The 57,671-nt window shown below is 38.7% G+C and carries 54 protein-coding genes and 1 pseudogene (1 of these 55 running past the window's edge); 17 read left to right on the plus strand and 38 right to left on the minus strand.

The annotated features are described in order from the left end of the window. Nucleotides 1-53: 53 nt before the first annotated feature. The 5 genes from JIV24_RS11845 to JIV24_RS11865 form a co-directional block, all read right to left on the minus strand. Complete coding sequence (locus JIV24_RS11845) at nt 54-1,508, minus strand: hypothetical protein (protein ID WP_200465257.1); 1,455 nt, start codon at nt 1,506-1,508, stop codon at nt 54-56. A gap of 358 nt (nt 1,509-1,866) precedes the next feature. After that, nucleotides 1,867-2,598 carry a DUF2971 domain-containing protein gene (locus JIV24_RS11850; protein WP_200465258.1) on the minus strand — a complete coding sequence of 244 codons (732 nt, stop codon included), beginning with the start codon at nt 2,596-2,598 and terminating at the stop codon, nt 1,867-1,869. A 368-nt stretch (nt 2,599-2,966) separates the two neighbouring features. Continuing rightward, nucleotides 2,967-3,308: a hypothetical protein gene (locus JIV24_RS11855; RefSeq protein WP_200465259.1), complete on the minus strand. Its 342-nt coding sequence runs from the start codon at nt 3,306-3,308 to the stop codon at nt 2,967-2,969. A 74-nt stretch (nt 3,309-3,382) separates the two neighbouring features. Beyond that, nucleotides 3,383-3,868: a hypothetical protein gene (locus JIV24_RS11860; protein ID WP_200465260.1), complete on the minus strand. Its 486-nt coding sequence runs from the start codon at nt 3,866-3,868 to the stop codon at nt 3,383-3,385. A gap of 368 nt (nt 3,869-4,236) precedes the next feature. Beyond that, nucleotides 4,237-6,375 carry a S9 family peptidase gene (locus JIV24_RS11865; protein WP_200465261.1) on the minus strand — a complete coding sequence of 713 codons (2,139 nt, stop codon included), beginning with the start codon at nt 6,373-6,375 and terminating at the stop codon, nt 4,237-4,239. Nucleotides 6,376-6,656: 281 nt separating this feature from the next. On the opposite strand from JIV24_RS11865, the gene JIV24_RS11870 reads away from it, so the two are divergent. Together JIV24_RS11870 and JIV24_RS11875 are read left to right on the plus strand one after the other, a co-directional pair. Further along, nucleotides 6,657-7,091: a hypothetical protein gene (locus JIV24_RS11870; RefSeq protein WP_200465262.1), complete on the plus strand. Its 435-nt coding sequence runs from the start codon at nt 6,657-6,659 to the stop codon at nt 7,089-7,091. Between the two features lie 63 nt (nt 7,092-7,154). Continuing rightward, entirely contained in the window at nt 7,155-10,247 is a 3,093-nt protein-coding gene (locus JIV24_RS11875) for an ATP-binding cassette domain-containing protein (RefSeq protein WP_200465263.1), read from the plus strand. A 40-nt stretch (nt 10,248-10,287) separates the two neighbouring features. Here JIV24_RS11875 and JIV24_RS11880 read toward each other — a convergent pair whose 3' ends face one another. The 8 genes from JIV24_RS11880 to JIV24_RS11915 form a co-directional block, all read right to left on the minus strand. Then, complete coding sequence (locus tag JIV24_RS11880; protein WP_200465264.1) at nt 10,288-10,668, minus strand: DUF1987 domain-containing protein; 381 nt, start codon at nt 10,666-10,668, stop codon at nt 10,288-10,290. A 16-nt stretch (nt 10,669-10,684) separates the two neighbouring features. After that, nucleotides 10,685-11,233 carry a SiaB family protein kinase gene (locus JIV24_RS11885; RefSeq protein ID WP_234445809.1) on the minus strand — a complete coding sequence of 183 codons (549 nt, stop codon included), beginning with the start codon at nt 11,231-11,233 and terminating at the stop codon, nt 10,685-10,687. 155 nt (nt 11,234-11,388) lie between these two features. Further along, nucleotides 11,389-12,312, minus strand: a complete 924-nt coding sequence (locus tag JIV24_RS11890) for a serine O-acetyltransferase (protein WP_200465265.1) — start codon at nt 12,310-12,312, stop codon at nt 11,389-11,391. A gap of 5 nt (nt 12,313-12,317) precedes the next feature. Further along, on the minus strand, nt 12,318-12,845 hold the full coding sequence (locus JIV24_RS11895) for an AAA family ATPase (protein WP_200465266.1): 528 nt from the start codon (nt 12,843-12,845) through the stop codon (nt 12,318-12,320). Further along, nucleotides 12,835-13,440 carry a nicotinamide riboside transporter PnuC gene (gene pnuC, locus JIV24_RS11900; RefSeq protein ID WP_200465267.1) on the minus strand — a complete coding sequence of 202 codons (606 nt, stop codon included), beginning with the start codon at nt 13,438-13,440 and terminating at the stop codon, nt 12,835-12,837. Before pnuC ends, JIV24_RS11895 begins: the two co-directional genes overlap by 11 nt. Nucleotides 13,441-13,468: 28 nt before the next feature. Beyond that, nucleotides 13,469-15,058 (minus strand): S41 family peptidase, encoded by a 1,590-nt coding sequence (locus tag JIV24_RS11905; protein WP_200465268.1) that lies wholly within the window; start codon nt 15,056-15,058, stop codon nt 13,469-13,471. 112 nt (nt 15,059-15,170) lie between these two features. Continuing rightward, entirely contained in the window at nt 15,171-16,700 is a 1,530-nt protein-coding gene (gene guaA, locus JIV24_RS11910; RefSeq protein ID WP_200465269.1) for a glutamine-hydrolyzing GMP synthase, read from the minus strand. A gap of 119 nt (nt 16,701-16,819) precedes the next feature. Next, nucleotides 16,820-18,046: an aspartyl protease family protein gene (locus JIV24_RS11915; protein ID WP_200465270.1), complete on the minus strand. Its 1,227-nt coding sequence runs from the start codon at nt 18,044-18,046 to the stop codon at nt 16,820-16,822. A 107-nt stretch (nt 18,047-18,153) separates the two neighbouring features. Here JIV24_RS11915 and JIV24_RS11920 point away from each other — a divergent pair, with 107 nt between their 5' ends. Genes JIV24_RS11920 through JIV24_RS11930 form a run of 3 tightly spaced genes read left to right on the plus strand, consistent with a single transcriptional unit; the run spans nt 18,154 to nt 20,521 of the window. After that, complete coding sequence (locus tag JIV24_RS11920; protein ID WP_200465271.1) at nt 18,154-18,660, plus strand: UpxY family transcription antiterminator; 507 nt, start codon at nt 18,154-18,156, stop codon at nt 18,658-18,660. Nucleotides 18,661-18,712: 52 nt separating this feature from the next. Continuing rightward, nucleotides 18,713-19,717: an SDR family NAD(P)-dependent oxidoreductase gene (locus tag JIV24_RS11925; protein ID WP_200465272.1), complete on the plus strand. Its 1,005-nt coding sequence runs from the start codon at nt 18,713-18,715 to the stop codon at nt 19,715-19,717. 6 nt (nt 19,718-19,723) lie between these two features. Next, the gene (locus tag JIV24_RS11930; RefSeq protein WP_200465273.1) at nt 19,724-20,521 is read left to right on the plus strand and encodes a hypothetical protein; all 798 of its coding nucleotides are present in this window, start codon (nt 19,724-19,726) and stop codon (nt 20,519-20,521) included. A gap of 1 nt (nt 20,522) precedes the next feature. On the opposite strand, the gene JIV24_RS11935 is transcribed toward JIV24_RS11930, so the two are convergent. The 3 genes from JIV24_RS11935 to JIV24_RS11940 form a co-directional block, all read right to left on the minus strand. Then, a complete protein-coding gene (locus JIV24_RS11935; protein WP_200465274.1) occupies nt 20,523-21,041 on the minus strand; it encodes a hypothetical protein in 519 nt (172 codons plus the stop codon). 20 nt (nt 21,042-21,061) lie between these two features. Continuing rightward, nucleotides 21,062-21,193, minus strand: a complete 132-nt coding sequence (locus tag JIV24_RS22650) for a hypothetical protein (RefSeq protein ID WP_262896401.1) — start codon at nt 21,191-21,193, stop codon at nt 21,062-21,064. A gap of 62 nt (nt 21,194-21,255) precedes the next feature. Then, complete coding sequence (locus tag JIV24_RS11940) at nt 21,256-22,194, minus strand: polysaccharide deacetylase family protein (protein ID WP_200465275.1); 939 nt, start codon at nt 22,192-22,194, stop codon at nt 21,256-21,258. A gap of 268 nt (nt 22,195-22,462) precedes the next feature. Between JIV24_RS11940 and JIV24_RS11945 the strand changes: the two genes are divergently transcribed. From JIV24_RS11945 to glgP, 4 genes are all read left to right on the plus strand, one after another. Further along, entirely contained in the window at nt 22,463-24,397 is a 1,935-nt protein-coding gene (locus JIV24_RS11945; RefSeq protein ID WP_200465276.1) for a glycogen debranching enzyme N-terminal domain-containing protein, read from the plus strand. Between the two features lie 6 nt (nt 24,398-24,403). Continuing rightward, complete coding sequence (locus JIV24_RS11950) at nt 24,404-25,699, plus strand: glycosyltransferase family 4 protein (protein WP_200465277.1); 1,296 nt, start codon at nt 24,404-24,406, stop codon at nt 25,697-25,699. Nucleotides 25,700-25,717: 18 nt separating this feature from the next. Further along, the gene (locus JIV24_RS11955) at nt 25,718-27,013 is read left to right on the plus strand and encodes a glycoside hydrolase family 57 protein (protein WP_200465278.1); all 1,296 of its coding nucleotides are present in this window, start codon (nt 25,718-25,720) and stop codon (nt 27,011-27,013) included. A 64-nt stretch (nt 27,014-27,077) separates the two neighbouring features. Next, nucleotides 27,078-31,301 carry an alpha-glucan family phosphorylase gene (glgP, locus tag JIV24_RS11960; protein WP_200465279.1) on the plus strand — a complete coding sequence of 1,408 codons (4,224 nt, stop codon included), beginning with the start codon at nt 27,078-27,080 and terminating at the stop codon, nt 31,299-31,301. A 376-nt stretch (nt 31,302-31,677) separates the two neighbouring features. Here glgP and JIV24_RS11965 read toward each other — a convergent pair whose 3' ends face one another. The 6 genes and pseudogenes from JIV24_RS11965 to JIV24_RS11990 all read right to left on the minus strand — a co-directional run bounded on the left by JIV24_RS11965 (nt 31,678) and on the right by JIV24_RS11990 (nt 36,655). Next, nucleotides 31,678-32,034, minus strand: a complete 357-nt coding sequence (locus tag JIV24_RS11965; protein WP_200465280.1) for a trypco2 family protein — start codon at nt 32,032-32,034, stop codon at nt 31,678-31,680. 38 nt (nt 32,035-32,072) lie between these two features. Then, nucleotides 32,073-32,915 (minus strand): annotated as a pseudogene (locus JIV24_RS11970) (N-acetylmuramoyl-L-alanine amidase). Then, nucleotides 32,912-33,421 (minus strand): holin family protein, encoded by a 510-nt coding sequence (locus JIV24_RS11975; RefSeq protein WP_200465281.1) that lies wholly within the window; start codon nt 33,419-33,421, stop codon nt 32,912-32,914. Before JIV24_RS11975 ends, JIV24_RS11970 begins: the two are co-directional and overlap by 4 nt. Before the next feature lie 140 nt (nt 33,422-33,561). Continuing rightward, complete coding sequence (locus JIV24_RS11980; protein ID WP_200465282.1) at nt 33,562-34,281, minus strand: DUF6261 family protein; 720 nt, start codon at nt 34,279-34,281, stop codon at nt 33,562-33,564. A gap of 940 nt (nt 34,282-35,221) precedes the next feature. After that, on the minus strand, nt 35,222-36,121 hold the full coding sequence (locus tag JIV24_RS11985) for a toxin-antitoxin system YwqK family antitoxin (protein WP_200465283.1): 900 nt from the start codon (nt 36,119-36,121) through the stop codon (nt 35,222-35,224). A 12-nt stretch (nt 36,122-36,133) separates the two neighbouring features. Continuing rightward, nucleotides 36,134-36,655 (minus strand): hypothetical protein, encoded by a 522-nt coding sequence (locus JIV24_RS11990; protein WP_200465284.1) that lies wholly within the window; start codon nt 36,653-36,655, stop codon nt 36,134-36,136. Between the two features lie 535 nt (nt 36,656-37,190). Here JIV24_RS11990 and JIV24_RS11995 point away from each other — a divergent pair. From JIV24_RS11995 to JIV24_RS12005, 3 genes are all read left to right on the plus strand, one after another. Continuing rightward, on the plus strand, nt 37,191-37,370 hold the full coding sequence (locus tag JIV24_RS11995) for a hypothetical protein (RefSeq protein WP_200465285.1): 180 nt from the start codon (nt 37,191-37,193) through the stop codon (nt 37,368-37,370). Nucleotides 37,371-37,468: 98 nt separating this feature from the next. Further along, complete coding sequence (locus JIV24_RS12000; protein WP_200465286.1) at nt 37,469-37,897, plus strand: hypothetical protein; 429 nt, start codon at nt 37,469-37,471, stop codon at nt 37,895-37,897. A 47-nt stretch (nt 37,898-37,944) separates the two neighbouring features. Then, nucleotides 37,945-38,424, plus strand: coding sequence for a hypothetical protein (locus JIV24_RS12005; RefSeq protein ID WP_234445810.1), 480 nt, complete (start codon nt 37,945-37,947; stop codon nt 38,422-38,424). An 8-nt stretch (nt 38,425-38,432) separates the two neighbouring features. Here the strand turns inward: JIV24_RS12005 and JIV24_RS12010 are convergent, their stop codons facing one another. Both JIV24_RS12010 and JIV24_RS12015 read right to left on the minus strand, forming a co-directional pair. Continuing rightward, entirely contained in the window at nt 38,433-38,834 is a 402-nt protein-coding gene (locus JIV24_RS12010) for a hypothetical protein (protein WP_200465288.1), read from the minus strand. Between the two features lie 106 nt (nt 38,835-38,940). Continuing rightward, nucleotides 38,941-39,429 (minus strand): hydrolase, encoded by a 489-nt coding sequence (locus JIV24_RS12015; protein ID WP_234445811.1) that lies wholly within the window; start codon nt 39,427-39,429, stop codon nt 38,941-38,943. 126 nt (nt 39,430-39,555) lie between these two features. Between JIV24_RS12015 and JIV24_RS12020 the strand changes: the two genes are divergently transcribed. Further along, nucleotides 39,556-40,215 carry a hypothetical protein gene (locus JIV24_RS12020; protein ID WP_200465289.1) on the plus strand — a complete coding sequence of 220 codons (660 nt, stop codon included), beginning with the start codon at nt 39,556-39,558 and terminating at the stop codon, nt 40,213-40,215. An 18-nt stretch (nt 40,216-40,233) separates the two neighbouring features. Here the strand turns inward: JIV24_RS12020 and JIV24_RS12025 are convergent, their stop codons facing one another. The 3 genes from JIV24_RS12025 to JIV24_RS12035 form a co-directional block, all read right to left on the minus strand. Beyond that, nucleotides 40,234-40,542, minus strand: a complete 309-nt coding sequence (locus JIV24_RS12025; RefSeq protein WP_200465290.1) for a hypothetical protein — start codon at nt 40,540-40,542, stop codon at nt 40,234-40,236. 168 nt (nt 40,543-40,710) lie between these two features. Next, nucleotides 40,711-43,164: a bifunctional UDP-N-acetylmuramoyl-tripeptide:D-alanyl-D-alanine ligase/alanine racemase gene (locus tag JIV24_RS12030; RefSeq protein ID WP_200465291.1), complete on the minus strand. Its 2,454-nt coding sequence runs from the start codon at nt 43,162-43,164 to the stop codon at nt 40,711-40,713. 3 nt (nt 43,165-43,167) lie between these two features. Next, on the minus strand, nt 43,168-43,743 hold the full coding sequence (locus JIV24_RS12035; protein ID WP_200465292.1) for a thymidine kinase: 576 nt from the start codon (nt 43,741-43,743) through the stop codon (nt 43,168-43,170). 69 nt (nt 43,744-43,812) lie between these two features. Between JIV24_RS12035 and JIV24_RS12040 the strand changes: the two genes are divergently transcribed. The 4 genes from JIV24_RS12040 to JIV24_RS12055 all read left to right on the plus strand — a co-directional run bounded on the left by JIV24_RS12040 (nt 43,813) and on the right by JIV24_RS12055 (nt 47,163). Continuing rightward, on the plus strand, nt 43,813-44,706 hold the full coding sequence (locus JIV24_RS12040; protein WP_200465293.1) for a prolipoprotein diacylglyceryl transferase: 894 nt from the start codon (nt 43,813-43,815) through the stop codon (nt 44,704-44,706). 110 nt (nt 44,707-44,816) lie between these two features. Beyond that, nucleotides 44,817-45,524: a 16S rRNA (cytidine(1402)-2'-O)-methyltransferase gene (gene rsmI, locus JIV24_RS12045; protein WP_200465294.1), complete on the plus strand. Its 708-nt coding sequence runs from the start codon at nt 44,817-44,819 to the stop codon at nt 45,522-45,524. Between the two features lie 52 nt (nt 45,525-45,576). Then, a complete protein-coding gene (locus JIV24_RS12050) occupies nt 45,577-46,461 on the plus strand; it encodes a Cbp1 family collagen-binding glycoprotein adhesin (RefSeq protein ID WP_200465295.1) in 885 nt (294 codons plus the stop codon). A gap of 9 nt (nt 46,462-46,470) precedes the next feature. Next, complete coding sequence (locus JIV24_RS12055) at nt 46,471-47,163, plus strand: YjjG family noncanonical pyrimidine nucleotidase (protein WP_200465296.1); 693 nt, start codon at nt 46,471-46,473, stop codon at nt 47,161-47,163. On the opposite strand, the gene JIV24_RS12060 is transcribed toward JIV24_RS12055, so the two are convergent. The 11 genes in view from JIV24_RS12060 to cobA are tightly spaced (at most 11 nt apart) and all read right to left on the minus strand, a layout consistent with a single transcriptional unit that may run on beyond the window. After that, on the minus strand, nt 47,129-47,893 hold the full coding sequence (locus tag JIV24_RS12060) for an energy-coupling factor ABC transporter ATP-binding protein (RefSeq protein ID WP_200465297.1): 765 nt from the start codon (nt 47,891-47,893) through the stop codon (nt 47,129-47,131). The genes JIV24_RS12055 and JIV24_RS12060 overlap by 35 nt on opposite strands. A gap of 1 nt (nt 47,894) precedes the next feature. Then, nucleotides 47,895-48,647 carry an energy-coupling factor transporter transmembrane component T family protein gene (locus tag JIV24_RS12065; protein ID WP_200465298.1) on the minus strand — a complete coding sequence of 251 codons (753 nt, stop codon included), beginning with the start codon at nt 48,645-48,647 and terminating at the stop codon, nt 47,895-47,897. Further along, nucleotides 48,637-48,939, minus strand: a complete 303-nt coding sequence (locus JIV24_RS12070; RefSeq protein WP_200465299.1) for an energy-coupling factor ABC transporter substrate-binding protein — start codon at nt 48,937-48,939, stop codon at nt 48,637-48,639. The genes JIV24_RS12065 and JIV24_RS12070 overlap by 11 nt, the downstream gene beginning before the upstream one ends. Next, nucleotides 48,926-49,690 (minus strand): energy-coupling factor ABC transporter permease, encoded by a 765-nt coding sequence (locus JIV24_RS12075; RefSeq protein ID WP_234445812.1) that lies wholly within the window; start codon nt 49,688-49,690, stop codon nt 48,926-48,928. The genes JIV24_RS12070 and JIV24_RS12075 overlap by 14 nt, the downstream gene beginning before the upstream one ends. Before the next feature lie 11 nt (nt 49,691-49,701). Next, nucleotides 49,702-51,537: a cobalt-precorrin-5B (C(1))-methyltransferase CbiD gene (gene cbiD, locus JIV24_RS12080; RefSeq protein ID WP_200465300.1), complete on the minus strand. Its 1,836-nt coding sequence runs from the start codon at nt 51,535-51,537 to the stop codon at nt 49,702-49,704. Then, nucleotides 51,530-53,356, minus strand: a complete 1,827-nt coding sequence (cobM, locus tag JIV24_RS12085) for a precorrin-4 C(11)-methyltransferase (RefSeq protein WP_200465301.1) — start codon at nt 53,354-53,356, stop codon at nt 51,530-51,532. Before cobM ends, cbiD begins: the two co-directional genes overlap by 8 nt. 10 nt (nt 53,357-53,366) lie before the next feature. Continuing rightward, nucleotides 53,367-54,590, minus strand: coding sequence for a precorrin-6y C5,15-methyltransferase (decarboxylating) subunit CbiE (gene cbiE / locus JIV24_RS12090; RefSeq protein ID WP_200465302.1), 1,224 nt, complete (start codon nt 54,588-54,590; stop codon nt 53,367-53,369). Beyond that, entirely contained in the window at nt 54,583-55,986 is a 1,404-nt protein-coding gene (gene cobJ / locus JIV24_RS12095; protein WP_200465303.1) for a precorrin-3B C(17)-methyltransferase, read from the minus strand. Before cobJ ends, cbiE begins: the two co-directional genes overlap by 8 nt. A 2-nt stretch (nt 55,987-55,988) precedes the next feature. Further along, nucleotides 55,989-56,705, minus strand: a complete 717-nt coding sequence (gene cobI, locus JIV24_RS12100) for a precorrin-2 C(20)-methyltransferase (RefSeq protein ID WP_200465304.1) — start codon at nt 56,703-56,705, stop codon at nt 55,989-55,991. A 6-nt stretch (nt 56,706-56,711) separates the two neighbouring features. Then, nucleotides 56,712-57,578: a sirohydrochlorin chelatase gene (locus tag JIV24_RS12105; RefSeq protein ID WP_200465305.1), complete on the minus strand. Its 867-nt coding sequence runs from the start codon at nt 57,576-57,578 to the stop codon at nt 56,712-56,714. Continuing rightward, a protein-coding gene (cobA, locus tag JIV24_RS12110; RefSeq protein WP_200465306.1) for a uroporphyrinogen-III C-methyltransferase crosses the window boundary here: on the minus strand, nt 57,571-57,671 show its final stretch. 682 nt of this gene lie beyond the right edge of the window; 101 of the gene's 783 nt are visible here — the last part of the coding sequence; its start codon lies off the right edge, out of view — the gene reads right to left on this strand; it ends in the stop codon at nt 57,571-57,573. The genes JIV24_RS12105 and cobA overlap by 8 nt, the downstream gene beginning before the upstream one ends.

The following is a 57,671-nucleotide window of genomic DNA, read 5'->3' on the forward strand; positions in this document are numbered from 1 at the left end:
TGAAAATTTCGTTAAAGGGTTCTGCGATTTTATCAAGTCAAAAATTGAAAAAACTAATTTTTAGAACCCACCTTAAGAGAGTTTATCTCTTTTTTAAATTCGGCCGGTTCAATAGCTTGTTCACCCAGAACCCAAATCTTAAATTTTAAAGCAGCAATATTGTATTTTATATGACCATCTTTTGGTAATAAATCGGCAAGTTTATTTAATTCCAATAATGCATCATACACGCCTACATTGTTTATCATGTACTTGAATACCGTGTTTTTATTCAATAAAGAACCATATTCAGATTTTCTAGGAATTTCAAGCTTATCGATATAAGTTGCTGGTAATTGTTGATTTATAACACGGTCAAACAATGAGTTTTGAATCTCGATGGCTTGTTCTAAGTTTTGTTCCGATAACGATTTCTGAAATATTCCTACTAAGCCTTCCGCCGAGATATCATTGTATTTATTCTTTTTTTGAAGCTCCAATACGACAACAGCTTTACGATGACTCGCAAGGTATGGCTCCAAAGCATTTAAGATACTTTTATCATTTAACTTCTCTTTGATTTCTTTTTTTGAGAGCTCTGATAAATATGAATAGCTAGAGTATGTAATGTCATTCAAGAACTCGACCCAATTTTCTGATACATTAACCTCATTAATTATTTCTGGTTCTTGAAATTTCTGAAGCGCAGTGACGATACTTTCAGCCCTTTGTTTTTGAAGCTCATTGTTTCTATCTGTTTTCCCTTCAATGGAAGAATAGGCTCTAATCGTTATTTTTTTCACATTATAGTTTGTCAAACTTAGGGAGTCATAAAGAGGCTTTATATCCTCTTGTGAATAGCTTGATTTATTTTTTGCAAACGGAATTTCAAAGCGAAGGCTTTTGTGACTTAAAATATACTGTTCTTGTTTTGAAATAGTTTGATTAAATCGACTCTTATATGTTAAGGTATCAAGGAACATTCCCATTTCCAACAAGTCCCACCTGTATGTCTGCAAATCGACAAAACTGTTATAATAACATAAATATTTCTTTTTTAGAATAAGCAGGTTAAATTCAATGTCTTCTGAAAGAAATTTGTCTGGCACTTTACCAACCTTGATAATAACACGATTATCTTGTGTTGGAATCATATTTGATGTGAGTTCTTTTAAATATATAGGCCTTTGTAAATCCCCCCTGATTATCGTCCTTTCCTCAAGAATTTCGACGCTACAGTCATACCTATTCTTATTTACAATATCAATTGCAATTCCATCAGTAGCTTTCTTAAACATCTGCTCAAACCACTCGCGATTCGTTACAAAAAAGTATAATTCATTACTTTCATAATCACGTCGAATACCAAACTGAATCTCATCTGGCATATTTCTAAAAATCTCAATGCAGTCCTTACATTTAGTATTGTATTTTGAACCAGGGGTTTTAATATCAAAATATTCTTGGCTTATGAGAGGAGAAAGAATAAATAAACCTATTATGAAAATGAAACATCTTAATTTTACCATAGATTTTTAATCATTTTAAGTGACTTGCAGCTTTCAAAACCACTATAATTACCGCGCTGTTGCGCAATTTGGCTAAGGATTTTAAGCAAATTCTTCCTAAGTAATATTGAGCCCAAGATTGATGTATGTTTAAACAAATTTTGTTCTGCAATTTGTATTAGTCTTAACGGTGGCTGCATGGCGTCGTGAGGGTTTTTATCCTTACAATCTTTCCAAATTGAGCTGAGCCAAAGCGTTGTATTTGTTTTAACTTTTCTTTTATAAGCCAAATCAGCGATTTGGCGCTGGTAGCTGGAGCTACGGACTTTCCAAAACACTACGAATCCCGAAATGCGCTATAGCAGCGTGTTGTACCCAGTTATTTTATGTCTCCAAGTGATATTCTTCTTGACCAATAAGATGCTTTTTTTATTTCAATATTAGGTATTAAGCTTCTAATTGATGGATTATATAACTCATTAAAGTCAACTCCAAGAATTACTCTTCTTAAACTTTTTCTAATTGAACAGTAAACATTGTCAGTTGTATAGCAGTAATGTAATAGCCGTTTTTCATTTTCTGAATGCCACTCATCGTTCTTTCTGAAATAAAAATAGTCCATATATTCTTCCCTCAAATGTTCACGAACATACCTACCAATTCCCAGTGTTTTAATTAGATTATAATCAACATTTGGGAGACGATTAGTCTTAGAGGCATTCTCATATTCAATAGCCTTAAATTTATTCTCATCAATTTTATCCTGATTCTCTAGAAGAAAGTCGTCACCATTTATTTCTAGGCAGACTCCTTTATGATTTTGACCATAAAGAGCCCAAAGTCTTGAATATTCATACCCTTTTAATCCATTATAATCCTGGGCAAAACATAGAATTTTACATCCTCTTCTTATTTCATCGCTAATTTCACGATTTACTTTCCAAATATTCTCCTCACTACCTAATCCACTTATGGCAAATGAAAAACTTTTATTTTCTCTAGGGTCATTTGTATTACCCATTGGATTTAATAAAAGTCTTAATTCTGGCAAAATGTACTCAATTGCGGTTTGCATTGAGCAATAGTGATATAAAGTGTTATTCTCTGCCATTCTCATTTAATTGGGTACAACTTAAATACATACAGCACGATGTTTTATATATGTCTAATAGTCACCACATTTTCCATATGCTGTTTTTAGATATTCTAGCTATTCAATCAGCACTTTTATAAAACTAATTAAAATACCATCATCTTGGCGTGAGTAAAGTTGTGCCCTTCGAAAATAACGCTTCTCTCCTGTTCTTTTATACTCTCTCTTTTAAATAATCCGAGTGCATGGCGTATGCTCAAATGAGATTGAAACATCCATTCATTCGCCATATTTGATTGAAGAAAGCGGATAATCCATGCAAGCATGCACTCAAAAGATGCAAGTATCAAACAATGTGATGCAATCATTGAGAATGACGACGAATATCAGCGATGTTTTAATTGATCGCTGAGCATGCAAACAACATCAATGAACCAATCTGATTGACAACTGCGCCGTTTTCCATCAACGATGAATCGTTTCGGTTCATTCATGTGCAAGTTTGGCTCAGGTATGCGCTTCTTTATTCGAAACATCCGATAATTCTGGTCGTTTATTATATCTGGCGATCTAGGTTTTCGCCACATAAGTACCCACATCATATAAAATGGTTCGTGAATCCATGTAAATGACGCATTATTCATTAAAAACAGCTGGCTAATGATACCTTTCGCCGCATCTATGGATGTAGCAAGTAAGCCAATGCTATTTACATGGCCTCCATTCATTTATTAAAATAAAAAAGGGGTACTTCCGAAGTACCCCTCTGACATAAGAATGCCCGTGCTATGACCAAAAAATATTAATTATTACTTACTTCGTCAGTGGCAGTTGTATTGCTTCTGTCGAACCGACCTTTTAATTGATTATAAAGGCTGTTGGCACCCGGTAATCCGGCTTTGTTTGCCGCCTTAATCATATTATACACCATCAGGGCATTGGAATAGGCCTCTGATCCGGCCAGCATTTGGGTGTCGCGCACATGATCATACAAATATGCCAGTGGTGCTAATAATTCTTCCAGCTGCTCGTATAACTTCAGGTCCTTACTCATTTCTTCTGGACTTACATAGGATGGCAGTATACTGGCATCGTTCTTAATGGCAGTCTCCACATCCTGCACAAAGGAATAATTTCGCTTATCCATCTTGGGCAGACGCTTTCGCTGCTCGGGTGTTACCCCTGTTAAAAAGGGCATCTTTTCCTTGATTTGCCTTAACAAATCAATCACTTCCACCACATCCTCCTGGGGCATGGTTACTGAAATTTGATTACTTGAATAACTCATCGTTAACTATTTTAAGTTAGATTTGGCTATAGTACCGGGCTTTCTTTCTGATACACGCCTGGTGTACAATAGTTAATAGCAGAGAGGGCAAAACGTAACACCTTTTTTCGTACAAATTTAATTTTCGTTGATAAACAGACCACTACTAACGATAAACGTCTGATTTTCTTCCATTAAATAAAATATTCTATTTATCATATCTTTATTTCTAATTCGAATTAGTCGTTTTTTTCACCTTTAAATCCTTATATATCATTTAAGATTTAGCAAAAGCGAACGCTAGTATCAGAAGACTCATTCAATAAGACATAAAAAAACCTGGTAAGCATCCACTCACCAGGCTTTTCGAATTCATTCTATACTTGTCGCTACAAGAAGTCATCAAAATAGCGGGTCACTTTTTCCATTAGATGTATGCGATCTTTTCCTCGTACATTGTGTTCATGCCGTGGATAAGGAAAATAATCTATTTGAACGCCATTTTTAACACACTCGTGAATAAACGAAAGACTGTGCTGCCAAACAACAACCGGATCAATGGCTCCATGAATAACCATTAATCGACCTTCCAAATCATTAACTCGTAGGTTTAGGTTCGCATTCTTATAACCTTCTGGATTTTCCTGTGGCATATCCATATAGCGTTCGCCATACATGATTTCATAGTATTTCCAGTCGATCACCGGTCCGCCGGCAACCCCTACTTTAAACACATCCGGGTGCTGTGTCATCATTGAAATGGTCATAAAACCACCATAACTCCAGCCATGCACACCAATCTTATCTGCATCAACATAAGGAAGTGATTGCAGGTATTCGATACCCTGCATTTGATCTTCCACTTCCAATTGACCTAATTGACGGTGAATAGCCTGTGCAAATTCTTTTCCGCGATTGGCTGTACCCCTGTTATCAAGCGTAAAAGCAATGTAGCCTTTTTGGGCCATGTATAGCTGCCAACCACGAGCACCTCCCATCCATCGATTCTGTATCATCTGCGAATGCGGACCACCATAGACATATACAATCACCGGGTATTTCCTGGCAGCATCAAAATCAACTGGTAAAACCATACGTGCATTTAAATCAAATTGCCCATCTTTTGTTTTTAGTTTAAGCAATTCGACTTTCCCGGTTTCCATCCCTTTGTATGGGTTCTCCACCTCCTGTAGCGTTCGTATGCTTCTGCCTCGCGTGTCTACCAACTTGGTGATTGATGGAACATTCAACGAGGAGAAAGTCGTTAAAGCATAACGTCCATCTTTACTAATCTTCACCTTGTGAACACCTTCATCGGTGGTAACACGATTCATCTTTCCGGATGTCAGGCTAACTTTGTAAACATGACGCTCTAAGGCTTCTTCTTTCGTTGATTCGATAAACACGTATTTAGCTGCTTTGTCAAAACCCAGTACATTCGTCACTTCCCAGTCACCTTGCGTCAACTGCTTTTTTAACTGCCCATCTAAACCATATACATACAGATGATTATTTCCATCCTTTATACTTTGCCAGATGAAATCACCTTTCTTTCCCGGAACAAATAAGGCCGGATGCTGTGGCTCAGTCCAGCGTTCATCTTTTTCTTCAAACAAAGTTGATACGAGTTGACCATTGGAAGCATCGTATTTATTGAGATGCATGTGGTTTTGCTCACGATTAAGCTCAGCAACTAATAAATATTTGTTATCGGCCGTCCAACATACATTCGTAAAAAAGCGATCGTATGGCTCTCCTGTTTTCAGGAAGATCGTTTCCTTCGTATTCAAATTGTATACGCCAACGGTTACCTGATGACTACCCATTCCTGCCATTGGGTATTTAATATTCTCTAATTTGGCAACACGTTCATCCACATTAACTAAAGGATAATCGCTTACCATCGAGTTATCTTCCCTATAAAAAGCGAGCTGCTCACCATTGGGTGACCAGAATGTACCTTTGTTTATTCCAAATTCATTACGATGAACGGTATGACCAAATACAACATCATCACCCTCATTACCTGCAACCATCACAGGTTTGCTTTTTCCTTCTTTTAGATACAAATCATTGCCAAGGGTATAGGCCACGGTGCCTGCATTTTTATTTAAATCAAAATTAGAAGCACCTGCTTCACGCCCCACGCACATCATTACTTTTTCAGACGCCTGATCAACTGAATAATAAGCTTCTTTAGTTGTAAATGAGAATTGCATTTTTGTGTCCCAGCTGAGTTGAGGCAGGCGCTTTAGCGCGCTGTAGCCATCTTTTTCCAGAATGGTGTTTAACCAGTTCAAATCAAAGGCAAAAACCGCATTTGTGCTTTTTAGTTCTTGTACAAAAACAGAATCCTGACGCTGCAATACCAACTGATTGGCATCGCCTTTAAAATTTACATTAATGGCACGCGGGTAATAATTGTAAAAACTCTTCCCACCGCTAATGACATCATCTAAAGCAAGTTGTCCGTTTGCACAATTGATGCCCAGCACAATAAGCAACAACATGAATAAATTCTTCTTCATTATATAAAATTTACAATACACACTAGTAATCAACCATTTCAACTTAACGATTCAAAATCGCATTGAAAGTACATAGTTGGCAAATATAAATAAACAAAACAATGAGATTTGTAATTTATGCAATGATTACAGCACACAGCTATGACCTTCATTCGTATCAACAAGCTATGTCGAGAATATTATTTTCATTTTTTTGGTTCATTGACAGCTATAATTGACAACTTTTAGATATCTTTCAGAAAATTTTGAACCTGTTAAATCTCAATAAAAGCACATTAAAAATGAAGCGTTCGTTAATTTTATTTGTTTTATCTATTGTTGCCCTATTATCTCCATTAAAATTAAATTCACAAGAAGACGTTTTATTCAGTAACTGTATTAATCAGCTTAAGTCGCCCTATATTGCCAGCGGACAGCCATTCCGTGCATTTTTAACCGGCACTGAGGTAGCTGAGTTTCACACTACTTTTTTCTCTGGAAGCATGTATCGTGTTGTCGCATGTAGTCATCAGGAAAACAATATTTTATTCTCGATTTATGACAAAGAGCGCAACTTGCTTTTTTCAAACGAACACCATGAAGCTGCAGGAACATGGGATTTTAAAATTGAAGGTTCGGTTGAGTGCATCGTTGAAGCCAGATTGAATCCGGATAAATCTACATCGGGCATCGCGATGCTAATGATAGGCTTTAAAAGCCTTGAGGAAATGAACTAAGAGCTCCGTGTAAAACAATCAAGTATAAATACTAACCTCTCTGAGGTTATTTTATAACAGCATATGAGCGAGGAAATATTAAAGGCACTTATACAGTTGTTTGCGCTCATCGCATTTCCTCGCACCGAGATTAAATCTCGACGATTCATCGTAAAATCCTTTCTCAATCAACAATTAAACAACCGATTAGTCGAAGAGTATTTGCAGCTTTTCGATCGACTTCACGAGCAACACGAACAACGTCTATCTGACAAGGATAAATTCCGTAAACGTCATTCTGCCAGCTCGGTTAAGGTTCTGAAAATTGCGACTGAAATAAATGAAGCGCTAACATATTACCAAAAGCTCATTGTTTTAATCCAGCTTATAGAGTTCTTGAACATCGACATTGGCATGAGCGATTATGAGCGTGAATTTATTGAAACCGTCGCTCAAACATTTAATCTTCCTGAACAAGAGTATCAACTCATTATCAACTTTATTACAAGCTCTTTTTCTGATATTCCGGAATCAAATAGCGTATTAATAGTTGACAACAATCCTTACCATGAGCAGGCCAATTTCAGACATTTATATTGGGAAAACCTGAAAGGTGAATTGAGAGTTGTTCACTTAAAATCGGTCAATCTCTTTGCTTTTCGATTCAGAGGTCATATGGATATAAGCATGAATGGCCAGTTGATTAACGAAGGTCGCGTTCAGATTTTAAACCCAGGAAGTTCGCTTCGTAACAAACTTATCAATACAATTTTCTATAGCGATATCTTTGGTCAATTTACCAGCGACAATATTGATAATGCAATAGATTTCAGATGTGTCAATGTAGAATATCATTTTAGTAAAAAAGCCATAGGACTGCATAAAACATCGTTTGCTTCAAAATCTGGCAAATTGGTGGGTATCATGGGCTCAAGTGGTGCCGGTAAAAGCACCTTGGTTAATGTTTTAAGTGGCATTAACACACCAACTAAAGGACAGGTATTTTTAAATGACATTGATGTTCATAACAACCTCGACCAAGCCAAAGGACTGATCGGTTATGTAGCTCAGGACGATCTTCTGATGGAAGATTTGACCGTCTACCAAAACTTGTATTACAATGCCAAGCTTTGCTTTGACAACCTTCCGGAATATCAGATAAAACGTAAAGTTCTTCGCCTACTGAGTTCGCTAGGCTTATACGAAATTCGTTTTATGAAAGTAGGCAGTCCGTTAAATAAGAAAATTAGCGGAGGTCAAAGAAAAAGACTTAATATAGCTCTTGAACTTATTCGCGAACCATCTATACTATTTTTAGACGAGCCAACTTCTGGATTATCATCGCGTGATTCGGACAATATTATTGATTTACTTAAAGAGTTGTCGATTAGAGGTAAACTGGTCTTTGTGGTTATTCACCAGCCATCATCTGACATATTTAAGATGTTTAACCAACTGCTGGTGCTTGACACCGGAGGATATCTGATTTACAATGGCGACCCGGTTGAAAGCGTTAACTATTTTAAGGCCTGTATAAACCATGCCAATCGCGATGAAAGTGAATGCCCAACCTGCGGTAATGTTAACGTTGAGCAGATTTTGAACATTGTGAATTCACAGATTCTTGATGAATATGGCAATTTCACACAAACGCGTCGCGTTGACCCCAAAGAATGGTATGATCTTTTCCATGAGGGTTGGGAGTCGAACGAGCCGCCAGCTCCTGAAAAAAACTCACTACCAAGGATAAGTTTTCAGATTCCGAACAGACTGAAGCAATTATTCATTTTTATTAAAAGAGACATTGCATCAAAGTTGGCTAACCGTCAATATTTACTCATCAACCTATTTGAAACACCTGTTCTGGCACTGTTATTAGCATCCATCATTAGGTATTATGATGTTGACAACGCCACAGATTCGGCCTATAGCTTTGTTAAAAACCCGAATATTACTGTCTACATCATCATGTCAGTAATTATCGCTCTTTTTGTTGGTTTAACTGTAAGTGCTGAAGAGATAATTAATGATAGAAAGATTCAACGAAGAGAATCATTTCTCAACCTAAGCCGCTTAAGTTATTTATTTTCAAAGATCGCCATATTATCGGCTATCTCCGCCATTCAATCAGCTTTATTTGTATTAATTGGCAACTTTATAATTGAACTAAGCGGTATGTTTTGGCATTATTGGGTCATCTTATTTAGCAGCTCCGTTTTTGCTAACATCCTTGGATTAAACATCTCTGACACTTTTAAAAAAACTGTCAATATTTATATCATCGTTCCTTTTCTAATTATTCCACAGCTGATTTTAAGTGGCGTATTCATTAGCTTCGATCGCCTCAACCCATCCATTTCAACGCCTGACAAAATACCATTTTATGGTGAGATAATAACTGCACGTTGGGCATTTGAAGCATTGGCAGTTGCACAATATAAAGACAATGCATTTTATAGTGATTACTTCAGTTACGATAAACTTAAAAGCCAAGCTAAATACCGAAAAGAGTTCTGGATTCCGGCACTAAACAGTCATCTTAGTAAGCTTGAAGCCATTATTAACAAAAATACCCAAACGGACTCCTTTGAACAATTGAATTATTCAATTGACCTAATCAATCAAGAATTAACGAAGCATTACGAGTTATACCCAGAAAGAAGTGCAGAACTGAAACTACTTTCTTCGACAAATGAAATAACAGATATTGCAGGCGTTAGAGATTACATTACATTTTTAAAGGAATACTACAAAAACTTATACAATCAGGCAGATGCGAAGCTTGATAACAAAATAAAGGCAATAACGAAAACCGATGAAGGTCGACACAACTACATAGAAGGCAAAAAACAGTATTTTAACGAAGATTTAGAACGCTTTGTAACCAACTCTAATAATTTCTTCTCAAACAAAATAATAGAGTTCAATGGCGAATTATGGCAAAAGATTGATCCCATCTATCAAGATCCTGAAAATAAATTTTTAAAAGCTCATTTTTTGGCTCCCACTAAAAATATTGGCGAGCTAAATATGAATACGTTCTGTGCCAACACCATCGTTATCTGGCTAATTAACATCATTTTGTTTGTCATGCTTTATTTCAGAACTCTGCCAAAGTTAGCCAAACTAAAAACACTCGTTAGGTGGTATATTAAGGATACAAAAAAGGCCGATTGAAAAATTCCAATCAGCCTTTATATAATATTCTTGAGTATTACTACTCTTCCATTTCTATCATTTTAAAAGGAATATTAATTATCGATTGATAATCTTCTCCTGCCTCAAACATATCTTCATCATCCTCCTCATAGTACCAGTTTATTTCAACCGGATGACCCTTTTTATGAATCAACTCAAGGCGCTTAAATATGTCCAAGATACACTTTGAGGAACTTGTATTGAAATACTCTAACTGGATGTTTACGTTGGTTTCTTCAGAAGGTGTATCTCCAAACTTTTCAAGCCAATCAATAATCGGCTTGTAAAACTCAACAGAATTTTCTGGAATAGAGCGTCCTTTAATCTCAACCATTCCTTTTTCCCCATCTAGTCTTACAAATGGTGTTTTTGGACTTCCTTCACGAATAATTGTTTCCATACTGGTAGCTATACGGTTAACTAATGTATACATCTAGCGAGAAAAAGATGTATTCATCATCAAATTGATAAAAATAATATTCTAATTTATTGCCTGTTTTCCTAACGATATCGAGCATTCCAAGGCCTCCCCCTCCTTTATCCGAAAACTCATCGTTATTAAGTATATCCCTGTATAACATCCGAACTTCTTCGTCTGAAAGGGAATTTACCTGGTCAATTCGGTCTTTAATATAATTTAATTTTTCCTTTTTCACAAAATTGCCTGTAGAGATGCGATAAAAGGTACCATCCTTACTTAAAATAATGATACCGAAGTTACTGCTTTGCTCAACAGGAGCGGTAACTGGTGGTAAATCCACATGATGATAGAGGTTTTGCAAACTTTCTACAAACACATTATAAACTTTCTTTCGAACACGATTTTTTTCATTTTTCATGTTCAAACTGTTTTCAATGGAATGCAGTGCTTCTGAAATTAACTCTGGTGTAATACTTCCGTTATACTCCAGAATAACCTCTCCTTGTTTCTTTTCTAAATACCAGTTTTTTAATTCAAATGCCATTTCCAATGGTCTAATTGCCTACAAATATAGAAAAATTATGTTACCGTCTGTGCAAGCACAAGTTTACATTAATTACGGCAATTATCCCCTAATCGATACATATATTTGGTAAAAACCCTGTATTTACTGATAAAAGCCGATTTTTCACTGATAATCTATATCCCACCTCCTTCGGCATATAAAACATCGCGCGGCTTAAACTGTACAATTTTCGAACCCGAAGCAACCGAATTCGTCACCCAAACATTACCACCAATAATCGAATTTGCTCCAACCGTAATTCGTCCCAATATGGTTGCCTGAGCATAGATAACCACATTATCTTCAATAATCGGATGTCGCGGAATACCTTTTATGGGATTACCTTTTTCATCCAATGGAAAACTTTTGGCTCCTAGTGTTACTCCCTGAAATAACTTAACATTATTTCCTAAAATTGAGGTAGCACCAATTACTACACCCGTTCCATGGTCGATACTAAAATACTCACCAATGGTTGCACGTGGATGAATATCAATACCTGTTTCTGAATGCGCCATTTCACTTATCATACGAGGAATTAATGGAACACCTATTTTTAATAAAGCATGAGCCACGCGGTAATTGGTTATGGCCCTTATAGCTGGATAACAAAAAATCACTTCACCTTTGCTCTTTGCTGCCGGATCTCCAAGAAAAGCAGCCTCAACATCAGTTGTTAAAACACGTCTAACATCAGGTAACACACTTATAAACTGACTGGCATAATCATGCGCCTGACCTTTGCGCTCACTTAAATCAAAACCTTCCGGTTTATCACACATAAAGCATAAGCCAGCAAATATCTGCTCTACCATTAAGCTGTATAGCTTTTCAGTATTGACGCCAATATAATAGCGAACGCTATCGGGACGTATTGAACTATCGCCATAATAGCCCGGAAAAATTATTTCGCGTGACAGACTGACAATCTTTTCCAATGCCTGAAGAGATGGCATTTTATGATCTTTAAAGTGTGGGTGACAAACACTTTTATAACTCTGTTCTTGCGACAGCTCTTCTATCGCTGATTTGATTCGTTCAAAGTGGTTAGTGGTCATAGCAATTATTGTAGTTTTTGGTTAATCTTATTTATTGCAGCCTTTAAGCGCTCTTCACCCTGGCCTTTTACAATTTCATAATCGAAGTTATAATATTCTAATTCATTCTTGTACTGTTCAAAAAGATACATTCGTTTATGCTTGTTTTCACGAACACTATCTTCTATCCATTCAGTATCAGGATAACATAACAAATGTAAATCAACATCTGCTCTTACTATAGCATCATCAATCCATTCAGGTACAAAACCATACACTTCCCTATACCATATTTTCGTAATAATTAAGAAGGTATCAAACACAACCATTGGCTTTATTGACAACAGAGCTTTTTTATATCCATTCACTTGCTGTTTGGCAATGGCATTAACATCCTTCAGAAGGTATGGTCTATCTATACTCTCTATATACTCGCGTGCATATTCACTTACCAAATCAGCATTATAAAATATACTCAACTCTTTTGATAAAGTTGATTTGCCAGTCGACTCAGGACCTGTTAAAACAATAATTTTAGGTTGTTTATTGTGCATTCTGAGTCATTGTACGTTTCCACTCCGAATAACCAACAATGGCACCAGCTGTGTAGATCAAAAATAAGAAACTATAGAAATACAGCCCTTTATACATATACATGCCCATTGAAATGGTGTTAATTACAACCCAAAAAAGCCAATGATGAATGTACTTTCTGGCCAACATCCAAGTTGCTACTATTGATGCCGCTGTTGTAAAAGAATCCAGATACGGTAAATCCGAACTAGCTATATCAACCATGGCTGGTATATTAAGCAAAGCGCCCAATAAAACCAGATAAATAAGTCCTCCCACAATTAGCAATTTCAGAAGCAATCTGATATTTAGTTCTTTTATAGAAACAGCACTGTCTGACTGACTGTTTTGTCCACTCATCCAGTACCACCAACCATAAATACTTATGATCACATAATACATTTGCAAGCCCATATCGGCATACAAAGTAGCTTGATAAAATACAATTAATGACACTACTGAAGCCACAATGCCCCATGGCCACAACCAGGCTTTTTCGCGAATAGAATAAAACAGATATATCAATGAAGCAAGCGTTCCTGCCACTTCAAGACCATAGTTACGTATTAAATCCATTATTGAGTTAGGGCAAATTTTATTGTTATCATTTCAAGTACTGAGAGTAATCGCGCTTCGATTCAACAATTTCGATAGCTTTAATATAGGCCTCTGAAATAGGGTTAATCGACTGAAAATACTCAGATGAAGTAAATAAATCGCGAGCAATTAATGCTTTTAGCTGTGCCTCAACAAGCGGACGCGACACCTTTAATTCCTCTTCATTCAACTCCACATCTTCTTCCTCACCTTCTTTTATAAGTAGGTCAACAATCTTATTATCAATTGAAAAACCTTCATTAAAAGACTTGTAGCTTTTATACATAATTTCCAGATCAGAACGATTATTATCAACGTAATTTAGCACCATTCGACTAACCGAACCTGTGGCAACCAAATCTCTGTAATAATCTGAATACATACTTGTGTCAACAGCTATGAATACATCAGGCATAATACCACCTCCTCCATATACAGTACGACCTGATACTTTGGTCTTAAACTCTAAGGCTTCATCAAATTGGATGCTATCTGCATTTGACAACTCACCATGAAGGTAACGTTCACCCAACTCATTATGATAGGCATCTACACCATTTTCATATTCCTTTTGAATACAGCGACCAGCTGGTGTGTAATACTCCGCGATAGTTAAGCGAATCATAGAGCCATCAGGAAAGTCGAACGGACGCTGCACTAATCCTTTTCCAAAACTACGGCGCCCAACCACAAGACCTCTATCCCAATCCTGAACCGCTCCTGATACAATTTCACTGGCTGAAGCAGAACCCTCATCGATTAATACAACCAGGTTACCCTTCTCAAATTTCCCTTTTTTACTGGCATGATGATTTCGACGTTCACTATTTAATCCTTCGGTATAAACGAGTAATTTATTTTTATCAAGTAATTCATCTGTAATATCGATTGCTGCTTTTAGGTAACCACCGCCATTACCCCTTAAATCAAGTATGAGGTTTTCGTAATCATTTTCATCGAGTTTTTCCAATGCTTCAACAAACTCATCATGCGTATATAAAGCAAAACGTGATATTTTTACATATGCCGTTTTAGGTGTAGCCATGTAGGCGGCTTCAACACTATGCAATGGAATTTTATCACGAACCACCACAAATTTCAATTCTCCGTTTGTTCTTTTACGAAGAATATTCAGGTTCACTTTTGTACCTTTTTTCCCTCTGAGATATTTAAAAACATCACTATTTTTTATCCCAATTCCAGCTACATTTTCACCATCAATACCAACGATACGGTCACCAGCTCTGATACCTACTTTTTCAGACGGACCTCCTATAACAGGATTAACCACCATTAAAGTATCGTCCATAATATTAAACTGAATGCCAACACCCTCAAAACTTCCATCGAGTGGTTCGTTCATTGCAGCCACCTCATCGGCTGAGATATAAACCGAGTGTGGGTCCAGACTCTTGAGCATGCCCACAATCGCTTCCTCAACCAGTCCTTCGTTATCTACTGAGTCGACATATAAAGAATTGACCAACTGATAAGTTAATTGTAATTTCTGAATATTTTTATCGTAAACCTGCGCCTCAACAACACCGACACAAAGTAGTGCCACCAAGCCCAATACCAAACTCTTCCTTACTCCCATCTTATCAGTTTTTAGTTATGTTACTATCTTACAATCCTGAATTATTAATATAAACAAAGGCCGGAAAGAAAAAGTTCCTGCCGGCCATATATTTTACAGATAATTGTCAATACTATTCCCACTCAATAGTTGCCGGTGGTTTTGAACTAATGTCATAAACAACGCGATTGACTCCTTTTACTTTATTAATAATATCGTTCGATACACGCGCAAGAAAATCATATGGTAAATGTACCCAATCAGCGGTCATACCATCAGTTGATGTAACAGCACGCAGCGCTACTACTTTTTCGTAAGTACGCTCATCACCCATCACACCAACAGATTGAACAGGCAATAACATAACTCCCGCCTGCCATACTTGATCGTATAGGTTATTATCTTTCAGTCCCTGAATGAAGATGTGATCAACTTCTTGAAGTAACTGAACTTTTTCAGCAGTGATATCGCCTAATATACGAATCGCTAATCCTGGTCCCGGGAAAGGATGACGTCCTAATAAATTCTCATCAATACCCATTGCTCGCCCTACTCGACGCACTTCATCTTTAAACAGAAGATTTAATGGCTCTACAATTTTTAAATCCATCTCATCAGGCAATCCACCAACATTGTGGTGTGACTTAATTGTAGCTGATGGTCCGTTTACCGAAATAGATTCGATTACATCAGGATAAATCGTTCCTTGTGCTAACCACTTTACATCTTTTATTTTGTGCGATTCAGCATCAAATACCTCAATAAACACACGACCGATAATTTTACGTTTTGTTTCCGGGTCTGAAACACCTTCTAATTCGCTAAGAAACTCATGCTTGGCATCAACTCCGATAACATTTAAACCCATATGCTTATATGAGTCAAGCACAGCTTCAAACTCATTTTTACGTAACAGGCCGTTGTCAACAAAAATACAAGTAAGGTTTTTACCAATAGCTTTATGCAGCAATACACCTGCAACAGTACTATCAACACCTCCTGATAAACCAAGCACTACTTTATCGTTGCCCAACTTCGCTTTTAATCCAGCTACCGTTGTCTCAACAAATGAATCCGGCGTCCAGTTTTGTTGACATCCACAAACACCTACTACAAAATTCTTTAATATCTGAGTTCCTTCAGTACTGTGATATACTTCAGGGTGAAATTGCATTCCGAAAGTTTGCTCGCTTTCGATCTTATAGGCAGCGACCTTAACGTCTTTTGTACTGGCTACAATGTTATAACCTTCTGGAAGATTAACAATTGTATCGCCATGTGACATCCACACTTGTGAATGATGACTGACACCAGTTAACAACTCACTATTTTCATCAACGTACTCAAGGTTAGCTCGTCCGTATTCACGCGTTTTTGATGGCTGAACTTCACCACCATAAAACTGTGACAAATACTGAGCACCATAGCACACCCCTAGTAAAGGCATCTTTCCTTTTATCGCAGTTAAGTCGGGCTTTGGCGCCTCTTCATCGCGCACACTAAATGGACTACCACTTAAAATTACCCCTTTTACTGAATCGTCCATTTCAGGACAATTGTTAAAAGGATGAATTTCACAATACACATTAATCTCACGTACACGTCTAGCAATCAACTGTGTATATTGAGAACCAAAATCCAGAATAATGATTTTTTCCTGCATCAATCTTGCCTTTATTTCCAGTTATCCGAATACGATAACTACAGGTTATACTTGAAAAATTTTGCGCAAATATACGATTAAATATTTGATAATTGCTTGCTAATCATTTGTGAAAATCATCAAAATTTAATGCGGGATAATGTCACAATTTTACGCGATTGCGTTTTCTCATTAATGAAGTGAAAAGTTAATTCATCACGATTTTGTGTTAATTCTTTTAGTCCCAGAAAAACTTCACATGTCGATTTCTGTTTAAATCCTACACCTTCAATATCTTCAATAAGGTCACCTTTTACTACCCCAAAGGATTCTGCATCAGTTCCCTTCCAAACTCCGTTAACCACAAAACTATCGCCCTCCATAATAATATCAAGTCCAAAACTCTTAAATTCAATGGTTTCATTAACCTCCCCAACATCAAAGAAAAAGCGTTTATTGGGATAGTCTATAACAAAGTCTTTCTGATTCAATAATTTCATGCCAATTTTGGACTTACCCGAACTAGTTTCAACAATTGAATGCTTAAAAATGGTCGACTTTCCAAGCTCCAGTTTTAAATCATTGTAAATAGTCATCTGATAACTACCTGCTCCCCAGGCACCGTGTGAATTGGTTCCGCTTGATTCATACAATGGAGATGCTATGACTTCCTTCTGCCGTAACCAGGCCGCCGTTTCATTATACATCGCAAATGAATCTCCGCTACCAGTATCAACCAACACCCACTTTATATTTTTGCCATTCACCTTCATCTTTACAAAAGGTGAACTTTGTTGTTTATTAATAAACATTTTTGACGAATTGGATTTATCAGCACCAAATGCTTTGTAAGAATCTGCGATTATCAACTTCTGTGCTTCCCAATCAATTTTAAAAGCTCCAAAGCGTAGCAAATTACTCCCAATAATACCTTTATAGCCTAAACACTTAAAAGGACCGGTAAACATATCGACATAAAGCGTTGGGATATTCTCGTATTGCAACTGTCCTACCTTAATGCTAGGCATTTGAACCACTTGTGATTGTTGCTTTTTTCCAGAAGCATCGCCAACATTCATTTCATTCAAATTAATAAAATCATGTTTGACACTATCCTTGAATAAAATACACATGGCACCGGTATCGAGCAAATATCTCCCTTCTACTCCATTCATTGTGGCATTAATAACAATTTTATCATGCTCATACTCAAAAGGAATTTCAGCATAAAAATCATCGTTAAGTATACGTCCACTATTAAATTGTGCATGGGCTCCCAGCGAAAACATCAGGCACAGTAACAGGCTGCTTACTCTTAATTGCGGCAATATCATTCTTGTTGAAAAAATTCTTAAAAGGTGGTTCATGTTAATCTCTTTTTATCACAGTACTAAAAATGATAATTACTTCATCACCATCAAATATCATTATTTACTAGTACTTTTTTTATTAATTTCGCGTAAAAATTAAGGTTTTGAAGAAGAATCAGGAAAAATCCTGGTATGCACTATATACCAAATCCAGAGCTGAAAAGAAGGTACTGGAGCAACTAACTCAAAAAGGCATTGAAGCCTATTTGCCACTAAAACGTACGCTAAAACAGTGGAGCGATCGCAAAAAATGGGTTGAAACACCTATCATTAGTTCATATATTTTTGTGAAAATACCACAAGCAGATTACCAACGTGTTTTTGATATTAATGGCATTGTCGCTTATGTATCCTATAAAGGGAAAGCTTGCGTTATACCTGAAAGTGACATTCTCGCAATGAAACGAACCATTGAAAATCAAATGGAATTTAGCGTTGAAAGTGACCAAATTGAAAAAGGACAACAAATAACAGTCACATCCGGACCATTAGAAGGCATTTGTGGCCAGGTAATGGATGTACAAGGAACTAAAAAAATCATTCTAAGAATCAATCACATTGGCTATACTCTAGTCGTTAACCTCGATGGTGCTACCTTTAAAAAAGATTAAGTCACCTAATTAATATAAATCGATTAGTACCACACCTAACTCACACAAGCCAATGACACAATTACCAAATGACAGCATTTTAATAACAGGAGCTGCTGGCTTCATAGGTTTTCACCTGTCTAAAAGATTGTGCAAAAGTGGATATAGCGTCATTGGCATTGATTCTGTCAATGAGTACTATTCCACACAACTAAAAAACGACCGATTAAAACAACTGAAACAATACCCTAATTTTCATTTTCGGAAAATTGACATCTGCGACAAAGAAAGCCTTGACAAAGCGTTTAAAAAACACCGCTTTAAGATCGTCATCAATTTGGCTGCTCAGGCGGGCGTTCGATACAGTATTGAACAACCATACAAATACATCGACAGCAACTTAATTGGCTTCATAAATATACTAGAAGCCTGTCGTCATTACCCGGTCAAACACCTCATATACGCAAGTTCGAGTTCGGTTTATGGCAATTCTAACAGCATTCCTTTTTGCACCAATGAGGCTTGTAACGAACCTGTATCACTTTATGCTGCCACCAAAAAATCGAATGAGATGATGGCGCATAGTTATGCACATTTATATAAAATTCCGGTTACCGGCTTACGCTTTTTTACTGTTTACGGCCCCTATGGCAGACCCGACATGGCATATTATTCCTTTACTGATAAAATTGTGAATAACAAAAGCATTCAAGTTTATAACGAAGGAAAGCTTGAACGGGACTTCACCTATGTAGATGACATTGTAGAAGCCATTGAAAAACTAATTGACTTACCATTTAACAAAGGGGAAGAGAAAGAGAAACCTTATCGTTTGTTTAACATTGGGAACAATCAGCCAGTCAAACTAATGCACTTTATTAACACACTTGAAAAATACATTGGCAAAGAGGCGACCATAGACTTATTACCCATGCAGAAAGGTGATGTTTATCGTACATTTGCCGACATTAAGCCTTTAGAAGAGCGCATTGGATTTAAGCCAACAACGAGCATTAATGAAGGCTTAAGCAAATTTATTGACTGGTATAAATCATATTACAACATCTCATTAAAATAAAGCAGCATGTACGAAGAAGAATTACCAATTGAAGAGTACATATATAATGAAGCACTAAAAGAGCGACACGAAGATACCCAGCGCTTTAAAGAACTGATTGCCCTAAACGATGCTTCTAATGAAGATGCTGCGACAGAACTATTATACGTAAGTAAGCGCCTCTTTTATAATTTTTATGACCTGGATGTGATAATGGCAGCTCGCAATACAATGCTCCACTTCTTTGATGTTGATACAGATGACGATGTTATTTCATCAACGATGAATAGTGGTATTAGTGAGCACAATGATTTGATTGAGGATATACTTAATGCCCTGGACGACATTGATGATTTGAAAAAGCTAAATCTTAAGAAGCTAGCTAATCGTTATCCTGAACTCCCCTTTTTATCATTGATGAAAATTGTATTGATGGAAATTGAAGAGGCTCCAACAAAAAAAATCATCAATCAATTAGAAGACGCACTATCGATATACCCTGATGACTTATTACTGAAACTTGAGCAAGAATCCATTCTAAACCGAAATAGCAAAAAAGCAGGTTGGATTTCTGATGATTTTATCAAACACAAAACTGCCTCGCAAATATTTAAGAACAAAGTCATTCATTCGTTTGAGCTAATGACGCTCCATACAGCCATTTTTGAATATCTGGTTAGCAAGAATGACATATTAATGCTTGATGCGCTAATATTTGCCTCTCAAACATTATATCCTGAATGGGAAGATGCCTGGAGTGACAAAGAAGTATATAGTGAAATTTTAAAAGTAGAATTTTGCAAGTTAAATGACGCCGCTGTCTAGTTTAAACAGATAAGTAAGATTTTAACTTGCTAAGAAGTGGAGTAATATTTTCGGCGCCTCCTGTAAAATAGGCAGCTCCCAAATCCACAACTTTCTTGCCCGATTCTGCCGCTAAACCTTCCAGAAACTTTCGCAATATCAACTTAAAGGTAATGGGTGTATTTTTTTCATGGCTGATGGCAGACTTTCCTTCTTTTACAATACGCTCAATAGCCTTTTCGGGATAATAACATGCCAGCAAATCAATAAACGATTCGATGTGAATGCGGGTAATTTCAGAGTTGAACGAACTATCGGCATAATGCCCCATTTTCTTTAATTGTGCACCTATACTCGTTCTAATAAACTTGTTTTCAATAACAAATTCGACTTTATTTAAATCTCCCCGAAATTTTGATTTAGCAACTTTTTTAAAAAACGCAGTCTTAATATCAGCCTCTGTAATTTGACTATACTTAAGGTCGCTTTCATATGCCAATCGTCGTATTTTGGTTTCTGGAATTTGCAAATCCAAACTCATTTCAAAATTGGATTTACCACTTAAATCACCATACTTACGTAACAATTAAATACCAATACCTCAAAATCATTTTTGGTCATAGAACCGAAACCTCGTGTAGCATATTGCTCAATAAATTCAATAGCAAACTGTTCTTTATCTGTCACTTTCATAAAATAAGCTCTTTAGTTAGGTATAAGTTGTAAAAATAATACTTTATCAGTTATTCAAAAGGCTAGTATTTCTTTTGTGACGAGATACGGTCATACAACTTCATATAAGCCAATACATCAGGCTCCTGACGCATTAATGCGATTCTTTGCTTGCTATCTTCCATCCATCGGTATACCCAAGAGATACCCCACTTCTTATAAAAATAGCTCGTTTGCGTATATACTTTATCTTGCATAGCAGTATCAAGGCTCACAAACTTATAATCTTGCTCCCTTAACTTTTTAATAATCACTGGCAAATAATCCACATTAATAGAATTATCGTGGCAGAGATAAATGTGCTTAATAGCACGATCATATTGAGCAAACATCAGCGAATCCATCCAGTGAAAATTACGCATTGTTGCTTGTACATAAGCCTCTCCTATTTCGCTCGGTTTGTGGATGCTATCCGTATCTATATAATATTCATAGATAGTATTAAACATCCAATCAGAACTCTCGATTGTAAAGGGCGTGGATATTAGCTGAAGCGAATCTAACAGAAGTTGAGCTGCCAAGTGTTGAACTGAATCTTTCCCTAAATTATTGTATGGAAAGCGAAAATACTTTAGTGCTTTAGAATGTTGAGAACATAACGCTTTGCTTAAAGCCATTCCCTTGATAATATCATTTGCAAATGAATCAACACCAATCTCTGAGTATCGAGAATGGGCAAACGTGTGCATACCTACGGTTACTTTTTCATGACTTATCCATCTTTCCAGCACTCTTTCCCCAATTTTGCCAGACGGGTGATTAACAACTAAACCTTCATTTATAAATGCAGCGACAGGAACACCTAAAGATGAAATTGTATCCAATAGCTTTAAACATCCATCCTGCTGATATTTTCCAACCTTCGGTACGTCATCAACAGTGATAGCTACATATTTTTGAGCTTGCAACAAATTGCCGAAAAACAATAAAAACAATGCAAGAATAAAACTAAACCTTACCATTATATAATTATAAAACAATTATTAAATAATCGAAAGGATACTTTCTAATTAAAATATTAAACAACTATAATGTGTTATTTTAACACCTTTAACCATATTCTACCAACAAATAGTAGTTAATGTTATTAAATATTAAAAATATGATTTTTGTCACAAAAAAGGATAGTTGGCAAAAAAAATTACCTAAATTTGATACGGGAATACCTAGGGAGTAAGACAACGCAACAACAAAATATTTATTTTTTAATCAAGCTATTACCTTTTGCGTATGAGTTACTTAAAGTTCGACAAGGCTCAATTGGTAAACACCGAATACTCCTTAAACAAGGAGTTTATTCGTACCAATAGAGCAGGTTCATTTGCTAGTTCAACCATCATTAACTGCAACACCCGCAAGTATCATGGGTTGCTAATTTGTCCAATTGAGGAATTTGGTGGCGACATGCATGTGCTTCTTTCATCGCTCAATGAAACAGTTATTCAACGCGGTGCATTATTTAATCTGGGTATTCATAAATATCCGGGTACTTATAGTCCCAAAGGGCATAAGTATATAAGAGAATACGAAGTAGATCCCAACCCTGCCATTACCTATCGCATAGGAGGTGTACTACTAAAGAAGGAACTGTTACTTGTCGAAAAAGAACAACGCATATTAGTAAAATACACACTACTGGAAGCTAATTCGCCTACAACCATTCGTTTTCAACCCTTTGTGGCATTTCGTAATATTCATGCGCTTACCAAAGCCAATCTAGATGCTAATACACGCGCTACAGAAGCAAAAAATGGAATAGGCTTAAAGCTTTATGAAGGTTTCCCGCATTTGTACATGCAAACATCGAAAACCTCAGAGTTTGTGCATGCGCCCGACTGGTATTACGACATTGAATACAAAGAAGAGAAGAAACGCGGCTATGCGTGTCACGAAGATTTATTTGTGCCAGGCTATTTTGAAATGGAAATTAAAAAAGGAGCCCCTATCATCTTTTCAGCAGGAACTAAAGAACTTGTTCCTAACACATTGGCACGCCAGTTTAATAGCGAAATAAAAAAACGTATTCATCGCGATAGTTTTGATAGTTGCCTTAACAATTCAGCAGAACAATGCATCTCACGAAAAGGTAAATCGGTAAGTGTCATTAATGGCTTTCCCTTTTTAAGCCACAGCGAACGAAACACCTTTTTGTCAATCCCGGGCTTATGTCTTGCACGCAACGATGAAAAAACGTTTCAGGAAATTCTGAATACAACTGTTAAAACCATTACAAATCGCTTTTCACCAGAGTATGCCCTAAATAAAGACCGTACTTCGGTTGATGTGCCTTTATGGTTCTTTTGGACATTGCAAAAGTATATCCAAAGTGGAGCTGACAAAGCAACTATCTGGCTTAAGTACAAAAAAACTATCAAGGAAATACTGCGAACATATAAAGATGGTTCTCATCTGGCCATTGAATTACACGATAATGCCTTACTATGGACCAGCCAAAAGGGTGTCACCTGGATGAAGGTTCGAAACAATGGTACATTCCTACAGCAACGCATGGGCTATGTGGTAGAAATAAATGCTTTATGGTACAATGCCATTTCATTCGCACTGGAATTAGCTGAAACATCTAAGGATAAAGTATTTATAAAAGAATGGAGCAAATATCCTTCAACAATAAAGGACAGTTTCAATCAAATATTCTGGGATGAAAACACGGGTTATTTAGCTGATTATGTACTCGAAGATTATACAAGTTGGAGCATACGGCCCAACATGCTGTTTGCGGCTTCTCTTCCCCACTCCTGCCTAAATCTTGAGCAAAAGAAAGCCATATTAGACAAAATAGAAAGAGACCTGCTCACACCGAGAGGCCTTAGAACCTTATCGCCAAATAATCAGGACTACCTGGGTGTGATAAACGGTAATGAATATGATCGTAATCGCGCTTTTCATAATGGTTCCGTTTTCCCATGGTTATTTGGTCACTATGCCGAAGCCTACCTCGATTTGCACAAATTATCGGGTGTAGCGCATATCAAACGACTACTTGAAGGATTTGAAGATTGTGTAACCGAACATGGAATCGGATCAATCTCTCAAATTTACGATGGCAATCCGCCTCATAAGCCTAATGAAGCAACCTCTTATGCACTGAGTGTTGGCGAAATCATCAGGATTGGTAAAATGATTGAAAATCTATCTGTTAAGTAGCAATCTATGAAAGTATTAATGTTTGGGTGGGAATTTCCACCACATATATCAGGCGGTTTAGGAACAGCCTGCTACGGATTAACCAAAGGTTTATCTAAAATTGATGATTTGGACATTGTGTTTGTTGTGCCTAAAGCATATGGTGACGAAGACCAAAGTAAGATGCAGTTAGTTGGCGCTAATAGTACACACATTAAGCAGGTACAAGAGCACATCCGCCTCTTTAAGTCAAAGCACACTTACCTGGAAGTCGAGTCAGAATTAATACCGTATAACGATCCGGATGAGTATTACACCTTTCGCGACTCGGAGTTATATGACAACAAGAAACTCTTTAAAGTCAATAAAGAAGGAAAGCTGGAGTTTAGTGGTAAATATGGTGCTAATCTGATTGAAGAAATATACAAATATGCCTATGTGGCCTCCACAGTAAGCATGGACAATGAACACGATGTGATTCATGCACACGATTGGTTATGCTACCCGGCGGGTATTGCAGCCAAAGAAGTATCGGGTAAGCCACTGGTCGTTCATGTGCATGCCACCGACTTTGATCGTAGTGGTGGAAGTGTTAATCCCAAAGTTTTTGAAATTGAAAAGAAGGGAATGGATGCTGCCGATAAAATTATTGCTGTTAGTAACCTGACCAGAAATATTGTGATCGAAAAATACGGTCAGAACCCCGATAAGGTTGAAACTGTATATAACGCTGTTGAACCGGTGACTATTGAGCAAAAGAAGGCCATCAAAAAGGGTGTAACAGAAAAGGTGGTTACCTTTTTAGGACGTATCACCATGCAAAAAGGTCCTGAATATTTTGTTGAAGCTGCCAATGAAGTACTTAAGCGAACCGACAATGTTCGTTTTGTAATGGCAGGCAGTGGCGATATGCTTGAAAAAATGGTAGCACGCGCCGCTCAACTGGGCATTGCCGATCGCTTTCATTTTACGGGTTTCTTAAAAGGCGATGATGTATTTAAAATGTTTGAAATGAGTGATGTTTACGTCATGCCATCCGTTTCCGAACCTTTCGGCATCTCCCCATTGGAAGCCATGCAATCCAATGTACCGGTGATAATCTCCAAACAATCGGGCGTATCAGAGATACTCACCCACGCCGTAAAAGTTGATTACTGGGATATTGATGCCTTGGCAGATGCCATATATGGCATTATCAAATACGATTCTTTATCAGGTATATTCAAAGAAAAAGGTAAAGAAGAAGTAGATAACCTAAAGTGGACCAATGCCGCTATTCATGTACATCAGGTGTACAACAGTGCGATTAACACATTCCTTTAAACTCTAAAACTAAATAAAATGAAGTCAATTTGCTTATATTTTCAGGTACACCAACCTTTACGATTAAGACGCTATCGTTTTTTTGATATCGGTAACGACCATTATTACTACGATGATTTCACCAATGAATCCATCATGCAAAAGATTGTGAAGGAATGTTACCTGCCTGCCAATGAAATATTACTGAAACAGATAAAAGCCAATCATAACCAATTCAAAGTTACTTTCTCAATCACAGGTGTGGTGTTAGACCAGTTTGAACAATATGCACCAGAAGTTATCGATAGCTTTAAGCAACTGGCCGATACCGGTTGTGTTGAGTTTTTAGCCGAAACCTATTCTCATTCTTTGGCCGCCCTTAAAGATCAGGATGAATTTAAAGCACAGGTAAAAGCGCACAGCAAGCGTATTAAACAGCTCTTTGGTCAAAAACCAAAGGTATTTCGCAATACGGAACTGATTTATTCCGATGAGATTGGTAAGAATGTTGCCAGCATGGGTTACAAAGGTATGCTCACCGAAGGTGCCAAGCATATACTTGGCTGGAAAAGCACCAATTACCTTTACTGTAACGCCATCAACCCTAAACTGAAATTATTGATGCGTAACTATACCTTAAGCGACGATATTGCTTTCCGTTTTTCCGAACAAGGTTGGAATGAGTGGCCACTTACAACCGAAAAGTTTGTAAGTTGGATGAATAAGATGGATGAAAAAGAAGAGATCATCAACATCTTTATGGATTACGAAACCATTGGTGAACACCAGAAGAAGGAATCCGGCATCTTTGATTTCCTCGATAACCTACCTGCTGCAGTACTGAATACCAAAAACTATAAATTCACTACTCCATCAGAGGCCATTAAGGAATATCAACCCATTGCGGTAGCGCATGTACCCAATACCATTTCGTGGGCTGATGAAGAACGTGACTTATCTGCCTGGCTAGGTAATTCATTGCAAGATGAAGCATTTACCAAGCTAAATGCATTACGCGATGATGTACTCGCTATTAATGACAAACACATCAATAAAGACTGGAACTACCTGCAAAGTAGCGATCATTTTTACTATATGTGTACCAAGTTTTTTTCTGATGGTGATGTACACTCGTATTTTAATCCATACAATTCGCCCTATGATGCCTTTATAAACTTTATGAACGTATTAAGTGACTTTAAAATCAGGGTTGACAAACTAAAGGACGCAAAAGAAAGTCAGTCTGTTCAAGATGAATTGATAAAAAAAGATGACCTGATAGAACAGTATAAGAAAGAAATAAACAAGTTAAAAAAGCAAATCGTTCAGGAGTGAGTCATCGATTGCTAAATCAGCAACTAAGAGTAAAACGATTGGTAATTAACTAAAACATTGACGTATGAAAAAGATAAAACCAGGTCCGGATTTTATATTCGAAGTTAGCTGGGAAGTATGTAATAAAGTAGGAGGAATTCATACGGTAATTTCCACAAAAGCACTATCCTTAAAACAAACATTTAAGGATAACATTATATACATTGGTCCCGACTTTAATTACAAAGAGCATCGCGACAAAGAGTTTAAAGAAGACACCTCATTATATCCCGAATGGCAACAAAAGGCCATCGATATGGGCATTCCTATTCGCATTGGACGCTGGAAAATACCTGGCGAACCACAGGTGATTCTCATTGATTTTAAGCCCTTATTAAAAAACAAAGATGCCTTTTATTCAAAAATGTGGGAGGTGTATAAACTGGAGTCGCTATATGGTGCTGATGACTACCATGAACCAGCTATTTTTGGATATGCGGCAGGGCTGATTATCGAAAGCTTTGTAAAAGAACACATTTCGGTACGCGAAAAAGTGGTGGCCCAATTTCATGAATGGATGACGGGTGCTGGCTGTCTGCATATTGAACATTATATGCCTGAGATTGCGACCATATTTACCACACATGCCACCATGCTGGGACGTGTATTGGCCAGCAATGGCGAACCATTATACGATAACCTTTATCAGTTCGATACCAAGAAAAAAACCAATCAGTACAACGTATCGGCTAAGTGCTCATTGGAAAAGAAAGCAGCCTTGGCTGCCGACTGCCTAAGTACAGTGAGTGAGATAACCGCCAGAGAGTGCAAACAATTTTACGGACGTGCGGTGGATGTGGTAATGCCTAATGGCTTTGAGGATGATTTTGTTCCGGAACCTGAAGCATTAAATAAAACTAAAAAATCATCGCGCCAGCTGCTTAAAAAGGTAGCCGAATCGATGCTCGGACACCACTTACCCGATAACACATTATTTGTAGGAACCGGCGGTCGTTACGAATACAAAAACAAAGGTATTGATATACTGTTGGATGCCCTAGGGCAAATCAACCATGATCGGGGGCAGGAACGTGAGATTGTGGCCTTCTTTTTTATACCGGGTGACCAGCGCGGTCCAAGAAAAGACCTACTGGAAGCACTGGAAGCCAATAAGACTGATGAAGCACTCGTAACGCCTTTTATCACGCATTACCTGGGTAATGTTGATCACGATCCTATTCTTAACAAAGTGAAGGAAATAGGGTTTACCAATGGGCATAATGAAAAAGTAAAGATCATATTCGCTCCAACTTATTTAACAGGGCATGATGGCATATTTAATAAATCGTACTACGATTTACTAATGGGACTCGACCTTTCACTGTTTCCATCCTATTACGAACCATGGGGCTATACACCTATGGAAAGTGTGGCCTTTGGCGTACCTACCATTACTACTAGTCTGGCTGGATTTGGTAAGTGGGTAATGCAAATTGATGAAGCAGGAAAAGGCGGCGTGGAAGTTATCGAGCGTAGCGACTCGAATACTGATGAGCTCGTTCACAACATTGCTCATTTCATTCAACGGTTTGCTGCTCTCAACGATGCAAGTATTGAGTCGTATCGCGATAATGCTCGCAAAATTGCCCAAAAGGCGCTCTGGAAAAACTTTATCGGCTATTACAACAAAGCCTATGAACTAGCAATTACAAACAATATGAATAAAGGAAAAGATACCCACGAGACCAAACAATTTCATGTTGCCAAAACAAATGAATTACAATGGCGTAAGTTAGTTGTTGAATCGAATTTACCTACTGACTTATCTGGCCTTGAAGAGCTTTCACGCAACCTTTGGTGGTGTTGGAATTACCAGGCCATTGACCTGTTTAAATACATCGACCCCGAATTATGGATAAAAGTTAAAAAGAACCCGATTGTATTGCTCAAATCCATTAGTACAACACGCTTAAACGAGTTGGAGAAAGATCAGGAATTCTTAAGGCAATACCAATCCGTTTATAAGGATTTTAAAGATTACATGGCTGTTAAACCAGCAGCTAACGCTCCACAAATAGCCTATTTTAGTATGGAATATGGCTTGAGCGATAATCTGAAGATTTACTCAGGTGGCTTGGGCATATTGGCAGGCGATTACCTCAAAGAGGCCAGTGACTCCAATGTTAATATGGTGGCTGTTGGCTTTATGTATAAATTTGGCTATTTCACCCAGCGCCTGTCGCTCAATGGCGAGCAATTGGTTGAACTCAATGCACAGAAATTCTCATTCTTACCAATAAACTTGTTACGTGACGAAGCCGGCGTACCACGAAGCATCAACTTCCATCTGGAAGGACGTACCGTTAAAGCCCTTATTTGGGAAGTAAATGTAGGCCGCATTAAGCTTTATTTGCTCGACACCGAAACAGAAATGAACGAAGAGCAGGATCGGGTTATTACTCACCAGCTTTATGGTGGCGACTGGGACAACCGCATCAAGCAGGAAATCCTGTTGGGTATTGGAGGTATACGTGCTTTGGATGAATTAAATATTGATGCCGACCTGTACCATTGCAATGAAGGACATGCAGCTTTGATTAATGTTGAACGCCTCAAACAGCTCATCAACGATGGTTACTCCTACGAAGAGGCGCTGGAAATTGTACGTACCTCATCCTTGTTTACAACGCATACGCCTGTGCCTGCCGGTCACGATACCTTCTCACCTGATATGATACGCCATTATTTGTATTATATCCCTGAAGAATTAGGCATTAGCTGGGATAAATTTCTGGCATTGGGACGCGCCAACCCATTAGATGATAATGAAAAATTCTCAATGAGTAATCTGGCGGCGCATACATCTGTGGCCATGAACGGTGTCAGCTGGTTGCATGGTAAAATATCGCAGGAGATGTTTAACAACCTATACGAGGGATACTTCCCGGAGGAGTTGCACATTGGCTATGTAACCAATGGAGTACATTATCCTACCTGGACGGCCAAGGAATGGCGCACACTGTACGAAAGTGAGTTTAAAAAAGGTTTTATCAACGACCAATCGAACAAAAGTTACTGGGAAAAAATACACCAGATTAGCGATGAGAAGATTTGGGCCACTAAAAACTGCTTACGAAAGCAATTGATTGATTATGCCAAAGATCGCTTCCACCGCAACTGGATTAGGCGTTATGAAGACCCCAAGAGCCTGGTTGACATTATCGATTCTATTGATGAGAAAACCTTAACCATCGGTTTTGCACGTCGATTTGCCACTTACAAACGTGCCCATTTGCTATTTAGTGATATCGATCGTTTATCGAGAATATTGAATAACCCCGAAAAACCAGTGCAGTTTATCTTTGCCGGTAAGGCCCATCCGGCAGACAAAGCCGGTCAGGATTTAATTAAACTAATTGTCGATGTATCGCGTCGTCCTGAGTTTGTGGGTAAAATTCTTTTCCTCGAAAACTATGATATGGAGCTGGGACAGAAACTGGTAAAAGGTGTTGATATTTGGATGAACACCCCTACCCGTCCGCTTGAAGCTTCGGGTACATCGGGCGAAAAAGCAGTCATGAATGGCGTCATGAACTTTAGTGTGCTCGATGGCTGGTGGCTCGAAGGTTATCGTAAAGGAGCCGGATGGGCATTAACCGAAAAACGCACCTACGAAAACCAGGCCTTTCAGGATGAGCTGGATGCACAAATCATTTATTCAACATTTGAAAATGAGATTGTCCCACTATTCTATAAACGCGATGAAAATAACATTCCGGTAGATTGGGTGAAGTACATCAAGAATTGTATTGCCGATATTGCACCTGATTATACCACCAAGCGCATGATGGACGATTACAAAGAACGCTTTTATGAACCAATGTTTAAACGGGTTAAAAAAGTTCGCCTCAAAGATTACGAAATGGCTCGTGATCTGGCGGCCTGGAAACAGAAGATATTAGCTTCATGGGATAAAATAGAAGTAATATCGGTAGATGCACCAAGTACGCCTAAACACAAGTACCTCTCGGGTGAAGCTTACCATATGGAAGTGGCCCTTGACCTCAAAGATTTGATTGAGGAAAATATTTGTGTAGAGTTGGTTATACGTAATTCGTCTGATGACAAAAATATAGGGCCGATTGTCACTAAAAAGTTTAAGCAGGTGCGCAAGGTGGATACATTGGCTTTTTACGAGCTGGATCTGGAACTGCAAGACCCAGGTATATTTGACTTTGGTGTACGTGCCTATGCTTGTAATCCTCAATTACCGCACCGTCAGGATTTCAGTTACGTAAAGTGGATTTAAAAGGTTAATAGTCTATTAGGTTAATAGGCCGATAGATTGATAGGTCATTAGATTGATAGGTCATTAGATGATGACAATACAAAGAGCTGTTCATATTTGAACAGCTCTTTGTATTTTACAGCGATAGTTGCATCCCTTACCCGGATGTAGTTCAACGATCATTATTACCACAAGACCGTTAAGCGTAGCGTCTCGCTACGCTTAAATCAGCCAGGCCTCTGGCCTAACAATCCGGCAAGTAAAGCACTGATTACTAATCAGGATTGTATTATGAAAAACCTGTCAGGATTCGGTATGGTATGAATGATACGACGTAGCGAGACGCTACGCCGAACAGAGGCGTTGCTGAACCATGGCTTCAAATGTAGAAGTAAATTTACATACTGGACCCATAGCTCGTAAGCCCAGCTCTTTTGCCTGCTATTTTAATGCTTTCACTAATGCTTACGGGATTTACAGGACTTACGGACTTGACTTCATCGGGCACTTTAAGATCCAACGTTATTTTGTGTACTTGCTGTTCGGTATAAGTCTTATTCAGCTTCCCATCAATTACCTTTAGGTTAACACCTCCACTTTTACCACTGCTTTTTTCAACAACAAAGTTGACTTCAATTTTTAGTTTATCAACTTCAAATAAAGTATCATGACCTTTTGCCACCCTTAGTTTTTCCGAGGCAATTAATTCTTCACGTACTTCGTGAATCAATTCTTTTAAGTTTAGTTCTGACATAGTTTACATATTAAATTTAGTTATCAATCGTATAAGAATCATCGCTCCACCAACTTCACAAAATTTCTTCGTACCCAGCCTTCCAGCTCCACTTTTACTTTTATCCAATTCCCATGTTGCTGCAGTTGGCTTATGCGGGTACCTTGTCGCAGCGGTTCGCTAATTATTGGCGACTGCAAGTTGGGTTCGCGGCGAATATTCAGCAGGCTGGCAGTAATAATGCCTGGTACCATATCCTCAGTTTCACCTGCGCCCTCTACTTCATCGTCGTTGCGACTGAATAGTAACCTGCTTCGCATGGCTTCTAATGGGAAAGCTGGTCCGGGATCTTTTTTGCGTTGTGGTGCTATATCGTCGTGGCCAACAATTTCTTTAATGGGGTATGCTTCCATTAAAGCGACACATAACGCTTCTACCATAGTAATCTGTTCGCTTGTATAAGCTTCCCAGGCTTGCTCAATATCACCGTGTTTATGTTGGGCAATAACCACATGCTCGTCGGGCACCTTGGTACCAAAACTGGTGTAATAACCATTGGCGCGTCGCTCTAATAAACCGGCGTTAGCTATCTCAATGCCAATGCTGTATTTATTAAGGCCTGTACGATCATTCCACTGACTGCGACCTGCATGCTAGGCAACGGTATCGAATGGCACCAATTGAACTACCTCGCCTTTACGTCCTACCACCAGGTGAGCCGAAGCCTTAGCACGCTTATCTTTCAGCCAATTGACTGAAGAACCATAGGAAGCACCGGCTGTATAATGAATCACAATCGTATCGGGCAAACCATCCTTAAACGGTCCTGAATGATTTTCAGTGGCGTCGAAAGTAAATTGATTAACGTCTGTTACCAATTTATGGTCTTGTATCTGAATCATCCTTCGGCGTTGTTTGAGTTTGCACTAGCTTTATGCGCACCCGAACCGGTCATCAGCTGGGTGAATTTATTTGCAGTTCCGTATTTTTCAGCCGTACGACCAACTCCATATATACCAACCACGCTTGACCAGGCCCACCAAAAGGCTTCGGGCAACTGAACGGTCTTTGTAGGATCGAAAGATGTATCGCAGAAATAGGAAATGGAAGGCACCAGCACATGCACAATAAAAATAAAGAGCAAGCCTACATATACAATGGTAGGACGGGCACGTTTGGTGTATAAATCGCCCTGTGTCATTTCGGCCTTAATTATATCAGCACGTGTCTCAAGCTCTTTCTGGTAGTTTTCTGATGCCAGGCGGTCGGCTTCCAGTAGCTTTTGCTGTAGCTCCAGCTTAAATTCTTGCTTTTCTTGTTTGCTCAACGTGAATTTATCAACGGTATTGCTAAGGCTATCAATAATGTTTGAGGCGCCACCTCCGAGTAATTTAGTTAAGAAGTTCATTTTATAAGATTTTAGATACAAGTATCAAGACTTAAGACACAAGACAAAAAAAACTACTCTGGTTCTCAAAAGTCCTGATTGAATCATTACATTTTCAAATCATTTTAAAAAGACAACTACATCCCTCCTATCCCAAATTATTAGTTTTCGGCGTTGGCTTTATCGCTTAACGAGCGAGATATGCGGGCACTGGCCATGCTCGAATCAATCAGATTATTAAGCTGATTTACCAACGCATTAATCGCATCAGTCGCTTCAACCGCCTGTTGTAATTCCACCATCTTAAGCAAGTTCTTTAATGCTTTTATCAATGGCTTACGTGTTTCAACCAGTGTTTTATCATTGACATCGGGCTGGCTGTGGCGCTGCTGAACCATGGTTTCAAAATGAGTTTGAGATTCAGTCATCTCGTCTAACCATGGTGCCGCATCAATGGTTGTACAAGCCGATTGTAAGGGCTCTTTCTTCAAATCAGTCATCAAATTTTGAAGAGCGGCCGACTCTTCGGGCAATGAATAGCGATACATGTCGCTCCCGTATCGCTCAATTACTGAAAGAATCTGCTCCGAGGCTTTTTGCCAGCTTTCGTCTTTGCGATAGCCACAGGCATCTACATAGTTTTTAAAACCAATAAGACGTAAATCACGTTCCCGGTCAGCATCGTTTATCTTGATAGTATAAGGGTCAACATAATCGCGTTTGAGTGCACTATCGAAATCATTAAATCGATTGGATAATTTATCGACAAAGTTAGTGAGCATGATCAGGTCAATACCAGCTGCTGCAATAATAGCTAAAACTTCCTTAGCGAAAGTAAATAGGGCCTTGTGTGAGAACAAGGAATAGGCAATTTTATGCATATATTAAGTTTTTATTGTTACAATGAATTATTTAATAATAAGAGGGTCTGACGACTGCCAGACGGGATCATTTTTATAAATCAAACTCATACACTTGCGAGAAGGATTTGCAGAACTGTTCAATCGACTCATACACTTGCGAGAGGGATTTACAGAATCGTTTGTGGTACTCATTCACTTGCGAGAGCGACTCACAGAAGCTTAAAACGACCTCGACCACTTGCAGGAGCCATTTTCGGTTGTGTTTGCGGGCCTCGTTCAATGACGAGAGCATTTGTTAGTTATTGAAAAGCTATTTCACCACTTGCATAGCTGCTCTTAAGTTTTTAGAAGTAGCTACAATCAATGATAAAGCTCTTTATACAACCACGCACAAAAGACGCTACCACCGACTTACAATAGCAATAGGTATTAAGCCTGACTTATAAACGAATAACAATACGAAGGAACATGAAATAAGGGATGCAGTATGTCAAAGATCATTTATACCACAAGGCTCACCTAATAAGCCTTGCTGTATCTGTACTGTATCCCAATTAATTTTCTCACATGTTGTCTGACGACTCGCTGTTTCCCGACAGCAAATTCAAAACAACGATACGCAATTTACGGTAGTGCCTATTAAAGTTCAATAGGCAATTTGATATAATATTATGATTTATATCATGATTATAAAGAGATGTAGCGGGACGCTACACCGAACAAAGCTTGTATTATGAAAAAACCTGACAGGTTTGGTTTACTATGATTGATACTGTTTTTAGTTGGCAAGCAGATTTAATTCTATAACAATTGAATGTTGTTATAAGAATAATATGGCGTAGCTGAACAAAGGGAATGGTAAGCAGGCTTGCTGTTTTGTCGAACCAACTAGCTGCTACTGATGTCATCGCTTCGAGCGATGACATCAGTTATATTACGTGATAAAAAACAAAGTCGGTTAAATTGAATTATAAATACCATATTTGGCCATCACTATTTCAGCATCATCATAAGTTTTGACCTCAGCGATTTTACCATGCTGGTAAATGGTAATAATGACTTCGTTGGTGTATTTGAAGTAAATCTCATGGCCATGCCTTACTCCTTCATAGTATTGCGTGAACTTACGTACATCGCCTTGTTCATAATAATAGCTTATTTCATCACCATGCTTTTTACCATTTTTAAACATGGTCGACTTAAGCAACTTGCCTTCTATGAGCTCTTCTTTTTTGCCGTGTTTCACCCCCTGATAATAGTTTGTAGAGACAATATAATCACCATCATTCCAATAATAAGTTTCTTTTCCATGAAGCACACCAGATTGATATTTAGCTTCTGTGTATATCTTGCCTTTTCTATTATACCACTTCCATAATCCATAGTAGTTGCATGCACCATCTAAAAAGCCTTCACTCTGTACAGTTTCGTTTTTTCGATAATACTTGTGATAAGTCAATTGCTGACTAATAGAATCGGGGAAGTGTTGATAGTCGGTACATATTTGTTTTAGCAATTCCGGGTATTGGTAGGCATTATAAAGACGATAACTAATAATATTGCCATCTTTATCCCAATCGGTAAACAAGCCCACTTCTTTTCCTTCGATTTCGGCATAATCCAGCACATTAAACACCTCGTTATTGCTTGCAACAAGATTCCCAGTCATACTTAATGTTCCATCTTTCCTATATTCCATCAAACTAACGTGTTCACCATTACGCTCAATCTTTCGGTAAAACTCGCAATGCGCTTTATCTGTCAGTCGGTTCTTTTTGTCGTAATAAAGTGTATCGCTATGCTGCGCTATAAGGGATTTGAGAATAAATGTAAAAAGTATGAATAAGATGTATTTCATGCCAATGCTTAATTACCAATATGCATCCAGTTTCTCCAGGGCATCATTCTCCTGACTGATGTATAGAGAGAACCATGCTAATTCTGAATCATTTATTTCAAGAATCATTTTGTAATAGCCACTATACCCGGATACATCAATGGCTGTTCCTATATCCTTATTATCTAATATATTTTGACGGCTAATCCCGGTAGTATCAATTGAGTTATCCTTAAAAAAAGTGTGAAAATCATATCCTGAAAACTTTTTGGATGGCTGACCTTCTATCATCCACATGCCAGTAATTGTCTCAGGGCATTCGATACGTATAAAATCTGATGCCGGATTGGGAAAACATACTGCACGCATACCCAATTCATTAATAAAAGATTTGTCATTGGGGTTACCATACTGATACAGGTTCTGACCATAGCCATTCGTTACAACGATGCCTGAAACCAAACGACTACTATCACCTAAGAGGCTTCCTGTCACATCGTCCTTCGAACAAGAGCTTAGATTGATTGCTACTAAGATCAATAAGATATACTTCATATCAAATATGTTCTGGTTGTCTAACAATAGATTCAATGACAAATTATGAATGCTTTTCCTTTTTCACTAAACTAAATAAAATAACTACACCTTCACTGCTAGTACACTTCTATATAGAATTATTCCAGCTTAATAGTATGTTGGTAAAACTTACGTCAACTGATAACACTCTGAGAAAAAGCATTTACTGATAATAATGATACATTTTAATAGATGATACCTCCCTGCAAGCTTATTAATTACTCAATGATGCACTATATATGCACAAGGAAGTTAGAATACAGTTTAAGCTATATTTTTATTACAGTTACCAGGTAAGAAAGCCAACCAGCATAGCACTACAAAACTAAAATCATGAATAACAGAAATATATATCTTTTGTAGGGTCATACCATATTTTTTTTATCTTTGGTTTAGCTCTGGCTAAATAAGGTCACCTTGTTTCTTGATTTTTAGTGAAAGTATAACATGTTAACTCAGGATTGCGTGAGTTAAATAAACATATATCATCATTAACCATTTAAACCACATCATTATGAACAAGTACACAAATCCATTATCTGAAGAAAGTAAAACGAAAGCAGAACAAGCCAATAGGGCGAAGAATGATACGCATGAAGCTGTCATGAAGAATATCAAAAAAGAGGAATATTTCAAAAAAGAATTAACACATAATATAGATCGCCTATTAAATGATAAACAATTTAAAATGTAAGGCACGAAATCTAAATAATAAACGAGCACGGGATAAATAACCCGTGCTTTTTCTAGCAAAAAAAGCAACCTTTTTCACAATACTATGTCTAAGTTGTTATGAAAGTACTCAACTCAATAATTGTCCTAATTATTATTAGCATAGGATTATCATGCGATAGCGACGATGACACAATCAACAAAACATGTGAAGAGAAGATCATCGTTAGTTCCGAAACCTATTTGAATGCACCTGATGATCATTTAAATATTAACGCCGTTAGGATTGAGGGCAACTGTCTGATAATTGATTTTGGTTCGAGCGGCTGTGATGGCAGTACCTGGGAGTTAAAACTGCTTGATGCTGATGTCATTTTAGAATCTTACCCGCCACAACGAAACATCAGACTTTCATTAAAAAACATGGAACTTTGTGATGCGTATTTTAGCAAGGAAATAGCCTACGACATTAGCGAGTTACAAGTGGGAGGCAACAAAGTTATCTTAAACATCAAAGGCTATGATGAAAAAGTGTTATATGAATATTAGCCTGATTTCAAAAAGTTTTTTATTGATCATCCAATAAAACTAACATGATGAAATACTCTATCGCAAGAACAATAATTGGATTGGGCATTATCACCATGTTTTCAAATTTTAGTGGCTGTTCATGTCTATATCACAAACTTGAGAGAAATGATAACTATAGAATTGTATGTACTGAACCTAAAATGAACGATGGCTTAATGGTTTTAGATTTCACAATTTACATCAAACCGAAAGTATTCGATAAGAAAGCCACTTATAGAATTAAACCACTACTCGCAACTGGAGACACAACTATATTCTTTAATACTCACATTTTGACAGGAGAATTGATTGAAAGCTTACACCCCACAGTTTCATGGCAAAATGGTGGTGGTTTCCGTTTTACCGATTCTACTAGGATAGATATCAACAACATTAAAGAGTATGAAATTCTAGCTAAGCACTACCTCACAAGGGGAACGATTGATGAACCAATTGGTAGAATTGATTTGGATTTATATCTGATGCATTCCAATATCAAGAATTAGCTTAGCAGTTAATCCCCTGCAAGATCACCCTCTCCAATATTTGTTTCTCGATAGTTACCTCTCTTATTTAGAGGGTTAATATCACCTTTACAAAAAGTTGGCAACACTTCATCATTAAGTTCAGTAAAGTCATATAGTATTTTAACTTTTCCGGTCATTTTATTAGTCCGTACAACTTTGTAGCATTTTAATTTAGCATGCCAGTCTGTATCAAAGCAGCATGTATAGTACTGCTCACAACTTCCACAGTGACAATTATCCTTCTTGTTTAGTACAAAATATTTGAAAACATATTCGGGATAAAAATAATTGTAGATAGCTATGATTGGTTTTAGAAGAATAGCTAAGATTTTGATCACAATGCGGTCACCAACGAAACTATTCTTATTGCGATATTTTTTCTCTGACATCGAATCTAGAAAAACAAACTATTCTTTAATCCCATCCAATCCTAATTCAACGGCTACATTCTGCATCCCCTTTATAGTTTCTTCAATTAACTCTTCTATGGGCATATTAAGCATTTCTGCTTTTGGTTATAATACCTCTATCCACTTTTGCTGCAAAACGCTTGTCTTTCCAACGTTTCTTAACCGATTTAACACTAAGGTTATGGATACTTTTATCGGGGCGAACCAGAACAGCCGTTGTAACCAAGCCTGTTAGTTCATCGCAGGCATATAACACTTTTTCCATCGTTTCAACAGGCTCAACCGTGGTACATATCTCCCAACCATGACTCATAACTGCTCGAATGTATTCCGCCGGCCAGTTCGCTTCTTTCAATATCGCTTCTGTCTTATCACAGTGTTCGTCCGGATACATTTCATAATCTAAGTCATGAACCAGACCAATAATTCCCCATTTTTCTTCGTCTTCTTCAAACCTTACAGCAAAATGTCGCATTACACTTTCTACCGCCAGGCCATGACGATAAAGACTATCTGTTTTGTTATATTCTTTGAACAGGCGAAGAGCCTCGTCTCTGTTAGGAACATTTTTCATGTGATTTGGAATTTGATTAGCACATGAATGTAGTAAAAAAAGTTTGATCAGAAATCACCATAATTGCCCTATTTGACATGGGCATCTCATCAAAAACATTTAAACTTGCATTTAAAACAATAATCAATGACAATGCTCCAGTGGAGAAGAGTTGGACTTAACACCTACTCTTTTAAAAATCCATACAATTTCAGAAGTGACATTCACGCTTTAACCGAGGAAGAAATTACCTGGGCCGTTGATTACCATGTAGACACCAGACATAAACACCATCATTTTAAACGTGTAGCACACTGGCCTGTGCATGTGCTCGATAATAAAAACTGGCCTTATCATATTGCTGTAAAAATGCTGGAGAGCATCACACACACCTTTGATGCCAGTAACATTAATTATGCAGCTACTTTAGAATGCCTAAAGGCCATTGATAATAAAAAAAGAAACAAGAACGATAACGAGATATACGACGATGAAACGTGTAATACCATGGCTCAACGTTTGGTACCGGTTTTAAGCTGTTGCGCCTACAAGGAGGAAACCATCAATTTCAAAAAACTAGATTATGACAGTGGTCTGGACCTGGGCAAGAAAGTGGCTTATCCTTTAAAGTATTTACGTGAATACACCCTAAAACATTATCGAATAGATTTGGCCTGCATTGTTACAACTCCTGATGGTTACCCCGTGCGCTTTTATAGCCAGTTTAGCAAAGAACAATTAAATGCCATGCGCCAAAAGGTATTTACTCACGACTGGGTGAATGAGCCGATTGTGGTAAAGTGGTAAAATCGCCCTACTTTAGGACTACAAGTAAACCCCTTCGCCTGACACTTTTTCGTAGATAGGTGTATCTTTCAACTGCTTATGCCAGTCTTCTTTGGCATAGATGTATAATGAGATGGACTGAGCAGATTGTAATTCCACCTGGTATCGTGCATCCAGATATTGTTGTTCTAAACGAAAATCGACTTTTTCATTTGTGAGTACATAAATCTGAATATCCTCATGCATACTTACACCTTGTGGGAATAACAACACCACCTCTGCGTAAGGATCCAATCCTTGCACATACTCCTTCACTAATTCAGATATGTCGCCCTTTTGTTTGTTCATGCCGCAAAAATAAGATTTAACTGCATTGTTAAGACAAATATCGTGCAGAAAACACGTGGCTTTATTGGTATTAAATTAAAAAGAAAGGCCTAGAGTCTATCAGACAGCATCATACACACCAATACATTTTCAAAAAAACTGTTGCTAAAACCCATATTAACACTAAAACTACTCCATAACATAGACACGCTTCACCCGACGGCTAATGCTGGTTAAAATTTCGTAAGGAATAGTGTCCAATTGCTCTGCCATATGTGTAATTGTCTGTTGTATGCCGAAGACCTCCACCTCATCGCCTGCTTTCACTTCGATACCTGTTACATCGGCCATGCACATATCCATGCAAACATTACCTACAATAGTTGCCGCATGTCCGTTAATGATGACCTGCCCAACTCCATTACTCAGGCGTCGGTTAAAACCATCGGCATAACCAATTGGAATAATGGCAATTTGCATTGCTCCTCTGGCTTTCCCATTTCGGCTATAACCTACTGTTTCACCAGCCTTCACTGTTTTTAGTTGCGACACATATGACTTAAGCGTGGTTACTTGTTGTAAGGAATTAGTTTCCACTGCCGATACTCCATACATACCAATACCCAATCGCACCATATCCAGTTGTGCATTAGGAAATCTTTCAATGCCTGCCGAGTTAAGTATATGACGAATAAATCCGTGCCCCAGACCTGCTTCGAGCTTATTACATATCTCATCAAATTTCGTAATCTGTTGAGCTGTAAAACCATCATGCAAGGCGTCGTCGCTACCTGCAAGGTGAGAAAATACGCTATTAAGCTCTAATGCTGAATTCGATTGCAATTGTTGAATTAACTCATCCAGTTCGTTAACTAAGAAGCCCAAGCGATTCATACCTGTATCTACTTTAATATGAACGGATACCTTACTAAGCCCCTGTCTTTTCACAGCCGTTAAAAAAGCCTCCAATACTTCAAAACTGTATATCTCAGGCTCCAGCTCATATTCCAGCATCATAGGAAAACTGCTCAGTTCAGGGTTCATTACAATTATAGGCAGGGTAATTCCCGCTTTACGCAATTCAATACCTTCATCGGCAAAGGCCACACCCAGATAGTCGACTTTTTGGTGCGCCAGGAGGTTAGCGATTTCAAATGAACCTGTGCCATACGAGAAAGCTTTGACCATGGCTAGTAATTTGGTTTCTTTTTGAAGCTTAGCACGGAAATACTTCACATTTTCAGCCAGAGCATTAAGGTTAATTTCCAGCACCGTTTTATGTCGTCGCTGTTCTAATAAGTCAGACACACGTTCGAAAGCAAATTGACGAGCCCCCTTTATAAGTATGGCTTCATTAGAAAATGTATTGATATCTATTTGTTGTAATAAGTCATCCGTTGTTCGAAAAGCATTTGCTCCACCCATGGCTTCATACAAATGCGCACCAACACCAATTAGTTTGTTGATGCCCTTATCTCGACAAAGCTGTTGAATACGCAGGTATAATCCATCAGCATTCAAACCACTTTGCTGAATATCGGACAGAATCAATGTCTTCGACAAACCGTTTTTCGCACCCATTTGATTCAGGTAATCCAAGGCTAATTCCAGGGAAGTCAGGTCAGCATTGTAACCATCATCAACCAATAAACAGTTATTAATACCCTCTTTTTGCTCCAAACGCATTGCCATACCAGATAGCTTTGGCATTTCAATCTGAAGCTGATCAATGCTAATACCCAAGTTCAATGAACAAAGCATTACCATTAGTGCATTTTCAATGGAGATAGCATCTTGAAATGGCACACTGACCTTAAATGGTTTCGACTGCCAAATTAGCTCTAATGTTGCAGATGACTTCGTATTGATGATTTTCTGCAAGCATAAGTTATTACTTGAGACTTCTCCGTAGCTCAAACATTTCTTAGTATGAAACTTTTCAGTGACGGCTTTCGAAATACGTTCATCATCACCATTATAAAAAATTGTATGTGCCGACTTAAACAGCTTCAGTTTCTCTTGTAACTTTTCGTCTATGCTATCAAAGTTCTCCTGATGCGCTTGCCCTATATTGGTTATAATACCATAATCTGCTTGTATACAATTGCCAAGGGCTTCCATTTCAGAAGGCATGGAAATACCAGCTTCAATAAGTGCATAATCAATGTCTTCAGACAGCATCCAAATTGATAATGGCACACCAATCTGACTATTAAAGCTACGTGGCGAACGCCCCAACTTATAACTAGATTCAAGAATTCCCGCTAACCACTCCTTCACAATGGTTTTACCATTACTCCCTGTAATTCCAATAAACGGAACCGAGAAATTTGAACGAATCTTTGTTGCTATTTGCTGAAGGCAAGTTACCGAATCCTTACACTCAATAAAACCTGCACACGGATATTGTTCGTAATTAATATGCGCGCTGGCTTCTACTATAAACGCCCGTATTCCTTTGTCGTATAATTCAGATATATAAGCATGTCCATCATTATTTGAGCTCTTAACAGCAATAAATAAAGTCTTTTGGGCCACAAAGGTTTTTCGACTGTCAAAGATTATTTTCTCAACACTTATCCCGGCTTCACCTACTAGATTGGCACCACCCCATTCTGCTATTTGACCCAATGAATACGACATACCTTATGAGTTAGCTTTATAAAAACAACAACGACACAGCGGTTCATATTCTCCTTTTTCGCCCAATACCACCAATTTTTCTTCGTCAGAAAGGCGATGAGAAAACTGAGCTAAATCGCCGCAACGCATACAAATGGCATGCACCTTGGTCACATATTCGGCCGTTGCCAATAAAGACGGAATAGGTCCAAAAGGCTTGCCCTTAAAATCCATATCAAGTCCGGCAACAATCACTCGTATACCTTGATTAGCCAATTGATGACACACATTGGCAAGACCATTATCAAAGAATTGTGCCTCGTCGATACCCACCACATTTACATTGCCACTCAACAACATAATATTACCCGATGATTCAACAGGTGTCGATCGAATGGCATTATCATCGTGCGATACCACTTCTGTTTCGCTGTACCTGACATCTACCATGGGTTTAAATATTTCTACTCTTTGCTGTGCTATTTTCGCACGTTTTAATCGTCGAAGAAGCTCCTCGGTTTTACCCGAAAACATGGAGCCCACAATCACTTCAATCCATCCTTTTTGTGATTCTCTATTGGCCTTATTTTCAAGAAACATGTAGTGTATCCAGTTTTTTAAATTGCAATCGTTACATTTGTAAAGTCTATTAAAAGCCACCTTATTACTATGGAAAAAGAAGCACTCATAGATATTATCCTTAATGATATTAAAGAAGTTCACACCTTGGTCAACACCTTTAAAGGAAAGGATGAGCTCAACACAGCTTTTATCAACTTAACCCGCACTAAAATAGCAAACATTAATGAGGAGTTAACATTGTTGGAGCAACTTAATGATGAAAAATTACCAACAACGGCTAACGAGTCAAGCTTAACTTCTCAGGCTATTGACGATACAAATTCGACAGACAACAGTGTGATAGCTGAATCGTCAAAGCGCTTTGTACAAGGTGAATCTAACTTTGAATCACATCAAGCGTCTGAGACTAATAGAGTTGAAGCTGCAATTGATATTAAACCGGTGAAAGAAGAGGTCGTTATTGAAGAAACACCTGTTCCTGAGCAAACTGCGGTTCAAGAAAAAGAGGAAGATAATACGCCTGCTGCTATAGAAGAAGTTCCTGCCAGAGAAGAAGTGTTAACATCAATAGCCGAAAAGCAAGTTGTGGTCGAAGCACCTGAATCTACAGAAAATAGCACTACAACCAAGCCTGCAGGTCCATCTGCAACAAAATCATCAGTGTTGGGTGAAGTGATTAACAAGGAGGCTTCATCGGTTAATGACAAGCTGTCGAATAATAAAACAAATGTGGATGATATTAAGCAGATAGGCAAACCGGTGAATGATGTCAGGAAGGCTTTTGGCTTAAATGACCGCTTTTATTTTCAGCGCGAGTTATTTAATAACAATGCCGACTTGTTTAACCAAACATTGGAGCAAATTAATAGCATGGATTCATTTGATTCTGCTCTTAGTTTCCTGCAATCAAATTACAACTGGGCCAGTGATAATGAAGCGAGCGAATCATTTATTAAAAGTATAAAAAGACGGTTTATTTAAATAGCTGCTTGATATGATTAATTGCTGATTTGATAGTTCAGTAAATCAATTTCATATCGCTCGGCAATTCAACACTATACATCACTGCAAATTGACAAACCAAGGTATCAATGAGTAAATTATATGTAGTGCCTACTCCCATAGGCAATCTGGAAGATATTACACTTCGCGCCATTCGAATTTTAAAAGAGGTGGATTTTATTTTAGCTGAAGATACTCGCACAACGGGCTTTTTATTAAAACACCTTGAAGTGAGTACACGAATGGTATCTCACCACAAGTTCAATGAGCACTCATCGGTTGATAAGGTATCTAACCGCTTGAAAGCCGGCGAAACAGCTGCATTGGTTTCTGATGCGGGTACTCCTGCCATATCTGATCCTGGTTATTTATTGGTCAAAAAATGTATTGAAGTTGGTATTGAGGTCGAATGTTTACCTGGCCCCACGGCCTTTGTTCCGGCTCTGGTTAATTCAGGATTACCCAATGACCGTTTTTGCTTCGAAGGCTTTTTACCACAAAAAAAAGGTAGAAAAACACGTTTAGAATGGTTGGCCAATGAAAGCCGGACCATGGTGTTTTACGAATCACCTTTTCGTTTGGTTAAAACACTAGGCCAGTTTATTGAGCACTTTGGTGCTGAACGAAAAGCTTCGGTATCACGTGAAATCAGTAAGCTACACGAAGAGAATAAACAAGGAACACTTGATGAATTAATGCAATATTTCTCATCAAAAACCGTTAAAGGAGAGATAGTTATTGTTGTAGAAGGGAAAGCTGAAGAGAAGAAGAAAAAAGAGAGGAAAAGAGAAGAGTGAGGATAGAAAGTTTCCCAACACAAGCATACAAGAGAAAATAAAAACAAAACACATGAGATACGCACTAACCATTGCCCTAATTGCCATCCTGTTTGCCTGTAAGCAAACTCCCCAACAAACTGAAGTTACAAGCTCGGATAATACCCAGGAGCTTGATTCGTTAAAGATGCTTTCAATGGATAAGGATCGACAAATGAATAGCCTGGTAGCTGCCTTATTAGAGATTGACGGTAATCTGCAAAAAATTAAAGAAAAGGAGCACCTCATCACTTTGAATGTGGCGAATAACGAAAATGGCGGTGAAGCTCTTGAGGATCGCATTAATCGTGACATCCAGGTTATCTATGAATTAATGCTTCAAAATAAAGAGCAAATATCGCAACTGGAAAAGCAATTACAGCAATCGGGTTCTAATAATACAAACCTGAGCAAATTGGTTAAACGACTCAATTCGCAACTAAAAGATAAAACAGTAGAAATTATACAGCTGCAAAAGAAACTGGAAAGCCAGAGTTTGCAAATTACAGACCTAAACTTTACCATTGAAGGGCTGCAATTGGTTGTTGACTCGCTTGAAGGTGTAAAGCATGCCACCCAACAAGAATTGGATGATACCATTGAAAAGCTTTATCGTGCCTGGTACGTATTTGGCACAAAAAAGGAGCTTAAAAATGAAGGTATTATTTCGAGTGAGGGTTTCTTAAGTAAAAAGAAGCTATTGTCTGAAGGCTATTCGCAAGACTATTTTACAACCATCGACTATCGTGAATTGGATTCACTATATGTATATATGCCCAAAGCAAAAATACTTTCTAACCATCCTAAATCAACCTATTCATTAGAACAAGGAACAGATGGTGCCATGATTCTTAAAATTTCTAACAAAGAGGATTTTTGGAGCATGAGCCGACATTTGGTAATCCAGGTGGGGAAATAACAAGACACAATGAAGAAATACAAACATCTCTTTTTTGATTTAGACCATACTTTGTGGGATTTTGAGGCCAATTCAGAAGCAACCTTAAGGGAGATGTTTGAATCCTATAATCTATCACGCTTTTTCGCTGACTACGAAGATTTTCATGCCAAATACGAACCGCATAACCTGCATTTATGGGCGCAATACCGTAAAAACCGAGTGACCAAAAAGGTGCTAAATGTACAGCGATTTTACCTTCCTTTTGCCGAAGTTGGCTTTGATGATTTTAGCATTGCTCAAAAATTTGCAAAAGACTACCTCGATATTAGTGGAACTAAAACCATTTTATTTCCAAATACCATTGAAGTATTAAGACAGTTGCAAGAGCGCTACCAATTACACATCATAACCAATGGCTTTAAAGAAGTGCAAAACCAAAAACTACAGAATAGTGGTTTACGACCATTTTTTACCAACATCTACATATCTGAACTAATTGGCGTACAAAAACCTCATGCCTACTTTTTTGATTATGCCATCAAAAGCAGTCATGCCAGCAGAAAGGAAAGTCTGGTTATTGGTGATAGCCTCGAAGCTGATATCAAAGGGGCAAAAAAGGCCGGCATCGATCAGGTGTTCTTCAATTCAAAAAAACAATCTCATGATGAAGACATCACCTTTGTAATTAATGAGTTGAGAGAACTTCTGGAGTTTCTTTAGACACCAAAGGAGCTATATCCAACTTATCTACTAATTGAGCATTATTGAACAAGTTCTCTGTAGGCAAATCCGCTTCTAATGCGCCATCTTTCATGACCCATGCTCGTTGCGCCCATTGATTGGCAAATTCAGAATCATGGGTACTAACAATGAGTGTCTTGCCCATCTTAGTCAGTTGATTGAGCAAAGTTAGCAAGCGCTTCGATTGTCGATAATCCAACCAGGCAAATGGCTCATCCAGCAAAATAACTTCTGGCTCCATAGCTAAAACTCCAGCCAGTGCCACTTGCTTTTTCTGACCATAACTCAAGGTATGAATCAGCTTATCCTTTAAATGTAAAATACCGGTCAACTCCAGATATTGATGGGTTCGATACTCTACTTCTTCGTCACTTAATCGCATATTGCGCAGTCCGAAAGCCACATCTTCAAACACCTGATTGGATACCACTTGCACCTCAGGATCCTGAAAAACAAAACCAATGGTTTTACATAGCTCCTGGCGAAGTCTTCGACAATAACGAAAGCTTTTCCCCTTAAGAAAGTAATGGCCTTCATTTGGCATTATAATACCTGTCAAAACCAAAAACAAACTGGACTTACCCGAACCATTGGCTCCCATCAAAGCTATCCGTTCACCTTTATTTACTGAAAGTGAGACATCCTGCAATGCCTTATTGCCCGATGAATAACTATAACTGATATGACGAAGTTGTAAGACCTGATCCATATTATAAAAATGATAAGCTAATAAAGAACAAACTAAAGACCACAACAGATGCAAATCCTAAAACAGAACTACGGTGCCATTCTTCTGGCAGATATAAAGTACCATTATAGGCCCTCACTCCCATGGCCTGGTTGTTTTGTATTGAAAAACGAAGGCTTCTGACAAAGACAGCTGATAGCATTAATGAAAATGAGTTTACCGATGTTGACAAATTTTGATAACCCATGCGCTGCCTTTGGGCCATCATCACTTCACTTGCTGTTTTTTGAACCCCGTGCAAATATCGATATGACAATACTATCATCTCAATTAACACAGGTGGCAAGTGTAATCGTTTAGCAACTGTTATGGATTCATGATATGAGAAATTCCGAACGGCAAACTGAAGAATACAAAGCCCGTTAACCGCTTTTAGCATAAGCAACATTGACTTTTGCAAACTGCCAGGCGTAATGTTCCACCACAGTCCGAAAGTATTGAATTGAAAGGTAGCATTTGGCAATTTACTCCCCATTTCAAACAGCACACCAACACTTGCAATTACTATAAATGGTAAAGCTAAAAGCATCACTTTAAAACTGGCACTTTGCTTTCCTTTTTTGAAAAACAAAATAACAAGTCCACAGACCAGTAAGACAGACTGCATCATTAATAGATTGGGACCAACAGCCAGACACAACCATATCATTAACATCAAGAGTTTCTCGCTGGTGCCTGACATAAATGGCGTTGACAATAGCTCTCTATTTTGCATTGATGCCGGCTTTTTTTCCTTTTATAAAACCAATAAAATAAAACAACACACCAGCTCCTATCGCCGACTGCAATGAGAAAAGTAAACTTTCAGTTTCACCACCTGGTGGCGCCCAAATGTTATCTATCCATGGTACATAACCATTACCTTCCGCATCAATCAATTCAGCTGCCATACCATCAGCCCCTCCAAACTCAGAGTCTCCGCCTACATAAAGAGCGATTATTGGAATAAGCAGGCATATAATCAATAAGATATAATTCTGCAGTTTAAACTGTTTATTTTGTGCCATGTGCTACCCCCCTTGTTTTTATTTGACTAAATGCTTTAAATGAAAACAACTCTGATTCCTTCACGAAATCATTTCCGATCAACAGATTGACAACCATCACTGTTAATAATCCTTCGACAATGGCAACAGGAACCTGTGTAAGTCCAAAAATGCCAATAAACTTAATAAAGGCTCCACCTATTCCACTCGACGCATCAGGGTGGGCTAATGCCAGTTGCAAGGATGTAAACACATAAGTAGCGAGATTGCCAATAACAGCAGCGCTAAACAAAGAAATACGAAACTTTATACCTGATTTCTTTAGGACCTTAAACACAATATAGCTTACCACAGGTCCAATAAAAGCCATTGCAAAAGCATTCGCTCCAAGTGTAGTGATGCCACCGTGTGCCAGCAGAAACACCTGAAATAAGAGAACAATTGTGCCCACAATACCCATGGAAGATGGCCCTACTAATGCCGTTCCGAATGCCATGCCTGTTGCATGAGAACTACTGCCCGTTACCGATGGCATTTTTAATGATGATAATACAAATGCAAAAGCCACGACCATGGCCAGCACCATGCGCTTTTCGGGCGATTGAGCAATCAACTGCTTGATGCTTTTTGTACCAACAATAATAAATGGAATAAAAACGAGTGACCACACAACAGACCACTCCAGAGGCAGATAGCCTTCCATAATGTGCATGCTAAATGCCGGGAAAGGCACAAACAAGAGTGCGAAAAGGTAAAGGTTTTTTTTAGTCATGATTTATCTCTCTATTGCAGGATTTCTCCCTTGTTGTTTATTAGCAGCATTTCCAATTTAAAGTCTTTGACAACAGAACGAGCCACTTCTTCACACTTCTTTTTTAGTATCTGAAAAAATGGTTCATCTGCATTAAAAGGAAATATATTTTCCAATTCTCTGGCCATACTGATTTTTTTAATCTGCTTAAGTTGCTCCAAATCAGCATTCGCTTGTTGAGCAAGGTCGGTAATAAAATCTTTATCCATCACCACTTTGCGACTATGTGTATCCAGATGTCCGGCAGCCAGCTTAACCGCCTTTCCTGTCATAATACCAAGGCTCACTTTATCAATACCTATTTTACTGGCAGCCTTTAATGCCTCACCGATGTAATTGCCATATTGTACAAAACAATAGCCAGGCAGATGATTAAAATATTGTTTGAGGTACGCTTCACTCCTGCCGCCTGAATTAAACACCACATGCCTTGCCTCGTTTTCCTCAACAACCCATAGCTGGCGCTTTATAGTAGCAACATAAGCTTCTGATGAAAAAGGTTTGATCCTCCCTGTACTGCCAATAATAGATAGTCCACCTTCAACACCTAAACGAGGATTGAAGGTCTTTTGAGCTAAACGTTTCCCTTGCGGTATAAATACTTCTACGTCTAATCCAACACTATCTTCTTCATCTTGAAGTAAGCCTTGCAATTCACCTTCAATCATGGCACGAGGTACTTTGTTGATAGCAGGTTCACCAATGGGGAGCCCCAAGCCTGGTAATTGTACGATACCAACGCCTTCACCTTTGACAAAGCATATATCGCCGGTATTATTTTTATAAATGCGACAGCCAATCACCTGACCATCTGTTAAATCCGGATCGTCGCCACTGTTTTTTATCACTGTTGCAAATGCCGAATTATTATCTCGCCCTTTTGAATGAATAGGCATTTTTACCAACTCACCATCGGGCAAATGAATAGCTACATTTGAATGACACTTTCCCGATATGAGCAAAGAAGCAGCGGCTTTAGCACAGATAGTTGCACAAGTACCGCTGGTATAACCGTGCACTAATTCTTTCACTGGTAACACAAAGTGTTCTGACAGGTAACGCCGTAAATCGGCCCTGCATTTTAACACTGCAGCAAACTCAGGCAAAGCGGGCTTATCCAACACAAGCAGAGGCAATTGATAGCGCTGAGCCAATGCAAGCTTCTGATCGAACAAGCCATTGTATCCACTGTCTTTTGTTAGTATAGCATCAATCTTCTCTACCTCAATAAGCGTCATCACATCATTGAGCTTATCAAACTTATTTGAGGCAAGAATATGTGATTCTTCAACACCGCTGGACAGTGCTTCATCCCTTGATAATGGCCGATCTAGTATGCGATACCAAAGCTGCTTCTCCGGCAGATTTTTATGCAGATTACCAACACTCTTAACTCCCATTAAGGAAACTATCTTTTGATACGATGCAAGCTGACAATGCTGCATCATCTCATCTAAAGAAGTAAAATAGAAAACGTTCTTTGAGTCTACTCTTGGCCCAAAAGCTCTTTCAACTCTTATATGATGGATAGCTAACTGCTGACAAGCCTTATTTATATTCCAATGTAAGTCTCTGGCATAAGGGTGCGCGGCATCTATAATGACTTGTATATGATTATCGGTACAAAACTGAACCATTGCTTCGACCGATAAATTACCTTCCAGCTTTACACAGTTCTTATGCACCTGAAAGGATGTAGTTGTTTTACTGGAATAATAATAGCAAAATCCCATATCATTCAACCAGTTGGCACAAGCTTTTCCTTCGGTGGTGCCACCAAACAACAATATGTACGGTTGCTTACTCATCCTTGCCTTGCCTAAATAGATGCGTGAATTGCCTATCGTAAAGCTTCGAACGATTTTCGCGATTATCAATGGCATCGCCCACCACAATCATCACTGTCAGTTTTAAATTGTTGGCTTTTACAATATTGGCCAAATCTTTTAGCTGTCCGCGCCAGATTTTTTCTTCTTTCCAGGTTAGTTTATAGCAAATGGCCACTGGTGTTTCGGGTGGATAGCCTTCAAGCAATTGCTGTTGCATATCATCAATAAGGCTTACGCTCAAAAACAAACAGATGGTACTTTGAAACTTGGCCAGTTCAGATAATTTTTCGCGTTCTGGCATTGGCGTACGCCCTTCTCCACGCGTTAATATAATGGTTTGTATACGCTCCGGAATTGTGAATTGCGATTGCAAACGCGCGGCAGCTGCCTGAAACGACGAGATACCAGGAATGATTTCATAGGGCATCTGATGCTTGTCAAAAAAGTTCATTTGCTCCTGAATGGCTCCATAAATACAAGGATCGCCTGTGTGCAAACGCACCACCATGCCGCCTTTGTCGTAGGCCTCCTTCATGGTAGAAAACTGCTCTTCTAAATCCATTTGAGCCGAGTTACGCACTACACAGCCTTCTTTGGCATAATGGGTTAACTGTTCGGGCACCAAACTGCCGGCATATAATATTAAATCAGCAGTCTGCAATAATTGCTTGCCTTTAACCGACACCAACTCAGGATCACCAGGCCCGGCACCAACAATATAAATGGCACCTTTTCGCTCCTGCGCTACATCCATGGCTAATGCAAGGGTATAGTGCCTACCATAGACATCACACGCTTTGGTTTTATTAACGAGTAAGCCAGAATTTCCTGAGCCTAACAAGGCCGAAGCCTCTGAAACATTACTGGCGCCAGTAGCTGCCAATGCTGCCTGAGAGGTTTCCAAATTATCCGATACCCGGTTTAGATCATCGGCTACATGCCAACTAAATGCAATACCTTTACTTGTTGCAAATTGCACAAATGCCTGCTCCTCCTTTTTTATATCAATCGAATGAAGGGATTTTAAAGAATGGTGACTCAGATTATTATTAAGCAAAAACGTCTCTACTCCCTGCGAATAGTCAGCCCCATCAATAGCTTTCTGCGAACCCGTACCTAACACCAGGCAAGCAGGGCGATAAAACAAAGTGGGATTACTAAATTCATGTAAATATGGTGTAACAGCTACGATGATTTCAAAAACTTCTGGCTTAAAATCATCTGTCGAATAGAATACCGAAACATGCTCGGGTAAAGATTGCTCCAGAAATTGTGTTCCGACATCTTTCGTTTCTAATAATAAAGCTGTTTTAGCGCCATTAACAAACCTGGCAATGAAAGTATTCTCATCAATATGCTTGTATTCGGCATGCCAGCTATAGACAATCCCTAGAGTATCTAAAGACCACAGTTCCAATGAGTCACTCGCTGTTGTAACAACCACATGTCCACCAGTAATTCGCGCAATACGCTGACACAAATCATTGGCGCCACCTTTATGTCCTGATACCACTGATTGCACAAAGCGACCATAAATATCGAGATTAATCACCGCCGGATCGCTTTGCTTGCTTTGAATGAAAGGGGCAACTGAACGAACAGTAATACCCAAAGCTCCAATAAATATCAGGCTATCAAGCTGATTGAAGTTTTCACTTAAAAGCTTATGAATAGAAGATATCTTTTGGGTTCCCTCGTAACCTGAGCTTGAACAAATTGTAGCATCAAGTTCTTGCCTTAGCAATTGAGCTAGCGGAAGTGCATGGATATTATTGATGATGATGATTGACTTGTTCATAATTAATGGCTTAAAAAGTTGATTCTGAATGTTCAGTATTCTGGCTTAAGGGTTTAGTAGCCTGAAAAACAGTGACTGGATTATGTGCATCCTGCTGCAAAAGCATTTTATCTGTTATTTGTAATGATGTCATCTTGATGGCTTCTTGAAAAGCATCGACCGCTTCCTTACTCACAGCATTAAACACCATAATCCCTCCCGGAAGCAGATGTTTGCTGAGTTGCTCCACCATCTCAGCCAGGCGTCCACCATGCCCACCAATAAACACACGATCAGGAGCCGGCCAATTACTAAGGTCGTACTCATAAAAATCGGCAATTACAGATGTAATACCCGGCATTCTATACTTGTATTGATTCATTTGCATCAATTGGCGTGATTCCTCACGCTTTTCAATTGAAAACATATCTAAGTGTGGCGCTAATTGCTTGGCCTCAACAGAGATAGAACCTGTACAAAAACCAATATCCCAGCACACCTTTGCTTCATTGAGTTGTAACATAGACAATGACATCAGGCGAATGCTACGTTTTGTAATCATCTTCGGACGACCCTGTAAATGATGAAATTCACTTTCGGGAATACCTATCGACCTGTTGAAATGCTGAGTCTTTTGCAATATCAGACAATTGGGCATGACAGCATTAGACTGTGCCAGTTCATCGATGGACAAATTGCGAACTTTTTCACGCTCACCTCCTATGCGTTCGCCCAAATACACTGTATAATTAGTCAGACCAACGGCTTTCATGCGTTGCCCAATGACAGCTGGCGTTTTACGTTTATCCGTCAATACACCAATTAATTCGCTTCCTCTAATAAGCTCTTTATCCAGGTTGCTCCAAGGGCGGCCAGTTAAGGAAGAAACTACCATGTTGCCATATGGTAAATGACAACGGTGTGCCAGCATCTGCAAACTATAAAACGTTGGGTACACCTGCATGGCAGCATCTGGAAACTCACGTTTAATGGTGTTGCCAATGCCGAAAAACAGCGGGTCGCCGGATGCAAAAACGATAATACGATCGTTCACCGTCTTGTATTTCTCAAAGGTATCAGATAAAGGCACCACAAGCTCCAACCATTTATACTGTTTGGGCAATAATTCCTTCACTAGCTCATAATGGCGATGCCCTCCGGAAAAGGTGTGTGAATCAGACAAAAGCTGCTTTACCTCATCGGAGAAGGCAGGTTTGGACTCATCAGATATGCCTATGATATAAAAGCTACACATCGCGCCCGGGTTTGAGTGTTTCCGCTTCATCGCGCGACAAGACAGCATTTACAATGGTTGCTGCCAGATTGGAACCTCCTTTACGACCTTCAATACTGATAAAAGGCAGGTCATTAAAGGTCTGCAGACGGTGTTTCGACTCTTCCACATTTACAAAGCCAACAGGAGCACCTATAATACCAGCCGGTCGAAAACCTTTGATTCGCATCAGTTCAGTTAACTCAATGAGCGCTGTTGGTGCATTGCCAAACACAAATAAAGCATCGGGATGCTCTTCTACAGCTAAGCGGATGCCCGCCTGGGTACGGGTGATATTCTTCTCCTTGGCTAGTGAAGCCGTTCGCTTATCGTGCAGATAACACTTTATGTCAATGCCGTAACGCTCACAGGCTTTTTTACGAATGCCACTTTGCACCATGGTCACATCGGTAATAATAGTGCCACCTTGAAGCAGGTAATCGTTTATGCGTGCTACTGCATCATTCTTCACTCGCAGTAAATCTTTCATCTCAAAATCGGCCGTGGTATGTATACAGTGCATCATCACCCACTTCTCTTCATTGGAAATTGCCAACTCATCAAGCTTAGCAGCAATGTTTCTAAAGCTCTCCTGCATAATCAGCGGACCGGGAGCACCTTCCTCATCATATTTAGAGTAATAACCACGTGGTGTTATCATCTTCTCATCTGCCACAAAGCTTTGCGAATTGCCAATAATAACGATGGAAAACATATCCACTATCTCAGGGTTAAAATCGCCCAGGGTAGTTAGTGTCACTTGTTCTTCTTCGCGTGCAACCTGACGCACGATTGCCACCGGTGTTGATGCTTCACGCTCTTGAAGAAACAATTCCTGTAATCGATAGATTTGCCAATAACGCTTCTTACTGCGCGGGTTGTAAAGAACAGTCACAAAATCGCCGAATGCAGCCGCTTTCACGCGTTTCTCAATTAATTGCCACGGTGTAAGCAAATCGGATAAAGACAGAATCACAAAATCGTGGCTGAGTGGTGCCCCCAACTTAGCTGCAGCAGCCTGAAAGGCCGAAATGCCCGGTATAACTTCCACATCAACGGTTGATTGTTGCTTGTGAGCCATTTCCAACACCAGTGAAGCCATACCATAGATACCTGCATCGCCTGAACTGATAACTGCTACCTTGTGCCCAATCTCCGCTTTTTCAAAAGCAATTTTGGCCCGATCAACTTCCTGTCGCATACCTGTATCAATGCAATCGGTGCCTTCTTGCAAGTAGCTTTGTATAAACTGAAAATAGTATTTATAGCCTATAATAACATCAGCTGCTTTAATTGCATCAATGGCGGGTTTTAAAAATAATTCGGGACTACCCGGCCCTAATCCAATGACTTTTATGTGACCTGCATTTTGATTCATAACTACTGTTCTTTGTGCTTTGCTTTAATAATGATGATTGAGAAATAAGGTATGCGTCGTCCTTTTAGCTGATAAATATTCCTGGTTGTAAATTCCTTATCTGTCCCCATGTATTCGCCATAAAAGAAATCGACTTCAATACTTGCCAAAAATTCAGCAATCCATTCTTTTACTTTTGACACCTTCATCAACACCACCGTTTCGGTGCTTGCAATTTTCGTTTTGAGCTGCTCCTCACTTTCCACATCAGGCATAACCAATACTTCGTCAGTTTGCGTGCAAATGGGAGAAGCACTTAAGGCTCCGGCTAAAATAAAAGCCGGAACGCCCGGTATCATCTCGTAATCAACATTGGCTTTATTAAAATCATCAATCAAATAAGCAAACGTGCTGTAAAAGGAGATGTCACCTTCGCTAACAATGGCCACCTGCTTGCCTTGTTGGGATAATTCAATACTATCAGCCGCCAGCTTTTTATAGGTTTTCGTCACTGCTGCCCGCTTGTATTTCATCGCTACTTCCACCGGAAGAGCCTTTTTCAGGTCAATAGCCTGATGCTTTAATACACGCATGGCCATGCTATTGCTCTCTCCCTTTGAGTTGATGGTGGTGGGGTAATAAATCACATCTGCAGCTTGCAAAACCTTTAAAGCTTTTAATGTGATTAAGTCAGGATCGCCCGGTCCCAGAGCCACACCGTATATTCTGCCTTTCGCCATAGTATCTTAATGATGGTGTCCTTTACAATTATGCGAATGATGATGATGTCCATGGTGATGATGGTGCGGCGTATAGCTCTCAAGCACTTCTGTATCAAGATTACTAATTAAATCTACCTCGCCGGTTTCAACACGCCTGAGTCGTTTAAGCAGTATTTCCGAAAGCAACTTAGATTCACTCAACAAGGATGTTACATACACTTTGCGTTCAGGAAATCTGTCATTAAATTCTGAAAACAATGTTAAAGCTTTGTCCATGTAAACACCTGGAAAAAGGATATATGGCACCACCACAATATTTTTATAAGGTAAGCTCTCACAAATGGCCAAAGCGTCACTAACGGATGGATAGGTCATACGACTGCAAAAGCCCTGTAGTGCAAAAGCAAAATGATTGCTTTCCTGCACCATACGAGTAAGGCGAGCCAAGTCGCCATTGGCCTCGGGTTTTGATGCCCCAACGCCTAAGGCATAAAGCAAGGTGTCGGCATTTTCACCTTCTATATCTTTGGCGGCACGCTTAATCAGGTCATTTGATAAAGCGACCATTTCAGGACAATCGCCAATGTAGCTAGCCAACTTAATGCTTACATCGTATTTTTTCTGCAATTGAAACAAGATGCAAGGTATATCCCTCTGAATATGAACACCGGTAAACAAAAATAATGGAAGTGCATAAATGGAAGTAACACCTTTATTAACCAAGCGCTTAACACCTTCTTCGAAATCAGGCTCCGATAACTCTAAAAATCCGGCTTCCACCTCGCACCCGGGCACCAGCTGTGCAAATAGATGCACATAGTTCAAAAAGGCTTCTTCTCCTCTTTTAACGCGGGTACCATGACCACATAATAATATCCCTTTTTTAGACATGACTTAGTTCTTGTTTTGTTACTGTTTGTATAACAGGCTTTAGTTTGGAAGCATAGTTAACTACTTCACCTATCACCATTAGTGCAGGCGGTT

It is taken from the genome of Carboxylicivirga marina (genome assembly GCF_016612505.1).
Classification (GTDB): Bacteria; Bacteroidota; Bacteroidia; order Bacteroidales; family Marinilabiliaceae; genus Carboxylicivirga; species Carboxylicivirga marina.

Bases quoted from the DNA above. Each gene is read 5' to 3' on its own strand.
- JIV24_RS11845 (WP_200465257.1), bottom strand. From the start codon at position 1,508: ATGGTAAAATTAAGATGTTTCATTTTCATAATAGGTTTATTTATTCTT.
- JIV24_RS11850 (WP_200465258.1), bottom strand. From the start codon at position 2,598: ATGGCAGAGAATAACACTTTATATCACTATTGCTCAATGCAAACCGCA.
- JIV24_RS11855 (WP_200465259.1), bottom strand. From the start codon at position 3,308: ATGAATGGAGGCCATGTAAATAGCATTGGCTTACTTGCTACATCCATA.
- JIV24_RS11860 (WP_200465260.1), bottom strand. From the start codon at position 3,868: ATGAGTTATTCAAGTAATCAAATTTCAGTAACCATGCCCCAGGAGGAT.
- JIV24_RS11865 (WP_200465261.1), bottom strand. From the start codon at position 6,375: ATGAAGAAGAATTTATTCATGTTGTTGCTTATTGTGCTGGGCATCAAT.
- JIV24_RS11870 (WP_200465262.1), top strand. From the start codon at position 6,657: ATGAAGCGTTCGTTAATTTTATTTGTTTTATCTATTGTTGCCCTATTA.
- JIV24_RS11875 (WP_200465263.1), top strand. From the start codon at position 7,155: ATGAGCGAGGAAATATTAAAGGCACTTATACAGTTGTTTGCGCTCATC.
- JIV24_RS11880 (WP_200465264.1), bottom strand. From the start codon at position 10,668: ATGGAAACAATTATTCGTGAAGGAAGTCCAAAAACACCATTTGTAAGA.
- JIV24_RS11885 (WP_234445809.1), bottom strand. From the start codon at position 11,233: ATGGCATTTGAATTAAAAAACTGGTATTTAGAAAAGAAACAAGGAGAG.
- JIV24_RS11890 (WP_200465265.1), bottom strand. From the start codon at position 12,312: ATGACCACTAACCACTTTGAACGAATCAAATCAGCGATAGAAGAGCTG.
- JIV24_RS11895 (WP_200465266.1), bottom strand. From the start codon at position 12,845: ATGCACAATAAACAACCTAAAATTATTGTTTTAACAGGTCCTGAGTCG.
- pnuC (WP_200465267.1), bottom strand. From the start codon at position 13,440: ATGGATTTAATACGTAACTATGGTCTTGAAGTGGCAGGAACGCTTGCT.
- JIV24_RS11905 (WP_200465268.1), bottom strand. From the start codon at position 15,058: ATGGGAGTAAGGAAGAGTTTGGTATTGGGCTTGGTGGCACTACTTTGT.
- guaA (WP_200465269.1), bottom strand. From the start codon at position 16,700: ATGCAGGAAAAAATCATTATTCTGGATTTTGGTTCTCAATATACACAG.
- JIV24_RS11915 (WP_200465270.1), bottom strand. From the start codon at position 18,046: ATGAACCACCTTTTAAGAATTTTTTCAACAAGAATGATATTGCCGCAA.
- JIV24_RS11925 (WP_200465272.1), top strand. From the start codon at position 18,713: ATGACACAATTACCAAATGACAGCATTTTAATAACAGGAGCTGCTGGC.
- JIV24_RS11930 (WP_200465273.1), top strand. From the start codon at position 19,724: ATGTACGAAGAAGAATTACCAATTGAAGAGTACATATATAATGAAGCA.
- JIV24_RS11935 (WP_200465274.1), bottom strand. From the start codon at position 21,041: ATGAGTTTGGATTTGCAAATTCCAGAAACCAAAATACGACGATTGGCA.
- JIV24_RS22650 (WP_262896401.1), bottom strand. From the start codon at position 21,193: ATGAAAGTGACAGATAAAGAACAGTTTGCTATTGAATTTATTGAGCAA.
- JIV24_RS11940 (WP_200465275.1), bottom strand. From the start codon at position 22,194: ATGGTAAGGTTTAGTTTTATTCTTGCATTGTTTTTATTGTTTTTCGGC.
- JIV24_RS11945 (WP_200465276.1), top strand. From the start codon at position 22,463: ATGAGTTACTTAAAGTTCGACAAGGCTCAATTGGTAAACACCGAATAC.
- JIV24_RS11950 (WP_200465277.1), top strand. From the start codon at position 24,404: ATGAAAGTATTAATGTTTGGGTGGGAATTTCCACCACATATATCAGGC.
- JIV24_RS11955 (WP_200465278.1), top strand. From the start codon at position 25,718: ATGAAGTCAATTTGCTTATATTTTCAGGTACACCAACCTTTACGATTA.
- glgP (WP_200465279.1), top strand. From the start codon at position 27,078: ATGAAAAAGATAAAACCAGGTCCGGATTTTATATTCGAAGTTAGCTGG.
- JIV24_RS11965 (WP_200465280.1), bottom strand. From the start codon at position 32,034: ATGTCAGAACTAAACTTAAAAGAATTGATTCACGAAGTACGTGAAGAA.
- JIV24_RS11975 (WP_200465281.1), bottom strand. From the start codon at position 33,421: ATGAACTTCTTAACTAAATTACTCGGAGGTGGCGCCTCAAACATTATT.
- JIV24_RS11980 (WP_200465282.1), bottom strand. From the start codon at position 34,281: ATGCATAAAATTGCCTATTCCTTGTTCTCACACAAGGCCCTATTTACT.
- JIV24_RS11985 (WP_200465283.1), bottom strand. From the start codon at position 36,121: ATGAAATACATCTTATTCATACTTTTTACATTTATTCTCAAATCCCTT.
- JIV24_RS11990 (WP_200465284.1), bottom strand. From the start codon at position 36,655: ATGAAGTATATCTTATTGATCTTAGTAGCAATCAATCTAAGCTCTTGT.
- JIV24_RS11995 (WP_200465285.1), top strand. From the start codon at position 37,191: ATGAACAAGTACACAAATCCATTATCTGAAGAAAGTAAAACGAAAGCA.
- JIV24_RS12000 (WP_200465286.1), top strand. From the start codon at position 37,469: ATGAAAGTACTCAACTCAATAATTGTCCTAATTATTATTAGCATAGGA.
- JIV24_RS12005 (WP_234445810.1), top strand. From the start codon at position 37,945: ATGAAATACTCTATCGCAAGAACAATAATTGGATTGGGCATTATCACC.
- JIV24_RS12010 (WP_200465288.1), bottom strand. From the start codon at position 38,834: ATGTCAGAGAAAAAATATCGCAATAAGAATAGTTTCGTTGGTGACCGC.
- JIV24_RS12015 (WP_234445811.1), bottom strand. From the start codon at position 39,429: ATGAAAAATGTTCCTAACAGAGACGAGGCTCTTCGCCTGTTCAAAGAA.
- JIV24_RS12020 (WP_200465289.1), top strand. From the start codon at position 39,556: ATGACAATGCTCCAGTGGAGAAGAGTTGGACTTAACACCTACTCTTTT.
- JIV24_RS12025 (WP_200465290.1), bottom strand. From the start codon at position 40,542: ATGAACAAACAAAAGGGCGACATATCTGAATTAGTGAAGGAGTATGTG.
- JIV24_RS12030 (WP_200465291.1), bottom strand. From the start codon at position 43,164: ATGTCGTATTCATTGGGTCAAATAGCAGAATGGGGTGGTGCCAATCTA.
- JIV24_RS12035 (WP_200465292.1), bottom strand. From the start codon at position 43,743: ATGTTTCTTGAAAATAAGGCCAATAGAGAATCACAAAAAGGATGGATT.
- JIV24_RS12040 (WP_200465293.1), top strand. From the start codon at position 43,813: ATGGAAAAAGAAGCACTCATAGATATTATCCTTAATGATATTAAAGAA.
- rsmI (WP_200465294.1), top strand. From the start codon at position 44,817: ATGAGTAAATTATATGTAGTGCCTACTCCCATAGGCAATCTGGAAGAT.
- JIV24_RS12050 (WP_200465295.1), top strand. From the start codon at position 45,577: ATGAGATACGCACTAACCATTGCCCTAATTGCCATCCTGTTTGCCTGT.
- JIV24_RS12055 (WP_200465296.1), top strand. From the start codon at position 46,471: ATGAAGAAATACAAACATCTCTTTTTTGATTTAGACCATACTTTGTGG.
- JIV24_RS12060 (WP_200465297.1), bottom strand. From the start codon at position 47,893: ATGGATCAGGTCTTACAACTTCGTCATATCAGTTATAGTTATTCATCG.
- JIV24_RS12065 (WP_200465298.1), bottom strand. From the start codon at position 48,647: ATGCAAAATAGAGAGCTATTGTCAACGCCATTTATGTCAGGCACCAGC.
- JIV24_RS12070 (WP_200465299.1), bottom strand. From the start codon at position 48,939: ATGGCACAAAATAAACAGTTTAAACTGCAGAATTATATCTTATTGATT.
- JIV24_RS12075 (WP_234445812.1), bottom strand. From the start codon at position 49,690: ATGACTAAAAAAAACCTTTACCTTTTCGCACTCTTGTTTGTGCCTTTC.
- cbiD (WP_200465300.1), bottom strand. From the start codon at position 51,537: ATGAGTAAGCAACCGTACATATTGTTGTTTGGTGGCACCACCGAAGGA.
- cobM (WP_200465301.1), bottom strand. From the start codon at position 53,356: ATGAACAAGTCAATCATCATCATCAATAATATCCATGCACTTCCGCTA.
- cbiE (WP_200465302.1), bottom strand. From the start codon at position 54,590: ATGTGTAGCTTTTATATCATAGGCATATCTGATGAGTCCAAACCTGCC.
- cobJ (WP_200465303.1), bottom strand. From the start codon at position 55,986: ATGAATCAAAATGCAGGTCACATAAAAGTCATTGGATTAGGGCCGGGT.
- cobI (WP_200465304.1), bottom strand. From the start codon at position 56,705: ATGGCGAAAGGCAGAATATACGGTGTGGCTCTGGGACCGGGCGATCCT.
- JIV24_RS12105 (WP_200465305.1), bottom strand. From the start codon at position 57,578: ATGTCTAAAAAAGGGATATTATTATGTGGTCATGGTACCCGCGTTAAA.